Source organism: Pseudomonas sp. YQ_5, assembly GCF_043103305.1.
GTDB lineage: Bacteria > Pseudomonadota > Gammaproteobacteria > Pseudomonadales > Pseudomonadaceae > Aquipseudomonas > Aquipseudomonas putida_Y.
The window spans coordinates 1-51,921 of sequence record NZ_JBICJS010000084.1; the positions used below are offsets into that span (position 1 = coordinate 1).

General features: G+C 62.1%; 46 protein-coding genes, 7 tRNA genes and 2 pseudogenes. 45 read left to right on the forward strand and 10 right to left on the reverse strand.

The genetic code is table 11. From position 1 onward, the window contains the following. Window positions 1-531 precede the first annotated feature (531 nt). Genes ACF8EA_RS19460 through murB form a run of 7 tightly spaced genes read left to right on the forward strand, consistent with a single transcriptional unit; the run spans window position 532 to window position 5,070 of the window. The gene (locus ACF8EA_RS19460) at window positions 532-1,167 is read left to right on the forward strand and encodes a MotA/TolQ/ExbB proton channel family protein (protein WP_031322710.1); all 636 of its coding nucleotides are present in this window, start codon (window positions 532-534) and stop codon (window positions 1,165-1,167) included. Continuing rightward, entirely contained in the window at window positions 1,164-1,598 is a 435-nt protein-coding gene (locus tag ACF8EA_RS19465) for a biopolymer transporter ExbD (RefSeq protein WP_252458751.1), read from the forward strand. Before ACF8EA_RS19460 ends, ACF8EA_RS19465 begins: the two co-directional genes overlap by 4 nt. Then, window positions 1,598-2,599 (forward strand): tetraacyldisaccharide 4'-kinase, encoded by a 1,002-nt coding sequence (gene lpxK / locus ACF8EA_RS19470; RefSeq protein WP_392523006.1) that lies wholly within the window; start codon window positions 1,598-1,600, stop codon window positions 2,597-2,599. Before ACF8EA_RS19465 ends, lpxK begins: the two co-directional genes overlap by 1 nt. Window positions 2,600-2,643: 44 nt before the next feature. Then, window positions 2,644-2,829 carry a Trm112 family protein gene (locus ACF8EA_RS19475; RefSeq protein WP_003247142.1) on the forward strand — a complete coding sequence of 62 codons (186 nt, stop codon included), beginning with the start codon at window positions 2,644-2,646 and terminating at the stop codon, window positions 2,827-2,829. Then, complete coding sequence (gene kdsB, locus ACF8EA_RS19480; RefSeq protein ID WP_103462832.1) at window positions 2,826-3,590, forward strand: 3-deoxy-manno-octulosonate cytidylyltransferase; 765 nt, start codon at window positions 2,826-2,828, stop codon at window positions 3,588-3,590. The genes ACF8EA_RS19475 and kdsB overlap by 4 nt, the downstream gene beginning before the upstream one ends. Then, complete coding sequence (locus ACF8EA_RS19485; RefSeq protein WP_019752229.1) at window positions 3,590-4,054, forward strand: low molecular weight protein-tyrosine-phosphatase; 465 nt, start codon at window positions 3,590-3,592, stop codon at window positions 4,052-4,054. The genes kdsB and ACF8EA_RS19485 overlap by 1 nt, the downstream gene beginning before the upstream one ends. Beyond that, window positions 4,051-5,070, forward strand: a complete 1,020-nt coding sequence (murB, locus tag ACF8EA_RS19490) for a UDP-N-acetylmuramate dehydrogenase (RefSeq protein WP_084851475.1) — start codon at window positions 4,051-4,053, stop codon at window positions 5,068-5,070. Before ACF8EA_RS19485 ends, murB begins: the two co-directional genes overlap by 4 nt. 117 nt (window positions 5,071-5,187) lie before the next feature. On the opposite strand, the gene rne is transcribed toward murB, so the two are convergent. Then, window positions 5,188-8,496, reverse strand: a complete 3,309-nt coding sequence (gene rne, locus ACF8EA_RS19495) for a ribonuclease E (RefSeq protein WP_392523008.1) — start codon at window positions 8,494-8,496, stop codon at window positions 5,188-5,190. Between the two features lie 797 nt (window positions 8,497-9,293). Here rne and rluC point away from each other — a divergent pair. Genes rluC through ACF8EA_RS19510 form a run of 3 tightly spaced genes read left to right on the forward strand, consistent with a single transcriptional unit; the run spans window position 9,294 to window position 11,924 of the window. Further along, complete coding sequence (rluC, locus tag ACF8EA_RS19500) at window positions 9,294-10,250, forward strand: 23S rRNA pseudouridine(955/2504/2580) synthase RluC (RefSeq protein WP_103462829.1); 957 nt, start codon at window positions 9,294-9,296, stop codon at window positions 10,248-10,250. A gap of 3 nt (window positions 10,251-10,253) precedes the next feature. Then, window positions 10,254-10,928: an HAD family hydrolase gene (locus tag ACF8EA_RS19505; RefSeq protein WP_021784977.1), complete on the forward strand. Its 675-nt coding sequence runs from the start codon at window positions 10,254-10,256 to the stop codon at window positions 10,926-10,928. Window positions 10,929-10,934: 6 nt separating this feature from the next. Further along, complete coding sequence (locus ACF8EA_RS19510; protein WP_021784978.1) at window positions 10,935-11,924, forward strand: S49 family peptidase; 990 nt, start codon at window positions 10,935-10,937, stop codon at window positions 11,922-11,924. Window positions 11,925-12,220: 296 nt separating this feature from the next. On the opposite strand, the gene ACF8EA_RS19515 is transcribed toward ACF8EA_RS19510, so the two are convergent. Then, window positions 12,221-12,799 (reverse strand): nucleoside triphosphate pyrophosphatase, encoded by a 579-nt coding sequence (locus ACF8EA_RS19515; RefSeq protein ID WP_021784979.1) that lies wholly within the window; start codon window positions 12,797-12,799, stop codon window positions 12,221-12,223. A 96-nt stretch (window positions 12,800-12,895) separates the two neighbouring features. On the opposite strand from ACF8EA_RS19515, the gene ACF8EA_RS19520 reads away from it, so the two are divergent. From ACF8EA_RS19520 to ACF8EA_RS19595, 16 genes are all read left to right on the forward strand, one after another. After that, window positions 12,896-13,423, forward strand: a complete 528-nt coding sequence (locus ACF8EA_RS19520) for a YceD family protein (RefSeq protein ID WP_010952934.1) — start codon at window positions 12,896-12,898, stop codon at window positions 13,421-13,423. Between the two features lie 13 nt (window positions 13,424-13,436). Continuing rightward, window positions 13,437-13,619, forward strand: coding sequence for a 50S ribosomal protein L32 (gene rpmF, locus ACF8EA_RS19525; protein ID WP_003247154.1), 183 nt, complete (start codon window positions 13,437-13,439; stop codon window positions 13,617-13,619). A gap of 3 nt (window positions 13,620-13,622) precedes the next feature. Further along, a complete protein-coding gene (gene plsX, locus ACF8EA_RS19530; RefSeq protein WP_392523011.1) occupies window positions 13,623-14,633 on the forward strand; it encodes a phosphate acyltransferase PlsX in 1,011 nt (336 codons plus the stop codon). Between the two features lie 127 nt (window positions 14,634-14,760). Further along, a complete protein-coding gene (gene fabD / locus ACF8EA_RS19535; RefSeq protein ID WP_330508364.1) occupies window positions 14,761-15,699 on the forward strand; it encodes an ACP S-malonyltransferase in 939 nt (312 codons plus the stop codon). Window positions 15,700-15,714: 15 nt separating this feature from the next. Next, a complete protein-coding gene (gene fabG, locus ACF8EA_RS19540) occupies window positions 15,715-16,455 on the forward strand; it encodes a 3-oxoacyl-ACP reductase FabG (protein WP_003247160.1) in 741 nt (246 codons plus the stop codon). A 203-nt stretch (window positions 16,456-16,658) separates the two neighbouring features. Next, a complete protein-coding gene (gene acpP, locus ACF8EA_RS19545; protein ID WP_021784983.1) occupies window positions 16,659-16,895 on the forward strand; it encodes an acyl carrier protein in 237 nt (78 codons plus the stop codon). 186 nt (window positions 16,896-17,081) lie between these two features. Beyond that, entirely contained in the window at window positions 17,082-18,326 is a 1,245-nt protein-coding gene (gene fabF / locus ACF8EA_RS19550; RefSeq protein WP_392523013.1) for a beta-ketoacyl-ACP synthase II, read from the forward strand. Next, on the forward strand, window positions 18,326-19,141 hold the full coding sequence (gene pabC / locus ACF8EA_RS19555; protein WP_021784985.1) for an aminodeoxychorismate lyase: 816 nt from the start codon (window positions 18,326-18,328) through the stop codon (window positions 19,139-19,141). The genes fabF and pabC overlap by 1 nt, the downstream gene beginning before the upstream one ends. Before the next feature lie 4 nt (window positions 19,142-19,145). Next, the gene (gene mltG / locus ACF8EA_RS19560; RefSeq protein ID WP_392523014.1) at window positions 19,146-20,366 is read left to right on the forward strand and encodes an endolytic transglycosylase MltG; all 1,221 of its coding nucleotides are present in this window, start codon (window positions 19,146-19,148) and stop codon (window positions 20,364-20,366) included. Window positions 20,367-20,375: 9 nt separating this feature from the next. After that, entirely contained in the window at window positions 20,376-21,008 is a 633-nt protein-coding gene (gene tmk / locus ACF8EA_RS19565) for a dTMP kinase (protein WP_103443895.1), read from the forward strand. Then, window positions 21,001-21,987 (forward strand): DNA polymerase III subunit delta', encoded by a 987-nt coding sequence (locus ACF8EA_RS19570; protein WP_135192516.1) that lies wholly within the window; start codon window positions 21,001-21,003, stop codon window positions 21,985-21,987. The genes tmk and ACF8EA_RS19570 overlap by 8 nt, the downstream gene beginning before the upstream one ends. A 30-nt stretch (window positions 21,988-22,017) precedes the next feature. Then, window positions 22,018-22,800, forward strand: a complete 783-nt coding sequence (locus ACF8EA_RS19575) for a TatD family hydrolase (RefSeq protein WP_392487628.1) — start codon at window positions 22,018-22,020, stop codon at window positions 22,798-22,800. A gap of 482 nt (window positions 22,801-23,282) precedes the next feature. Further along, entirely contained in the window at window positions 23,283-23,918 is a 636-nt protein-coding gene (locus ACF8EA_RS19580; protein WP_021784990.1) for a TetR/AcrR family transcriptional regulator, read from the forward strand. A gap of 258 nt (window positions 23,919-24,176) precedes the next feature. Beyond that, window positions 24,177-25,145 carry a GTP 3',8-cyclase MoaA gene (locus ACF8EA_RS19585; RefSeq protein ID WP_021784991.1) on the forward strand — a complete coding sequence of 323 codons (969 nt, stop codon included), beginning with the start codon at window positions 24,177-24,179 and terminating at the stop codon, window positions 25,143-25,145. A gap of 66 nt (window positions 25,146-25,211) precedes the next feature. Next, window positions 25,212-25,817, forward strand: coding sequence for a DUF4823 domain-containing protein (locus tag ACF8EA_RS19590; RefSeq protein ID WP_021784992.1), 606 nt, complete (start codon window positions 25,212-25,214; stop codon window positions 25,815-25,817). A gap of 10 nt (window positions 25,818-25,827) precedes the next feature. Then, window positions 25,828-26,388: a DUF1285 domain-containing protein gene (locus tag ACF8EA_RS19595; RefSeq protein ID WP_103443900.1), complete on the forward strand. Its 561-nt coding sequence runs from the start codon at window positions 25,828-25,830 to the stop codon at window positions 26,386-26,388. Between the two features lie 350 nt (window positions 26,389-26,738). On the opposite strand, the gene ACF8EA_RS19600 is transcribed toward ACF8EA_RS19595, so the two are convergent. Together ACF8EA_RS19600 and ACF8EA_RS19605 are read right to left on the reverse strand one after the other, a co-directional pair. Next, window positions 26,739-26,814, reverse strand: a tRNA-Asn gene (locus ACF8EA_RS19600). A gap of 62 nt (window positions 26,815-26,876) precedes the next feature. Next, window positions 26,877-28,073 carry an amino acid aminotransferase gene (locus ACF8EA_RS19605; protein WP_021784994.1) on the reverse strand — a complete coding sequence of 399 codons (1,197 nt, stop codon included), beginning with the start codon at window positions 28,071-28,073 and terminating at the stop codon, window positions 26,877-26,879. 284 nt (window positions 28,074-28,357) lie between these two features. Between ACF8EA_RS19605 and uvrB the strand changes: the two genes are divergently transcribed. Next, a complete protein-coding gene (uvrB, locus tag ACF8EA_RS19610; RefSeq protein WP_103462824.1) occupies window positions 28,358-30,373 on the forward strand; it encodes an excinuclease ABC subunit UvrB in 2,016 nt (671 codons plus the stop codon). A 128-nt stretch (window positions 30,374-30,501) separates the two neighbouring features. Here uvrB and ACF8EA_RS19615 read toward each other — a convergent pair whose 3' ends face one another. Further along, on the reverse strand, window positions 30,502-31,992 hold the full coding sequence (locus tag ACF8EA_RS19615; RefSeq protein ID WP_172402858.1) for an MDR family MFS transporter: 1,491 nt from the start codon (window positions 31,990-31,992) through the stop codon (window positions 30,502-30,504). 49 nt (window positions 31,993-32,041) lie between these two features. Next, window positions 32,042-33,097, reverse strand: coding sequence for an HlyD family secretion protein (locus ACF8EA_RS19620; RefSeq protein ID WP_135192515.1), 1,056 nt, complete (start codon window positions 33,095-33,097; stop codon window positions 32,042-32,044). Window positions 33,098-33,240: 143 nt separating this feature from the next. Between ACF8EA_RS19620 and gltX the strand changes: the two genes are divergently transcribed. From gltX to ACF8EA_RS19660, 8 genes and pseudogenes are all read left to right on the forward strand, one after another. Beyond that, complete coding sequence (gene gltX / locus ACF8EA_RS19625; protein WP_010952995.1) at window positions 33,241-34,722, forward strand: glutamate--tRNA ligase; 1,482 nt, start codon at window positions 33,241-33,243, stop codon at window positions 34,720-34,722. A gap of 280 nt (window positions 34,723-35,002) precedes the next feature. Next, window positions 35,003-35,078: transfer RNA gene (locus tag ACF8EA_RS19630), tRNA-Ala, on the forward strand. 72 nt (window positions 35,079-35,150) lie between these two features. After that, window positions 35,151-35,226 (forward strand) — tRNA-Glu (locus ACF8EA_RS19635). A 51-nt stretch (window positions 35,227-35,277) separates the two neighbouring features. Then, window positions 35,278-35,353: transfer RNA gene (locus ACF8EA_RS19640), tRNA-Ala, on the forward strand. Window positions 35,354-35,395: 42 nt separating this feature from the next. Next, window positions 35,396-35,471 (forward strand) — tRNA-Glu (locus tag ACF8EA_RS19645). Between the two features lie 61 nt (window positions 35,472-35,532). Continuing rightward, window positions 35,533-35,608 (forward strand) — tRNA-Ala (locus tag ACF8EA_RS19650). A 42-nt stretch (window positions 35,609-35,650) separates the two neighbouring features. Continuing rightward, window positions 35,651-35,726, forward strand: a tRNA-Glu gene (locus ACF8EA_RS19655). Between the two features lie 92 nt (window positions 35,727-35,818). Next, window positions 35,819-36,031 (forward strand): annotated as a pseudogene (locus ACF8EA_RS19660) (transposase domain-containing protein); the annotation flags it as partial. Between the two features lie 23 nt (window positions 36,032-36,054). Here ACF8EA_RS19660 and ACF8EA_RS19665 read toward each other — a convergent pair. Together ACF8EA_RS19665 and ACF8EA_RS19670 are read right to left on the reverse strand one after the other, a co-directional pair. Then, on the reverse strand, window positions 36,055-36,663 hold the full coding sequence (locus ACF8EA_RS19665) for a GAD-like domain-containing protein (RefSeq protein ID WP_021784999.1): 609 nt from the start codon (window positions 36,661-36,663) through the stop codon (window positions 36,055-36,057). Between the two features lie 11 nt (window positions 36,664-36,674). Then, window positions 36,675-37,980: pseudogene (locus ACF8EA_RS19670) on the reverse strand (DUF6861 domain-containing protein). 288 nt (window positions 37,981-38,268) lie between these two features. Between ACF8EA_RS19670 and ACF8EA_RS19675 the strand changes: the two are divergent. The 5 genes from ACF8EA_RS19675 to ACF8EA_RS19695 all read left to right on the forward strand — a co-directional run bounded on the left by ACF8EA_RS19675 (window position 38,269) and on the right by ACF8EA_RS19695 (window position 41,895). Further along, on the forward strand, window positions 38,269-38,808 hold the full coding sequence (locus tag ACF8EA_RS19675) for a TetR/AcrR family transcriptional regulator (RefSeq protein WP_021784933.1): 540 nt from the start codon (window positions 38,269-38,271) through the stop codon (window positions 38,806-38,808). A 15-nt stretch (window positions 38,809-38,823) separates the two neighbouring features. Next, entirely contained in the window at window positions 38,824-39,702 is an 879-nt protein-coding gene (locus tag ACF8EA_RS19680) for an alpha/beta fold hydrolase (protein WP_323600556.1), read from the forward strand. 102 nt (window positions 39,703-39,804) lie between these two features. Further along, window positions 39,805-40,239: a thioesterase family protein gene (locus tag ACF8EA_RS19685; RefSeq protein WP_003247186.1), complete on the forward strand. Its 435-nt coding sequence runs from the start codon at window positions 39,805-39,807 to the stop codon at window positions 40,237-40,239. Window positions 40,240-40,290: 51 nt separating this feature from the next. Next, window positions 40,291-41,262, forward strand: a complete 972-nt coding sequence (locus ACF8EA_RS19690; protein WP_101195969.1) for a tRNA-dihydrouridine synthase — start codon at window positions 40,291-40,293, stop codon at window positions 41,260-41,262. Between the two features lie 189 nt (window positions 41,263-41,451). Further along, complete coding sequence (locus tag ACF8EA_RS19695; protein WP_019437397.1) at window positions 41,452-41,895, forward strand: Hsp20 family protein; 444 nt, start codon at window positions 41,452-41,454, stop codon at window positions 41,893-41,895. 88 nt (window positions 41,896-41,983) lie between these two features. Here the strand turns inward: ACF8EA_RS19695 and ACF8EA_RS19700 are convergent, their stop codons facing one another. Next, on the reverse strand, window positions 41,984-45,280 hold the full coding sequence (locus ACF8EA_RS19700) for a PAS domain S-box protein (RefSeq protein WP_392523018.1): 3,297 nt from the start codon (window positions 45,278-45,280) through the stop codon (window positions 41,984-41,986). A gap of 61 nt (window positions 45,281-45,341) precedes the next feature. Next, on the reverse strand, window positions 45,342-46,220 hold the full coding sequence (locus ACF8EA_RS19705) for a LysR family transcriptional regulator (RefSeq protein ID WP_323600557.1): 879 nt from the start codon (window positions 46,218-46,220) through the stop codon (window positions 45,342-45,344). 131 nt (window positions 46,221-46,351) lie between these two features. On the opposite strand from ACF8EA_RS19705, the gene leuC reads away from it, so the two are divergent. The 5 genes from leuC (at window position 46,352) to asd (ending at window position 51,651) form a co-directional block, all read left to right on the forward strand. Then, entirely contained in the window at window positions 46,352-47,785 is a 1,434-nt protein-coding gene (leuC, locus tag ACF8EA_RS19710; protein WP_392523020.1) for a 3-isopropylmalate dehydratase large subunit, read from the forward strand. Then, window positions 47,782-48,426, forward strand: coding sequence for a 3-isopropylmalate dehydratase small subunit (gene leuD, locus ACF8EA_RS19715; protein ID WP_003247192.1), 645 nt, complete (start codon window positions 47,782-47,784; stop codon window positions 48,424-48,426). The genes leuC and leuD overlap by 4 nt, the downstream gene beginning before the upstream one ends. A gap of 147 nt (window positions 48,427-48,573) precedes the next feature. Next, on the forward strand, window positions 48,574-49,338 hold the full coding sequence (locus tag ACF8EA_RS19720; protein WP_021784928.1) for a class I SAM-dependent methyltransferase: 765 nt from the start codon (window positions 48,574-48,576) through the stop codon (window positions 49,336-49,338). A gap of 54 nt (window positions 49,339-49,392) precedes the next feature. Continuing rightward, entirely contained in the window at window positions 49,393-50,475 is a 1,083-nt protein-coding gene (leuB, locus tag ACF8EA_RS19725) for a 3-isopropylmalate dehydrogenase (RefSeq protein ID WP_392523021.1), read from the forward strand. 63 nt (window positions 50,476-50,538) lie between these two features. Next, window positions 50,539-51,651 carry an aspartate-semialdehyde dehydrogenase gene (asd, locus tag ACF8EA_RS19730; RefSeq protein WP_021784927.1) on the forward strand — a complete coding sequence of 371 codons (1,113 nt, stop codon included), beginning with the start codon at window positions 50,539-50,541 and terminating at the stop codon, window positions 51,649-51,651. The last annotated feature ends 270 nt before the right edge of the window (window positions 51,652-51,921 follow it).

Here is a 51,921-nt window from a genome sequence, read left to right on the forward strand (position 1 = left end):
GGGGGGGCAGAAATCGAGCGCCGCCCGCGCGGCGCATCGCGAGCTACGCTCGCTCCTACGTTTGTTTCGGGCCAGTAACGCCTGCGGCAGACGCGCGCGACCGTTTCGGGCCAGTAACGCCTGTGGCAGACGCGCGCGACCGTTTTGTTTGTACGACGCAATATCGCGCCAAGCGCCAAGGCGTTCGCGCGCAAATCCCCCAGGAATAACTGGCCCGAAACAAACGTAGGAGCGAGCGCAGCTCGCGATGCGCCGCGCGGGCGGCGCTCGATCTCCCAAGCGACGCACCTCTACCGCCATACAGGCGGCGCTCGATCTCCCAAGCGACGCACCTCTACCGCCATACAGGCGGCGCTCGATCTCCCAGGCGACGCACCTCTACCGCCATACAGGCGGCGCTCGATCTCACGGCCGCTGAACCTGTAACGGCAAGCACCCGTCAGCCCCACCCCCAATTCCCTGACCTCCGGCAGATGAGCCCCCGGCGCGCCTATGGTAGAGTGGCGGCCTTTTTCCGAAGGGGCGTTTATTGTGTGGGAATTGGTCAAGTCCGGTGGTTGGATGATGCTGCCGATCATTCTAAGCTCCATCGCTGCCATGGCTATCGTCGTCGAACGGCTGTGGACCTTGCGCGCCAGTCGCGTCACCCCGCCGCACCTGCTGGGCCAGGTGTGGATTTGGATCAAGGACAAGCAACTGACCAGTGACAAGCTCAAGGCCCTGCGTGCCGATTCGCCACTGGGGGAAATCCTCGCGGCGGGCCTGGCCAATTCGCGTCACGGTCGGGAAATCATGAAAGAGTGCATCGAGGAGGCCGCCTCGCGCGTCATCCACGAACTGGAACGCTACATCAGTACCCTCGGCACCATCGCCGCCATGGCGCCTCTGCTGGGCCTGCTGGGCACCGTGCTGGGTATGATCGACATTTTCAGCGCCTTCATGGGCTCGCAGATGACTGCCAACGCCGCCGTACTGGCCAGTGGTATCTCCAAGGCCCTGGTCACCACTGCGGCTGGCCTGATGGTCGGTATCCCGGCGGTGTTCTTCCACCGCTTCCTGCTGCGTCGTATCGATGAACTGGTGATCGGCATGGAGCAGGAGGCGATCAAGCTGGTGGAAGTGATCCAGGGCGACCGTGAAGTGGAAGTGGCCGGAGGCAAGGGGTGAAGTTCCGGCGCAATCGCCAGCGGGAGAACGTCGACATCAACCTGGCGTCGCTGATCGACGTGGTGTTCGTCCTGCTGCTGTTCTTCGTGGTCACCACCACTTTCACGCGCGAGACCCAACTGCGCGTCGAGCTGCCCGAGGCCACCAGCGCCGAGCGGGCGCCGGCTGACCAGGGCAAGCTGGTGGAAATCACCATCAGCGCCGAAGGCGTGTACTCGGTGAACAACCACCTGCTACCCAAAAGCGACCTGGCCACCCTGAGCGAGGCCATAGAGCGCGAGTCGGGCGGCGACAACAAGCTGCCGCTGGCCATCAGCGCCGACGGCAAGACCCCGCACCAGGCTGTGGTCACCGCAATGGATGCTGCCGGCAAGCTCGGTTTCAGCCAGTTGCGCATGACCACCGTCGAGGCGGCCCAGGGCACGCCTTGATGGCTTTCACCGACCGCTTGCTCGCCGCCTGGTACGCCGGGCATCCGGCGCTGGCGCTGCTGCGACCGCTGGAGGCCTTGTATCGCCGCGTGGTCACGCGCAAGCGCGCGCGTTTTCTAAGGGGTGACAGTGCCAGCTACCGGGCACCGGTACCGGTCATTGTGGTGGGCAATATCACCGTCGGTGGCACCGGCAAGACGCCAATGATCCTCTGGCTGATCGAGCACTGTCGCCAGCAAGGGCTGAAGGTGGGCGTGGTCAGCCGTGGCTATGGTGCCAAGCCTCCACGGCTGCCGTGGCGGGTGCAGGCCGATCAGCCGGCCGATCAGGCGGGCGACGAGCCGCTGCTGATCGTGCAACGCACCGGCGTGCCGCTGATGATCGACCCCGATCGCGCCCGGGCCGTGCAGGCATTGCTGGCCAGCGAACCCCTCGACCTGATCCTGTGCGACGATGGTATGCAGCATTACCGCCTGGCCCGTGACCTGGAACTGGTGCTGATCGACGCTGCCCGCGGCCTGGGCAATGGCCGCTGCCTGCCGGCGGGGCCGTTGCGTGAGCCGGCCGACCGCTTGCGTGAGGCTGACGCGGTGCTGCTCAACGGCGCCAGCGAAGACCGCACCGATGGTTTCGGTTTCCGCCTGCAGCCGTCCGCCCTGGTCAACCTGCGCAGTGGCGAGCGCCGTCCGCTCGACCATTTCCCCGCCGGCCAGCGCTTGCATGCGGTAGCCGGTATCGGCAACCCGCAACGTTTCTTCAACACCCTGCTGGAGCTAAACTGGCAGCCGGTGCCGCATCCCTTTGCCGACCATGCGCAGTTCAGTGCCCGGAGCCTGGCTTTCAGCCCGCCACTGCCGCTGGTCATGACCGAGAAGGATGCGGTGAAATGCCGGGCCTTTGCCGCGGACGACTGGTGGTACCTGGCCGTTGAAGCGCAGCCTACGCCGGCTTTCAGCGCCTGGTTCGACAACCAGCTGCAACGCTTGTTGCGCAAACCCTGAGCCCGTTTTCAATTTCCGGCCACCTGGCCTAAAGGAAGCCTCCAATGGACACCAAACTGCTCGATATCCTGGCCTGCCCGATCACCAAGGGCCCGCTCAAGCTGAGCGCCGACAAGACCGAGCTGATCAGCAAAGGCGCTGGCCTGGCCTATCCGATTCGCGACGGTATCCCGGTCATGCTGGAAAGCGAGGCGCGCACCCTGACCGACGACGAGCGCCTTGACAAATGAGCCTGGATTTTACGGTAGTGATTCCCGCCCGGCTGCGCTCCACGCGCCTGCCAGGCAAACCGCTGCTGCTGATTGCTGGCAAGCCGATGGTGCAGCATGTGTGGGAGCAAGCCCGCAAGAGCGGTGCCAGCCGTGTGGTCATCGCCACCGACGACACCAGCATCCTCGAAGCCTGCCAGGCCTTCGGCGCCGAAGTGCTGATGACCCGTGCCGATCATGAGTCCGGCACCGACCGGCTGGCCGAAGTGGCTGCCCACCTTGGCTTGCCGGCTGATGCCATCGTGGTCAACGTGCAGGGTGATGAGCCGCTGATTCCGCCGGTGATCATCGACCAGGTGGCGGCCAACCTGGCTGCACATCCGGAAGCCGGCGTCGCCACCCTGGCCGAGCCTATCCATGAGCCGGAAACCGTGTTCAACCCTAACGCGGTCAAGGTGGTGAGTGACAAGAACGGCCTGGCTCTGACGTTCAGCCGGGCGCCGCTGCCCTGGGCCCGCGATACCTTTGCCGAGGGCCGCGACGTGCTGCCGCATGGTGTGCCATATCGCCGCCATATTGGCATGTATGCCTACCGTGTCGGCTTCCTGCAGCACTTCGTCAGCTGGGGCCCATGCTGGCTTGAGCAGGCCGAAGCGCTGGAGCAGCTGCGTGCCTTGTGGCACGGCGTGCGCATTCACATCGAGGACGCCATCGAGGCGCCTGCCGTGGGTGTAGATACCCCTGAGGATCTGGAGCGCGTACGGCGCTTGCTGGAGGCCTGATGCGCGTCCTGTTTGTTTGCCTGGGCAACATCTGCCGCTCGCCCACTGCCGAAGGCGTGCTTCGCCATCAGTTGCACGCCGCCGGGCTCGCCGACAAGGTGCAGGTAGCTTCTGCCGGCACCGGTGACTGGCATGTCGGCAAAGCGCCAGACAGCCGCACCTGCAAGGCGGCGCTGGCACGCGGTTACGATTTGTCGCAGCAACGCGCCCAGCAGGTCAAAGCATCGCACTTCGCCGAGTACGACCTGGTGTTGGCCATGGATGAGCACAACCTGCGCGATCTGCGCGCCCTGCGTCCGTCCACGGCGGTGGGCGAACTCGACCTGTTCTTGCGCCGTTACGGAGCAGCACTGGATGAGGTGCCAGACCCGTACTACGGTGGCGCCGACGGCTTCGAGCAGGTGCTGGATCTGGTGGAAGCGGCTTGCCAGTCGCTGGTGCTGGAAATCAAGGGGCGTCTATGACAGTGCAGTGGCAGGAGCAGGTATCGCTCAAGCCTTACAATACCTTCGGCATTGACGTGAAGGCGCGCTATTTCAGCCAGGTGCAGGACGACCAGCAGGTGCGTCAGGCACTGAGCCAGGCACACCAGAAGGGCCTGCCGGTATTGGTGATCGGTGGTGGCAGCAACCTGCTGCTGACCCGCGATATCGATGCCCTGGTGCTGCACATGGCCAGCCGCGGTCGGCGTGTGCTCAGTGACGATGGCGAGCGTATCGTGGTCGAGGCCGAGGCCGGTGAGCCATGGCACGCGTTTGTGCAGTGGACGCTGGCGCAGGGCTATTGCGGGCTGGAGAACCTCAGCCTGATCCCTGGCACCGTGGGTGCCGCGCCGATGCAGAACGTGGGCGCTTACGGGGTGGAAATCAAGGACGTATTCACCGGGCTGACAGCCCTGGATCGTGAGACTGGCGAGCTGCATGACTTCAGTTTGGCGGAATGTGCTTTCGGCTATCGCGACAGCCTTTTCAAGCGCAACCCCGGCCGCTGGTTGATCTTGCGTGTGCGCTTTGCCTTGACCCGCACCCTGCACGCTCAACTGGACTACGGTCCGGTGCGCCAACGCCTGTCTGAGCAGGGTGAGAGCGAGCTGACCGCGCAAGCGATCAGTGATGCAATCTGCAGCATTCGCCGCGAGAAGCTGCCAGACCCGGCAGAGCTTGGCAATGCCGGGAGCTTCTTCAAGAACCCGGTGGTGACGGCTGATCTGGTCGAGCGTATTCGTGCGCAGTATCCGGGGGTTGTGGCATATCCCCAGGCTGATGGTCAGGTGAAGCTGGCGGCGGGCTGGTTGATCGAGCAGGCGGGCTGGAAGGGCCATCGTGAGGGTGATGCTGGCGTGCATCGCTTGCAGTCGCTGGTGCTGGTCAACTATGGGCAGGCGAGCGGGGCGCAGATGCATGCGCTGGCGCGGCAGATCCAGGCGGATATCCTCGAGCGGTTTGGGGTTGAGCTGGAGATGGAGCCTAATCTTTACTGATTGGCTGCCTGTGAACCTCCCGTAGGAGCGGGGTTACCCGCGAAGAGGCCGGGACAGCAAGCCAAAAAAAGCCCCGCCAGTGCGAACTGGCGGGGCTTTTTCATTCAGCTTTGGCTATCAGCCGTGATGAGGTTTGTGCTCATCGGCGGATTCCAAGGCTGGTTCCTGGGAGGCTGCAGCAGCTTCCTGTGCGGCTTTGGCAGCAGCCTCGGCCTCACGCTTGCGGCGACGCACTTCACGTGGGTCGTTCGGTGCGCGGCCGTTGGCCAGCATGACAGTGGCAGGTTCGACCACTGCAGGTGCAGGTTCGGCCGCCACTTCTGGCTGGGCTTCGACAACCGGGGCAGGCTGCACGGCAACCGGAGTGACTTCGACCACGGCCGGGGCCTGTTCGCTCTCACCGCCTTCCACCGCTGGGGCTTCTACTGGGGTTTCAGTGGCCGCGGGTTCTGCAACCACGGCCGGCTCAACAGCAGGAGTATTTTCAGCAACAGGCTGCGGGGCAGTTTCGACCACAGGCTCGGCAGTTGCCTCGGCTACGGTCACTGGCTCGGTGACCGGCTGCTCTACCGCTGGGGCCACGGCTGCTTCTTCAGCTTTGGCGACTGCTTCGACGGGCTCAGCCGGCTGGGCGGCTTCGCTGCTGTCGGTTTCTGCAACAGCAGCGACTTCGGCGGTGGCACGTTCGGCCTGCTGGTTGGCCTGGGCTTCTGCGTCGGAGCTGATGTTGCTGCTGGCGACAGCGGCAGTCACGGCAAGGCCGGCGGCCAGTTCGGCACTCAGCTCGGTGGCCTGGTGCTGTTGTGGCTGCTCTTCGCTGCCTTCTTCTTCACTGCCGTCGATCAGCTCGCCATTGGCGTTGCGCTGACGCTCACGACGGTTGCTGCGACGACGCTGGCCACGGGAGCGGCGGCGCGGGCGCTCGCCATCGGTGCCTTCCTGCTCGTCTTGCAGCAGCTCTTCGCTTGGCAGTTGCTCTTCGGCCAGTTCGGCAGCCTGTTCGGTTGCTTCTTCGGCAGCGCGTGGTTGGCGCTCTTCGCGTGGTGGGCGCGGGGCGCGTTCTTCGCGAGGGGCGCGCTCTTCACGTGGAGCACGTTCTTCACGAGGGGCGCGCTCTTCACGTGGAGCACGTTCTTCACGAGGGGCACGCTCTTCGCGTGGTGCACGTTCTTCACGAGGCGCGCGCTCTTCGCGTGGAGCACGTTCTTCACGAGGTGCGCGCTCTTCGCGTGGAGCACGTTCTTCACGAGGTGCGCGCTCTTCGCGTGGAGCACGTTCTTCACGAGGTGCGCGCTCTTCGCGAGGGGCACGTTCTTCGCGTGGAGCACGCTCTTCACGCGGCTGGCGCTCTTCACGTTCGGCTGGCGGGGTAGCGTCCAGCGGCTCGCGCAGTTCGCGAACGCGCTCTTCGCCGCGGTTGCTACGGCGGTCTTCGCGTGGCTGGCGTGGAGCACGTTCTTCACGCGGTGCACGTTCTTCGCGTGGGGCGCGCTCCTCACGCGGTGCACGCTCTTCACGTGGGGCGCGTTCCTCGCGCGGTGCACGCTCGGCACGCTCTTCACGCGGCTTGCGTTCTTCGTCGCGGCGGCCGTTGCGGTTGCGGCTCTGCTGGCGGCCGTTGCGGCGCTCTTCGTTGCGCGGGCTGCGTTCGGCTGCCGGTTTTTCGGCGGCGGGAACCACTGGCGCGGCGGCAGGCTCGTCCTTGCCGGCGAACAGGCTGACCAGCGACTTCACCAGGCCTTTGAACAGGCTTGGCTCCGGAGCGCTCGGGGCAGGGGAGACCGGGGCGGCAGGCTGGGACTCTTCAGCGGCGGCCGGTACCGGTGCGTTGGCACGGGCCGGGGCCGTCTTCACTGCGGCTTCCTGGCGTACCAGGGTGCGAGTGGCGGTCGGCTGCGGCGCTTCTTCGGCTTCGGCTGCGGCGATTTCGTAGCTGGACTGGTTGTTCAGCACTTCAGGGTTGTCGTCGCGTAGGCGCTGGACTTCGAAGTGCGGGGTCTCCAGGTGGTCGTTCGGCAGGATGATGATGCGCGCACGGGTGCGCAGCTCGATCTTGGTGATCGAATTGCGCTTTTCGTTCAGCAGGAAAGCGGCCACCGGGATCGGCACTTGGGCACGTACTTCGGCGGTGCGGTCCTTCAGGGCTTCTTCTTCGATCAGGCGCAGGATGGCCAGCGACAGCGACTCGACATCACGGATGATGCCGGTGCCGGAGCAGCGTGGGCAGACGATGCCGCTGCTTTCGCCCAGCGATGGGCGCAGACGCTGGCGGGACATTTCCAGCAGGCCGAAGCGTGAGATGCGGCCTACCTGCACGCGGGCGCGGTCGGCTTCCAGGCATTCGCGAACGCGCTCTTCAACGGCGCGCTGGTTCTTCGCCGGGGTCATGTCGATGAAGTCGATGACGATCAGGCCGCCGATGTCACGCAGGCGCAGCTGGCGGGCGATTTCCTCGGCCGCTTCCAGGTTGGTCTGCAGGGCAGTTTCCTCGATGTCGCTGCCTTTGGTGGCGCGCGCCGAGTTGATGTCGATGGACACCAGGGCTTCGGTCGGGTCGATCACGATCGAGCCACCGGACGGCAGGTCAACCACGCGCTGGAAGGCCGTCTCGATCTGGCTTTCGATCTGGAAGCGGTTGAACAGCGGCACGCTGTCTTCGTACAGCTTGACCTTGCTGGCGTACTGCGGCATCACCTGGCGGATGAAGGTCAGTGCTTCTTCCTGGGCTTCGATGCTGTCGATCAGCACTTCGCCGATGTCCTGGCGCAGGTAGTCGCGAATGGCGCGGATGATGACGTTGCTTTCCTGGTAGATCAGGAATGGCGCGGCGCGGTCCAGGGACGCTTCCTTGATGGCGGTCCACAGCTGCAGCAGGTAGTCCAGGTCCCACTGCATTTCTTCGCTGCTGCGGCCAAGGCCGGCAGTGCGCACGATCAGGCCCATGTCGCCCGGCACGGTCAGGCCGTTCAGCGCTTCGCGCAGTTCGTTGCGCTCTTCGCCTTCGATGCGGCGGGAGATGCCACCGGCACGTGGGTTGTTGGGCATCAGCACCAGGTAGCGGCCGGCCAGGCTGATGAAGGTAGTGAGGGCGGCGCCTTTGTTGCCGCGCTCTTCCTTCTCGACCTGGACAATGACTTCCTGGCCTTCGCTGAGCACTTCCTTGATGTTGACCCGGCCTTCTGGGGCCTTCTTGAAGTACTCGCGGGAGATTTCTTTCAGCGGCAGGAAGCCGTGACGTTCGGAACCGAAGTCGACGAAGGCGGCTTCGAGGCTGGGTTCGATGCGGGTGATCTTGCCTTTGTAGATGTTGGCCTTTTTCTGCTCGCGCGCGCCGGACTCGATGTCCAGATCGTAGAGACGTTGGCCGTCCACCAGGGCTACACGCAACTCTTCGGGTTGAGTCGCGTTAATCAGCATTCTTTTCATGTTGTACCGTCGGTTTCCGGGCTGCCGGAAACGGCGTTCGGCACACACGACGTCTCATGGTCGGTGCCAAGGTGCGCAAAGGGTGGCCGGGCCACCCCCGTGTCGAGCGACGTTCGGCACCAGCCGGTTGCCCAGCCTGCCGTTGTCGCGACGACGCGTCCTGTTTGCTGCGGTGCCAACAAGGCCCCGGTGGCTTCGAATAGGTATCCGAATCAACCAAGCGGGCCTTGTGCACTCAGTCAGGAGGAGGAATCAACCGTCAGCCGTGGACGCCCGGTGGGCATCTGTTCAGGACCTTATCCGCTCACAAGCCGTCAGTGGGCTGGTGGCCGGACGCGGTGCTACACGGTCCGAGGGCTGTGCATCTCCACCCTGCACGTATCCCTGATAATTCGGGTGCTGCCGCGCGCTGAATCCGCAACGGGTTGCATTTTTCGCCAGCGCTGGTTCTGCGCTGGCGCCATTCATGTCCAAGGCAGGTATTTCCGAAGCATTCGCCGGGCGTTGCGTGGAAGCGACTCGCGGGCAGAGGTGCAGCGAAAAGAATCGGGTAAGCAGGTGAAACACCGCACTTGTCGTTTTTTTTCGGTCTTCTCTACACGGCGCTGGTGGCGATTCCAGGCATTTCGGTAAACTGGCGAAAACCCCGTAGGACGGCCTCGCGTCCTGGAGAATTGCGAAGGTCAGGGACCGGCAAAGAGCCTGGTGCCGCTGGCCTGCCGCTTTTGGCGGCGTTCGCGACTATAGCAGCAATGATTAAGTGCTTCAATTCCATAAAAAATTGTTATGATCCCGCAATGACGACCAATACCCCTCCGACTTCCGGCGTTCAGCTGATCGAAGTCGCGCCGGAGCTTGCCGGCCAACGCATCGATAATTTCCTCATCACGGCCCTCAAGGGCGTGCCCAAGACACTGGTCTACCGCATCCTGCGCAAGGGTGAGGTGAGGGTCAACAAGGGCCGCGTCAAGCCGGAGTACAAAATCCAGGCCGGCGACATCGTACGGGTGCCACCCGTTCGCCTGCCGGAGCGAGACGAGCCGGCACCGGTGGCCCAAGGCCTGCTGCAGCGCCTGGAAGCCGCCATTGTCTACGAAGACAAGGCGCTTATCGTGATGAACAAGCCGGCCGGCATCGCCGTGCACGGCGGCAGTGGCCTGAGCTTTGGGGTGATCGAGGCGCTGCGCCAGTTGCGCCCGGACGCCAAGGAGCTGGAACTGGTGCACCGCCTGGATCGCGACACGTCTGGCCTGTTGATGATTGCCAAGAAGCGCAGCATGCTGCGCCACCTGCATGCAGCCCTGCGCGGCGATGGTGTCGACAAGCGCTACATGGCGCTGGTGCGCGGCCACTGGCCAACCTCGAAAAAGCAGGTCAACGCGCCGTTGCTCAAGAGCAACCTGCGTTCTGGCGAGCGCATGGTCGAAGTGAACGAGGAAGGCAAGGAGGCGCTCACCCTGTTTCGCGTGCTGCGCCGCTTTGGCGACTTTGCCACCATTGTCGAGGCGCGCCCGATCACCGGTCGTACCCATCAGATCCGCGTGCATACCCTGCATGCCGGGCACATGATCGCTGGCGACAGCAAATACGGCGACGAAGATTTCAGTCGCGAAATTCGTGAGCTGGGTGGCAAGCGCCTGTTCCTGCATGCCTATGCGTTGACCGTGCCGCTACCAGACGGTGGCGAGTTGAAGCTCGAGGCGCCTGTGGATGAGGTTTGGGTGAAAACCATTGAACGGCTGAGTGCGTCCTGATCCATGAAAAAGGGCTATGAGCTACTGATCTTCGACTGGGATGGCACTCTGGCCGATTCCATTGGGCGTATCGTCCAGGCCATGAATGTTGCCGCCGAGCGTGCCGGCGAGGCGCAGAGCAGCGACGCTGCGGTCAAGGGTATCATCGGTCTGGCCTTGGACGAGGCGATCCATACCTTGTACCCGCACCTGTCGCCTGCAGGGGTTGCCAGCTTCCGCCAGCACTATGCCGATGTCTACGTTGCGCTGGATCAGCAGCCTTCGCCGCTGTTCGATGGCGTGGTCGAGTCGCTGGATGCCTTTCGTGCCGAGGGTTACCGCCTGGCGGTGGCCACCGGCAAGGCCCGTCGCGGGCTGGATCGGGTGCTCAAGGCCAATGGTTGGGAGCAGTTCTTCGATATCACCCGCGCCGCTGACGAGACCCGGGGCAAGCCGCACCCGCTGATGCTTGAGGAAATCCTCGGTCATTGTGGTGTCGAACCGGCGCGTGCGCTGATGGTCGGAGATTCGGCATTCGACCTGCAAATGGCCAGCAATGCCGGCATGCATTCGGTGGCGGTTGGCTATGGTGCCATGTCGCTGCAGGCGCTGGCCGAGTTTGGTCCGCAGGTATGCATCGATCACTTTTCCCAGTTGCGCGAGTGGCTGGGTGGTTCCGCAATTCCACTTCCAAGGTAGGTAAGCATGGCAGACGAATGGAAAGCCCCCGAGGCCGAGCGCGAGGAGCGCGAAGAGCGCAACAGCTGGAAGCTGCTGGAAAAGACCTTGCTGGCCAGCGTGCAGGAGCAGCGACGGTCACGGCGCTGGGGGATCTTCTTCAAGCTGCTGACCTTCGTCTACTTGTTCGGCATTCTGGCGTTGTTCTCGCCGCTGATGGACATGGACAAGGCTGCTTCGCGCAGTGCCAGCCATACCGCGCTGGTCGAGGTGCGCGGGGTGATTGCCGATCAGGAGGCTGCCAGCGCCGACAACATCGTCAAGAGCTTGCGAGAGGCGTTCAGGGACGACAAGACCAAGGCTGTGGTGATGCGCATCAACAGCCCGGGTGGTAGCCCGGTGCAAGCGGGTTACGTGTATGACGAAATCCGTCGCCTGCGTGCTGAGTATCCCGCCATCAAGCTGTATGCGGTCATCACTGATCTTGGTGCTTCCGGTGCCTATTACATCGCCAGTGCGGCGGACGAGATCTATGCCGACAAGGCCAGCCTGGTGGGTTCCATTGGCGTGACGGCGGCCGGTTATGGCTTTGTCGGCACCATGGAGAAGCTGGGGGTCGAGCGGCGTGCCTACACCTCGGGTGAGCACAAGGCGTTCCTTGATCCTTTTTCGCCGGAAAAACCAGAAGAGACCCGGTTCTGGCAGGGTGTGCTGGATACCACGCACCAGCAGTTCATCGCCATGGTCAAGCAGGGGCGGGGTGAGCGCCTGAAGGATAAGGAGCACCCGGAGTTGTTCAGTGGCCTGATCTGGTCGGGTGAGCAGGCCAAGGCGTTGGGGCTTGTGGATGGCCTGGGCAGTGCCAGCTATGTGGCGCGTGAGATCGTGGGTGAGAAAGAGTTGGTGGACTTCACCGTTCAGGAGTCGCCGTTCGATCGCTTCTCCAAGCGCGTGGGGGCCAGCGTGGCTGAGCACCTGGCGATGTGGATGGGGTTCCAGGGGCCGCAGTTGCGCTGAGGGCTCGTCGCGCGGTGTTTGTCGCGCGATTCGTGGGGTTTGTGAGGTTGAGCGCCGCCCGCGCGGCGCATCGCGAGCTGCGCTCGCTCCTACGTTTGTTTCAGGCCAATCATTCCTGTGCCATTTGCACGCGAACGCCTTCGCGCATGACGTAATATCACGTCGCACAAACAAGGCGGTCGCGCGCGCCTGTAACAGGCGTTACTGGCCCGAAACAAACGTAGGAGCGAGCGTAGCTCGCGATGCGCCGCGCGGGCGGCGCTCGATCTCGCTGACAACAAAAAACTCAAGCCAGGCTAAGGTATCTCCACCCCTTCCTTCATCAGCATATCCACCAGCCGAATCAACGGCAGCCCGATCAGGCTGGTCGCATCGCACCCATGCGTGCCCTGGAACAAGCTAACCCCCAGCCCCTCCGCCTTGAAGCTGCCAGCGCAATCCAGCGGTTGTTCCGCTGCCACATAACGCTCGACCCGCTCCCTGCTCAACTCGCGCAGCGTCACCGTAAACGGCACGCAATCCACCTGGCAGTGCCCGGTTGAGCTGTTGAGCAGCGCCAGCCCGGTCAGAAAGCTCACCTGTTGCCCGCTGCACTCCAGCAGTTGCTCGCAGGCGCGCTCGAACGTGTGCGGCTTGCCCAGCACCTGCTCACCCAGTACTGCAACCTGGTCCGAGCCGATAATCAGGTGCCCAGGGTAGCTGCCTGCCAGTGCCTCGGCCTTTTGCCTGGCCAGTCGGCGTACCAGCTCCACGGGCGGCTCGCCATCCAGGCGTTGCTCGTCTATATCGGGGCTTGCCCAGGTGAAGGGCAGGTGCAGGCGTGCGAGCAGTTCGCGGCGATAGGCAGAGCTGGAAGCCAGTAACAAAGGAAGCATGGTAGACTCCGGGTTCGGTTGAACCAATTCTATCACGCACGATGCCGCCTAATTTCCTTTGACAGGGGCGGGGGGCATCCCTAGAATGCTGCGCCTATGTTGAATGACCCGATTCCACCTCACGTTGACCCGCGCAAATTAGCCGATCGTGGCGTAACCCTTAACGGTTCGCTGCAACTCGCTGATTTGGAAAGACTCTGCGACCCGCTTTCCGACAATGTCGGTACGGTGCAGGCGAAGTTCGATTTTGAACGAGATGAGCAGCACGTGGTGGTTATCCACAGCGAGCTGGACGTCGAAGTCAAGATGGTTTGCCAGCGTTGTCTTGAGCTGGTCACCCTGCCGATCCACAGCGAATGTACTTACGCAGTGGTGAAGGAGGGTGCGAATACCCAGTCGTTGCCGAAAGGCTATGACGTGCTGGAACTGGGCGAAGATCCTTTGGATCTGCAGGCATTGGTCGAGGAGGAGCTTTTGCTCGCCTTGCCAATCGTGCCTGCTCATCATCCGGAAGAATGCCAGCAGCCGGCGGGCGCAGACGAGCCCGAATCGAGCAAGGACGAGGTATCGCGGTCCAACCCGTTCAGTGTTTTGGCGCAGTTAAAGCGTGACCCAAACGTTTAGGAGTTAATCAATTATGGCTGTTCAGCAGAACAAAAAATCCCGCTCTGCCCGTGACATGCGCCGTTCGCACGACGCCCTGTCGGAAAACGCGCTGTCGGTAGAGAAAACCACCGGTGAAGTTCACCTGCGTCACCACGTTTCGCCAGAAGGCGTATACCGTGGTCGCAAAGTGGTCGACAAGGGCGCTGACGAGTAATCCTTGTCCGCTCAGGTCATCGCGATCGACGCAATGGGCGGGGACTTCGGTCCCCGCAGCATTGTCCAGGCTAGCATTGCCTGCCTTTCGGCTACCCCCTCGCTTCACCTGACCCTCGTCGGTCAACCCTCCCTCCTTGAAGATCTCGTCAGTGGCCTGCCAGCTGCGGATCGCGCGCGCCTGCAGATTGTCGCCGCCAATGAGGTGGTCGGCATGGACGAGCGGCCATCCCAGGCGTTGCGCGGCAAGCCGGATTCGTCGATGCGCATCGCCCTCGAACTGGTACGCGACGGAAAAGCCCAGGCCTGCGTCAGTGCCGGCAATACCGGGGCGCTGATGGCGTTGTCGCGCTTTGTGCTCAAGACTCTGCCGGGTATCGACCGGCCGGCCATGGTGGCGGCGATCCCGACCCAGACGGGTTACTGCCAGCTGCTCGATCTGGGCGCCAATGTCGACTGCAGTGCCGAAAACCTCTACCAGTTCGCTGTAATGGGCTCTGTGGCTGCCCAGGCTCTGGGTGTGCACCGGCCAAGGGTCGCGCTGTTGAATATCGGTACCGAGGAGATCAAGGGTAACCAGCAGGTCAAGCTGGCTGCCACGCTGTTGCAGAATGCCCGCGGCCTCAACTATGTCGGTTTCGTCGAAGGGGACGGCCTGTACCGGGGTGAGGCAGACGTGGTGGTGTGCGACGGTTTTGTCGGCAACATACTGCTCAAGTCCAGCGAAGGCCTGGCGACGATGATCGGTGCGCGCATCGAAAAACTGTTCAAGGGCGGTGCTTTTGCCCGCATTGCCGGGGCTGTTGCCATGCCGCTGCTCAAGCGTCTGCAGGCCGACCTGGCGCCGGCGCGGCATAATGGGGCGAGCTTCCTGGGGCTGCAAGGTATCGTTATCAAGAGCCATGGTTCGGCGGGCGTGCAGGGGTTTCAGAGTGCCATCCAGCGGGCGCTGATCGAAATTCAGGAAAACCTGCCGCAGCGGCTGCATGGCCGCCTTGAAGACCTGTTGCCTTAGGCATTTCGCCGATGAAGTGCTTAAATGTGACCGCTTGGTCTGTGTTTCCATCCAAGTTTTCAGATTCCGCGCCTGGCCTTGGGCCTGGCGCACACTATCCGACGACAAGATCATAAGGGCTTGTTCAATGTCTGCATCCCTCGCATTCGTCTTTCCCGGTCAAGGTTCCCAATCGCTGGGCATGCTCGCCGAGCTCGGCGCCGAGAAGCCAGTGATCATCGAAACCTTCAAGGAAGCGTCCGAAGCGCTCGGCTACGACCTGTGGAAGCTGGTCCAGGACGGCCCGGAAGAGCAACTTAACCAGACCGACAAGACCCAGCCGGCGATCCTCACCGCGTCCATCGCGTTGTGGCGCCTGTGGCTGGAAGAGGGCGGTGCCAAGCCTGCCTTCGTTTCCGGTCACAGCCTGGGCGAATACAGCGCTCTGGTCGCCGCCGGCAGCATCAGCCTGAAAGACGCCGTTCGCCTGGTCGAGCGCCGCGGTCAGCTGATGCAGGAAGCCGTACCGGCCGGTCACGGCGCCATGGCTGCCATTCTCGGCCTGGACGATGCTGTGGTCGTGGAAATCTGCGCCGAAGCCGCTGAGGATGAAGTGGTCAGTGCCGTGAACTTCAACTCGCCTGGTCAGGTGGTCATCGCCGGTAACAAGGCGGCGGTAGACCGCGCCATGGAGCTGTGCAAGGCCAAAGGTGCCAAGCGCGCCCTGCCGCTGGCGGTCAGCGTCCCGTCGCACTGTGCCCTGATGAAGCCGGCCGCCGAGCGCTTTGCCGATTCGGTCAATGCCATTGACTGGAAGGCCCCGCAGATTCCGGTGGTGCAGAACGTCACTGCCGCCGTCGCCGCCGACCTCAATGCCCTCAAGCACGACCTGCTGGCACAGCTGTACCAGCCGGTACGCTGGGTCGAGTGCGTGCAGACCCTGGCCGCCAACGGTGCGGTCAACCTGGTCGAGTGTGGCCCGGGCAAGGTACTGGCTGGCCTTAACAAGCGTTGCGCCGACGGCGTGACCACCTACAACCTCAACACCCCTGACGCCGTTGCTGCCACCCGTGCGGCACTGGCCTGATTTGGAGAAGCTTGCATGAGCCTGCAAGGTAAAGTTGCACTGGTTACCGGCGCCAGCCGTGGCATTGGCCAGGCCATCGCCCTCGAGCTGGGCCGCCAGGGCGCGACCGTGATCGGTACCGCCACTTCGGCGTCCGGCGCCGAGCGTATCGCTGCCACCCTGAAAGAACACGGCATCACCGGCACCGGCATGGAGCTGAACGTGACCAGCGCCGAATCGGTTGAAGCCGTACTGGCCGCCATTGGCGAGCAGTTCGGCGCGCCGGCCATCCTGGTCAACAACGCCGGTATCACCCGCGACAACCTCATGCTGCGCATGAAAGACGACGAGTGGTTCGATGTCATCGACACCAACCTGAACAGCCTCTACCGTCTGTCCAAGGGCGTGCTGCGTGGCATGACCAAGGCACGTTGGGGTCGTATCATCAGCATCGGCTCGGTCGTCGGTGCGATGGGTAACGCTGGGCAGGCCAACTACGCGGCTGCCAAGGCCGGCCTGGAAGGATTCAGTCGCGCCTTGGCGCGTGAAGTGGGTTCGCGTGGCATCACCGTCAACTCGGTGACCCCGGGCTTCATCGATACCGACATGACCCGCGAGCTGCCGGAAGCTCAGCGCGAAGCCCTGCAGACCCAGATTCCGCTGGGCCGCTTGGGCCAGGCTGACGAAATTGCCAAGGTGGTTTCGTTCCTGGCGTCCGACGGCGCAGCCTACGTGACTGGCGCTACCGTGCCGGTCAACGGCGGGATGTACATGTAATACTGCAACTCAATGTGACGGGTTTCGTAAAAAAAGAGTCATACTGCGAGCCTAAAATCCGTTATAAAGCTGCAACCAGATTCCAGGCAGCGGGTGGGGTGACTAGCCTGAAGGTGCGTTTCGCTTGAAAAGCGAACGTCTTTCTATAAAATTAGCCACCGGCCAGCTGCCTGACATATATCCATTAGGAGTGAAAACTAGGTATGAGCACCATCGAAGAACGCGTCAAGAAAATCGTCGCCGAGCAACTGGGCGTCAAGGAAGAAGAAGTGACTAACTCCAAGTCCTTCGTCGATGACCTGGGTGCCGATTCGCTTGACACCGTTGAACTGGTGATGGCTCTGGAAGAGGAATTCGAGACCGAAATCCCTGACGAAGAAGCCGAGAAGATCACTACCGTTCAAGCTGCTATCGACTACGTCCTGGCCCACCAGGCCTAAGACGCTACAGTCGACGCTACTTGTCGGGGAAAACCGCACTGCCTTCGCCGGCGTGCGGTTTTTTCTTTGCGAGCGCCTCGCGTTTTCAGGCTGCTTCGTTTACCGCGCACCAAGAGTCTGTTGCCATTGCATTCCAGTGCTTGAATGCAATGGCAAGAGACTCTGTTATTAGAAAAGGAGAGTACTGTGTCGCGTAGACGCGTCGTGGTCACCGGTATGGGTATGCTGTCGCCACTGGGTACCGATGTACCGAGCACCTGGCAGGGCATTCTGGCTGGCCGCAGTGGCATCGGTCCGATCGAACACACGGACCTGTCTGCCTACTCCACCCGTTTTGGCGGCTCGGTGAAAGGCTTCGAGGTTGAGCAGTACCTGTCGGCCAAAGAGGCCCGCAAGCTCGACCTGTTCATCCAGTACGGCCTGGCGGCTGGTTTCCAGGCCGTGCGTAATGCCGGCCTGGAGGTCACCGATGCCAACCGCGAGCGTATTGGCGTGGCCATGGGCTCGGGTATCGGTGGTCTGACCAACATCGAAGAAACCAGCCGCACCCTGCACGATTCAGGGCCGCGCCGCATTTCGCCGTTCTTCGTGCCGGGTTCGATCATCAACATGATCTCCGGCTTCCTGTCGATCCACCTGGGCCTGCAGGGGCCGAACTACGCCATCGCCACCGCTTGCACTACCGGCACCCATTGCATTGGCATGGCCGCACGCAATATCGCCTACGGTGAAGCTGACGTGATGATCGCCGGTGGCGCCGAGATGGCCGCTTGTGGTCTGGGCATGGGTGGTTTTGGTGCTTCGCGCGCGCTGTCTACTCGCAATGACGAGCCAAGCCGGGCCAGCCGCCCGTGGGACAAGGGCCGTGACGGCTTTGTGTTGTCCGACGGTGCTGGTGCTCTGGTGCTCGAGGAGCTGGAGCACGCCCAGGCCCGCGGTGCGACTATCTATGCCGAGCTCGTTGGCTTTGGCATGAGCGGTGACGCCTACCACATGACGTCGCCGCCCGACTCTGGCGAAGGCGCTGCCCGCTGCATGACCAACGCTTTGCGCGATGCCGGTATCCAGCCGGAAGAAGTCAGCTACATCAACGCCCACGGCACTTCTACCCCGGCGGGCGATGTGGCGGAAGTGGCGGCGATCAAGCGCGTGTTCGGCGAGCATGCCTACAAGCTGGCGGTCAGCTCGACCAAGTCGATGACGGGTCACTTGCTGGGCGCCGCGGGCGCGGTGGAGGCGATCTTCAGCGTGCTGGCAATCAATAGCCAGATGGCCCCGCCGACCATCAACCTGGACGAGCCGGACGAGGGTTGTGACCTGGACTTCGTTCCCCATCAGGCGCGCAGCATGCCGATCGACGTGGTGCTGTCCAACTCGTTCGGCTTTGGCGGCACCAACGGCTCGCTGGTATTCCGCCGGTTTGCCGGCTGATGCACAGCTGGATCGACGGCCAGCCTGCGACTGCACTCAACCTGCAGAACCGCGGCCTGGCCTACGGCGATGGCCTGTTCGAAACCATCGCTGTGCGAGGCGCCCGGCCCAGCTTGCTGGACGGCCACCTCGCACGCCTGGCGCTGGGCTGCCAGCGCCTGGCAATCAACGCCGACCTGGCGCTGGTGCGCGACGAGTTGCTGCGCTACGCCAGCCAGTTGGGCGAGGGTGTCGCCAAACTCATCCTTACTCGTGGCGACAGTCAGCGAGGCTATGCACCGGCGGTCGATGCTGCGCCGCGGCGTATCCTGCAAGGCAGCCCATTACCCCGCTATCCTGCCGAGCATGCCGAGCATGGCGTGCGGTTGTTCCCTTGCCAGACCCGGCTTGGGGAACAACCACTGCTGGCCGGCCTCAAACACCTCAACCGCCTGGAGCAGGTGCTGGCCCGTGCCGAATGGCAGGACAACGACCATGCCGAAGGCCTGATGCGTGACGCGCAGGGCAGGGTGATCGAAGGGGTATACAGCAATCTGTTTCTGGTGCGTGATGGTGTGCTGCTTACCGCCGACCTTAGCCGTTGTGGGGTGGCGGGCGTGATGCGTGCCGCACTGCTGGAACAGGCCCCACTGCTGGGTATTGCGGTACAAGTCTGCGACCTGTCGTTCGACGCGATGGAGCAAGCAGATGAAGTATTTGTTTGCAATAGCGTTTACGGCATTTGGCCTGTGCGTGGCGTAGCCGCGCTAAACTGGTCGCCGGGCCCGCTCACTCGTAAACTGCAGGCCGTTGCCCGTACGTTACTGGAAACCTGAATTCGTGAGACGTAAATTCCTGCTGTTGCTGGAAATGGGCTTGATCCTTGCCGGTCTGGCGTTTGGCTGGTCGGCCTGGAAGGTCAACTCGGTCCTGGAGCAGCCCTTGCACGTCACGCAGGAACGCCTGCTGGATGTGCCCAATGGCACTAACCCAAACCGCATGTTCTACAGCATGCAACGAGAAGGGTTGCTCGACGACGCCGTCTGGTTGCGTTTGTACTGGCGCTTCAACATGGCCGGCACCCCCCTGCACACCGGCGAGTATCGTCTTACCCCGGGCATGACCGTCGAGCAGTTGTTCGACGCCTGGCGCCGTGCCGACGTGGTGCAGTACAACCTCACCCTGGTCGAAGGCTGGACCTTCCGCCAGGTGCGCGCGGCCGTGGCCAAGCATGAAAAGATCAAGCATACACTCGATGGCTTGTCGGATGCCGAGGTCATGGACAAGCTCGGCCATACCGGCGTATTCCCCGAAGGCCGCTTCTTCCCCGACACCTACCGCTTCGTGCGGGGTATGAGCGATGTCGAGTTGCTGCAGCAGGCCTACATGCGCCTGGACGAAGTGCTGGCCAAGGAGTGGGCCGAGCGTTCCACCGACCTGCCGTATCGTGACCCCTACCAGGCGCTGATCATGGCCTCCCTGGTCGAAAAGGAAACCGGCATTCCGCAGGAGCGCGGGCAGATCGCCGGTGTGTTCGTGCGGCGCATGCGCCTGGGTATGATGCTGCAGACCGACCCGACGGTTATCTATGGCATGGGTGAACGCTACAACGGCAAGATCACCCGCGCTGACCTGCGCGAGCCTACGCCCTACAACACCTACACCATGACCGGCCTGCCGCCGACCCCGATCGCCATGGTCGGCCGCGAAGCGATTCATGCGGCGCTCAACCCGTCCAATGGCACCAGCCTTTACTTCGTCGCCCGTGGCGATGGCAGCCATGTGTTTTCCGACGACCTCGACGGCCACAACTCGGCGGTGCGCGAGTTCCAGCTCAAGCGCCGGTCGGACTACCGCTCCAGCCCCGCGCCGCAGCGAGAGGCAAAGCCAGCTGCCGATGATGCTGAACAGGCCTCGGGCGCCGATGACGCGCAGCGCCCTGAGCCCCCGGCAGCGGACGAGCCTGCTGCGCAGCCAGCCCCCGATGAAGCGCCCGCGCAGGATGCCCCTGCCGGCGGTGCGCAAGCGGCCGAGCGGCCGACGCCTGACGAACAACATTAAGGACTGCCTGTGAGCGGCTTGTTTATTACTTTGGAAGGCCCCGAAGGTGCGGGCAAGAGCACCAACCGCGACTACCTGGCCGCGCGCCTGCGCGAGCACGGCCTGGACGTGGTGCTGACCCGTGAGCCAGGCGGCACGCCGCTGGCGGAAAAGGTGCGTGAACTGTTACTGGCCCCGAGCGACGAAGCCATGGCGGCCGACACCGAGCTGCTGCTGGTGTTCGCCGCTCGCGCCCAGCACCTGGCGCAGGTGATCCGCCCGGCGCTGGCCCGTGGGGCTGTGGTGCTGTGTGACCGTTTCACGGACGCTACCTATGCCTATCAGGGCGGCGGTCGTGGGTTGTCGGTCGAGCGTATCGCTACCCTGGAGCAGTTCGTCCAGGGCGACCTGCGCCCGGACCTGACCCTGGTCTTCGACCTGCCGGTAGAAGTGGGCCTTGCCCGAGCCGCTGCCCGTGGCCGCCTGGACCGATTCGAGCAGGAAGGGCAGGCCTTCTTCGAAGCGGTGCGCCAGGCGTACCTGCAGCGCGCCCAGGGCGCGCCACAGCGCTACAGCTTGCTTGATGCGGCACAATCCCTGGAGGCTGTGCAGCGTGACATCGACGCACTGCTGCCAGGCATTTTGGGGCGTTGCCGTGGCTGAGGCCTACCCCTGGCAGCAGGCGCTGTGGCAGCAACTGGCCGGGCGTAGCCGGCACGCCCACGCCTATCTGCTGCATGGGCCGCAGGGTATTGGCAAGCGGGCCCTGGCCGAGCGCCTGATGGCGCGCCTGTTGTGCCAGCAACCGCAGGGGCTGGACGCTTGTGGGGCGTGTAAGTCGTGCCTGTTGCTCAAGGCCGGCAGCCACCCGGACAACTTCGTCCTCGAACCGGAAGAGGCTGACAAGCCGATCAAGGTCGACCAGGTGCGTGACCTGGTGGCTTTTGTGGTGCAGACCGCGCAGCTGGGCGGGCGCAAGGTGGTGTTGATCGAGCCGGTGGAGGCGATGAATGTCAATGCCTCCAACGCCCTGCTTAAAAGCCTTGAAGAACCTTCCGGTGATACCGTGTTGTTGCTGGTTACGCACCAGCCCAGCCGTCTGTTGCCGACGATCAAGAGCCGCTGCCAGCAGGTCGTCTGTCCGCAGCCCAGCCTGGCCCAGAGCCAGGCATGGCTGGCCGGCGCGTTACCCGACTGCGACGAGGTCGAGCGCGATGAGCTGCTGACGCTGGCCGCGGGTTCGCCATTGATGGCGGTCAGCTTGCAGGCGCAGGGTGTGCGCGAGCAACGTGCGCTGGTTACCGACGGGGTGAAGAAGTTGCTCAAGCAGCAGCAATCGCCCAGTCAGCTGGCCGATGCCTGGAGCAGTGTGCCGTTGTTACTGCTGTTCGACTGGTTTTGCGATTGGTCGCACCTGATCCTGCGCTACCAGTTGACCCAGGACGAGGAAGGGTTAGGCTTGGCCGATATGCGCAAGGTCGTGCAGTACCTGGCCCAGAAGAGCCGACAGGCCAAGGTGCTGGAGGTGCAGGCATGGATCCTCGAGCAGCGCCAGAAGGTGCTGGGCAAGGCCAACCTCAACCGTGCCTTGTTGCTTGAATCGCTGCTGGCTCACTGGCTGCAACTGCCGGGTGCCCGCTGATCTCCCATTTTTCATGTGTGCCGTTATCCCATGCTCGTAGATTCCCATTGCCACCTCGACCGTCTTGACCTCAGTGCCCACCAGGGCTCCCTGGATGCTGCCCTGCAGGCGGCGCGTGAGCGTGGGGTCGGGCATTTCCTGTGCATTGGCGTCAGTGCCGAGAATGCGGGGGCAGTGAAGGCGCTGAGCGAGCAGTACGCTGACGTCGACTGCTCGGTAGGCGTGCACCCGCTGGACCTGGCCCCTGGTGAAACCCCGGCGTTGGAATGGTTATTGCGCGAATTGGCCCACCCGCATGTGGTGGCGATTGGTGAAACCGGGCTGGATTACCACTACGAGCCGGAGGCTGCCGAGTTGCAGCAGGCTTCGTTCCGCCTGCACCTGGAGGCCTCGAGGCAGACCGGCAAGCCGGTGATCGTGCATACCCGGGCGGCGCGTGCCGATACCCTGGCGCTGCTGCGTGAGGCCAACCTGCCGCAGGCTGGTGTGCTGCACTGCTTTACCGAGGACTGGGACATGGCCAAGGCGGCGCTGGACCTGGGTTATTATATTTCGCTGTCGGGCATCGTTACCTTCCGCAATGCCGATGCCTTGCGGGAAGTGGCGCGGCAGGTGCCGGTCGATCGCTTGTTGGTGGAGACCGATTCACCCTATCTGGCGCCGATTCCGCACCGGGGCAAGCCGAACTTGCCGCAGTATGTGCGGGAGGTGGCGGAGTATGTGGCTTCCCTGCGTGGGGCCAGTTATGAGCAGTTGGCCGAGCAGACTACCGCCAACTTCAAGCGTCTGTTCCCGTTGGCGCGTGTGGATTGATTCACCGGGGTTAGAGATTGCGTGAGGGTTACAAGGTGCCTGCCACAGCCCTTGCAGCGCCTATGAGATCGAGCGCCGCCCGCGCGGCGCTCGATCTCACGGGCGCTGAAACTCTTGCGGCACACACCTGACAGCCGTCACACCATCCTCCCCACAAAAACACAAAAAAAACCCGGGTTCTGGGGGAGGAATCCGGGTTAAGACCATTAGGAGTAAAACAAAGGTACGCGGTCCCTGAGCACCTTTATCGGCGCGCCACTGGGGGGGATGCGCCGCGCCAACACTTCAAGTATTGGTCAGGTTTGGCGCAGTGCCAGTGCATATTGGATGTTTTTTAAACAGATTTGGAATACGCCCGCGTTTCATTCCTCCCGCAGCGCATGGCTGTATGTATCGTGAAACACAGACATGTGTGGATGATCCGTGCAATTTCCCGCAAGTTAGGCATAATAAACCGCTTCGATTGTCATCCAGTCCTTCCCATGCAGAAAGAACCTCGTAAGGTCCGTGAGTTTCGCCGTCGCGAACAGGAAATCCTCGATACCGCGCTCAAGCTGTTTCTCGAGCAAGGTGAAGACAGCGTCACTGTCGAGATGATCGCCGACGCCGTGGGCATCGGCAAAGGCACGATCTACAAGCACTTCAAGTCCAAGGCGGAGATCTACCTTCGCCTGATGCTCGACTACGAGCGGGACCTGAACGAGCTGTTGCACTCGGCCGACGTCGACCGTGACAAGGAAGCGCTGTCGCGCGCCTACTTCGAGTTCCGCATGCGCGACCCGCAACGCTACCGGCTGTTCGACCGCCTTGAGGAAAAGGTGGTCAAGGGCAATCAGGTGCCGGAAATGGTCGAGCAGTTGCACAGCATCCGTGCCTCCAACTTCGACCGCCTGACCCTGCTGATCAAGGGCCGAATCAGCGAAGGCAAGCTCGAAGACGTACCGCCGTATTTCCACTACTGCGCTGCCTGGGCGCTGGTGCATGGCGCTGTGGCGCTGTACCACTCGCCGTTCTGGAGCAATGTGCTGGAGGACCAGGAAGGTTTCTTCCAGTTCCTGATGGATATTGGTGTGCGGATGGGCAACAAGCGCAAGCGCGACCCGGAACCCTCGAACTGAGCATTGCACAAAACTGCGTGGGCCCTGTGGCAGCGGGCACGCCCGCGAACACCCGCGCAGCCGGTGCCAGCCACCGCGTTTGATTCTTCGCGGGTACGCCCGCAGCCACAAGTACTGCATCGTGGGTTCTCTGCGCGCCAGCGCAGCCTGCAGCGTTCGGCTATCGCTTGAACATTCGGCATTGTTCATTGGGGGCTTGCAAAAACCTGATTTATGAGTCAGGTTTTGCCAGCCCCTTCATCCATGCCGGAGTCACTCATGATCGTCGATCGTCAAGGCAGGCGCTTTCGCAACCTGCGCGTCAGCCTGACGGCTGCCTGCAACTACGCCTGTACCTACTGCGTACCTGACGGCAAGCGGCTGGTGGCGGCGCAGGACGAGCTGTCGGCGGATGCCCTGGCCCGTGGCGTGGCCTATCTGATCGAAGCTGCCGGCATCGAGCGCCTGCGCATAACTGGCGGTGAGCCATTGGTTAGCCCGCGTCTGGATGCCTTTCTGGCTACCGTGGCCAAACTAGACCTTGACGACATCTCGCTGACCACCAATGGCCAGTTGCTGGCGCGCAAGTTGCCGCAACTGCAGGCGGCCGGGATTCGTCGGCTGAACGTTTCCCTCGATACCCTCGACCCGCTGGCGTTCCGCCAGATTGCTCGTGGCGGCGACCTGGGCGCTGTGCTGGACGGAATGGAGCGGGCGAGCGCCCTGGGCATGCGAATCAAGGTCAACATGGTGCCGATGCGAGGGAAAAACCTCGATCAGGTACTGCCGCTGCTGGATTACTGCCTCGCGCGCGGCTTCGAGCTGCGCTTCATCGAACTGATGCGCATGGGCCATCTTGCCCATGATCGCAACGCCTTCCTCCAACAGTTTGTCGGCCTCGACCAACTGCTTGCGCTGATCGGCGGCCAACATACCTACGCCCAGGTGGATGCGCCGCTGGACGCCACTGCCATGCGTTACCACATCCCTGGCAGGGGCCACTTCGGCGTCATAGCCAACGAAAGCGTGCCGTTTTGCCGTACTTGCTCGCGGCTGCGCCTGTCTTCAACGGGCTGGCTGCATGGCTGCCTGTCGTCTGGTAACCGGCACTTCGTCGGCGACCTGCTGGAAAAGCCGCGTCATCAGGCGTTGCCGGCCTTGCAGCGGTTGTTGGTCAAGGCATTGGCAGACAAACAGGACCTGGCCTTTTCCGGCGGCGTGACGGTCATGAAAGTGATCGGTGGTTGAAGCTGGCGCAAAAGCTGCATCCGCCGGCTATTCGCCGGTTTTTCGTCGCCGGCCACTGGAGGAAAGATGCGTAGCCTGGTCTTGCTGCTGGCGCTGATGGCGCTGGGCGGCTGCATGAATGTCAGTGATATGGGCGAGGGCGTCCGCTATCACATGAGCGATGCCGGTTTGCTGGACCACAGCGAAACCCGTCGCACCTTGTCGATCCGCCTGCAGCCTGATTCATTCATCTTCATCGGCCAAGGTGCGTTCGTGCCCCCGGGCAAGGGGCCGGCGCCTCGGCAGAATGCAGTGGCTCAGCAGGCGTTCAAGAGTTTCGTTGAATACTTCCCGATGGTGCGTCGCGCCCAGGGGCCGCTGGGCCTGGAAGAGGCCATTGCCCAGGCGCGCTCGGTAGGCGCCGACTACCTGCTGTACACCCGCTTCGCTCGTACCGACGATCGCATCGGCAATGGTGACGAGTGGTATGACGAGCAGGCCGTCGACCGTCTGGGCTGGGACACTGGCGTGGTGCAGATGATGCTGATCGAAACCAATACCCGCTACCTGATCGACACCGCACGCATCAAGAGCCGTGGCGGTTTGTTGACGTTCCACGACAACACCCCGGAGGATTTGCTTGGCGCGCCGATGCGCGAGTACGCTCGTAGCCTCTTGGGCATGAGTGAATGAGGCAAGCGTGATGAGTGACTCCGGCAAGGCCAATGACCTTCTGGCGCAGATCCCCAAGGCCAAGGGGCTGCCGCCGGTGCACCTGTGGAACCCGGATTTCTGTGGTGACATCGACATGCGCATCGCCCGCGACGGCACCTGGTATTACCTGGGCACGCCGATCGGGCGAAAGCCGATGGTGCGGCTGTTCTCGACCATCATTCGCCGCGATGGCGATGACTATTTCCTGATCACCCCGGTAGAGAAGGTCGGCATTCGTGTCGACGATGCGCCGTTCGTGGCCGTGCTGCTGGAAGTGCAGGGGGAAGGCGAACAACAGGTGCTGCGCTTTACCAGCAATGTCGAGGACCAGGTCGAGGCCGGTCCGGATAACCCTCTGCGGGTGGTGATCGACCCGGTGACGCAGGAGCCATCACCGTATGTGCTGATGCGCAGCAACCTGGAGGCGCTGATACATCGCAATGTGTTTTACCAACTGGTGGAGCTGGCGGTGCCGCGTGTGATTGAGGGGGAGGAATGGTTGGGCGTCTGGAGCCAGGGTCAGTTTTACCCGATTGGGCGTAGTGGTTGAGGGCTCTGGGGCTGGATGGTGCATGTCTTGGGTTTTGTGCTGCCCGGCAGATCGAGCGCCGCCCGCGCGGCGCATCGCGAGCTGTGCTCGCTCCTACGTTTGTTTCTGGCCAATCATTCCTGTGCCATTTGCGCGCGGACGCCTTGGCGCATGGCGCAATATCACGTCGTACAAACAAGGCGGTCGCGCGCGCCTGTAACAGGCGTGACTGGCCCGAAACAAACGTAGGAGCGAGCACAGCTCGCGATGCGCCGCGCGGGCGGCGCTCGATCTACCAGGCGCCGACATACTTCCGGTGAACAACGAAAAAGCCCCCGCTTGCTTACGCAACACGGGGGCTTTTCAATGTTTGGCTCCGCGACCTGGACTCGAACCAGGGACCCAATGATTAACAGTCATTTGCTCTACCGACTGAGCTATCGCGGAATCTGCGCGTATCTTACTGATTGCCCGGGAGAAGTCAACCCACCCCCAGGCAAAACAATGAGTTACAGCACTTCCACGATAGCTTTGGTCACCACGTGGATGTTGCTCTGGTTCAGCGCGGCCACCGCGATACGGCCGGTGTCCAGGGCATAGATGCCGAAGTCGTTCTTCAGGCGGGCAACCTGTTCAACGGTCAGGCCCGAGTAGGAGAACATGCCGACCTGGCGGCCAACGAAGCTGAAGTCGCGGTTGGCACCGTATTCGGCCAGCAGCGATACCATCTGCTTGCGCATGCCGTGGATACGCTCGCGCATTTCGGCCAGTTCGGTTTCCCACATCTGGCGCAGTTCTGCGCTGTTCAGCACGGTGGCAACAATGGTTGCGCCGTGGGTTGGCGGGTTGGAGTAGGTGGTGCGGATCACGCGCTTGACCTGCGACAGCACGCGGGTGCTCTCGTCCTTGGAGGCGGTCACGATCGACAGTGCGCCGACGCGCTCGCCGTACAGCGAGAACGATTTGGAGAACGAGCTGGAAACAAAGAACTCCAGGCCCGACTCGGCGAACAGGCGCACGGCGAAGGCGTCTTCGGCGATACCGTCACCAAAGCCCTGGTAGGCCATGTCGAGGAACGGCACGTGGCCCTTGGCCTTGACCACTTCCAGAACGTTCTTCCAGTCGTCCAGGTTCAGGTCGACGCCCGTCGGGTTGTGGCAGCAGGCGTGCAGCACCACGATCGAGCCGGACGGCAGGGCGTTGAGGTCTTCGAGCATGCCAGCGCGGTTGACGTCGTTGGTCGGCGCATCGTAGTAGCGGTAGTTCTGCACCGGGAAGCCGGCCGATTCGAACAGCGCGCGGTGGTTTTCCCAGCTCGGGTCGCTGATGGCAACCACGGCGTCTGGCGAGATGCGCTTGAGGAAGTCGGCGCCGATCTTCAGCGCGCCGGTACCACCGACGGCCTGCACGGTGACCACGCGGCCAGCGGCCAGCAGTGGCGACTCGGCGCCGAACAGCAGCTTCTGCACAGCCTGGTCGTAGGTGGCGATGCCGTCGATCGGCAGGTAGCCGCGCGAAGCGTGCTGGGCGGCACGCTGGGTTTCGGCTTCGATCACGGCGCGCAGCAGCGGAATGCGGCCTTCCTCATTGCAATACACACCTACGCCCAGGTTGACCTTGTCGGTACGTGGGTCGGCGTTGAATGCTTCGTTGAGGCCCAGAATAGGGTCGCGGGGTGCCAGCTCGACAGCGGAAAACAGGCTCATTGTTACCTTGGCTCTGATTGGAGTGTGATAGGGCGTACACGCTCCAGCCGAATGCACTGAAGCGGTGCACAAACGGGGAGTCAGTATAGTGATACCGACCGGTCACCGCGACACTCTGGCACAGCTTTTAGGGCTATTTGCGCAAATATTTTTCGACCATTGGTCCAATTGCCGTGTCCACCGTTGCACGCGCCCACACCTGTGCCTTGAAAGCGCCCCCGAACGGGCGCATTTGGGTATAGACTACTGGCTAAATTTACAGCTGCTGCACCGTGAGGTCCTTCATGTCCGAGTTCCAGCTCGTCACACGTTTCCAGCCGGCCGGCGACCAGCCCGAGGCTATCCGCCAGTTGGTCGAAGGCATCGAGGCGGGGCTGTCGCACCAGACGCTGCTCGGGGTGACTGGCTCGGGCAAGACCTTCAGCATTGCCAACGTCATCCAGCAGGTGCAGCGCCCGACGCTGGTGCTGGCGCCCAACAAGACGCTGGCCGCCCAGTTGTACGGGGAGTTCAAGGCATTCTTCCCCAACAATGCGGTGGAGTACTTCGTTTCCTATTACGACTACTACCAGCCGGAAGCCTATGTGCCGTCGTCAGACACCTTCATCGAGAAGGACGCCTCGATCAACGACCACATCGAGCAGATGCGCCTGTCGGCGACCAAGGCGCTGCTGGAACGGCGTGACGCGATCATCGTGACCACTGTGTCGTGCATCTACGGCCTGGGCAGCCCCGAAACCTACCTGAAAATGGTCCTGCACGTGGACCGTGGCGACAAGCTCGACCAGCGCGCGCTGCTGCGCCGCCTGGCCGACCTGCAGTACACCCGCAACGAAATGGACTTTGCCCGCGCCACCTTCCGGGTACGCGGCGACGTAATCGACATCTTCCCGGCCGAATCGGATCTGGAAGCCATCCGCATCGAGCTGTTCGACGATGAAGTGGAGAACATCGCCGCTTTCGATCCGTTGACCGGTGAGGTTTTCCGCAAGCTGCCACGTTTCACCTTCTACCCCAAGAGCCACTACGTCACCCCGCGGGAAACCCTGCTGGAAGCAGTGGAGGGCATCAAGGAAGAGCTGAAAGATCGCCTGGAATACCTGCACAAGGCCAACAAGCTGGTCGAAGCGCAGCGTTTGGAGCAACGCACCCGCTTCGATCTGGAGATGATCCTCGAGCTGGGCTATTGCAACGGCATCGAAAACTACTCGCGTTACCTGTCCGGGCGCCCGGCCGGGGCGCCGCCGCCCACCCTGTACGATTACCTGCCGCCCGATGCGCTGCTGGTGATCGACGAATCCCACGTCAGCGTCCCGCAGGTCGGCGCCATGTACAAGGGCGACCGTTCACGCAAGGAAACCCTGGTCGAGTACGGCTTCCGCATGCCCTCGGCGCTGGACAATCGGCCGATGCGTTTCGACGAATGGGAGGATGTCAGCCCGCAGACCATTTTTGTTTCGGCCACACCAGGCCCCTACGAGGCCGAGCATGCCGGGCGCGTGGTGGAGCAGGTGGTGCGCCCGACCGGGCTGGTCGACCCGCAGGTAGAGGTACGCCCTGCGCTGACCCAGGTCGACGACCTGCTGTCCGAAATCCGCAAGCGTGTCGCGGCAGGCGAGCGTGTGCTGGCGACAACGCTGACCAAGCGCATGGCCGAGGACCTCAGCGATTACCTGGCCGACCACGACGTACGGGTACGCTACCTGCACTCGGACATTGATACGGTGGAGCGGGTAGAGATTATCCGCGACCTGCGCCTGGGCACCTTCGACGTACTGGTGGGCATCAACCTGCTGCGCGAGGGCCTGGACATGCCCGAGGTGTCGCTGGTGGCCATCCTCGATGCAGACAAGGAAGGTTTTCTGCGTTCCGAGCGTTCCCTGATCCAGACCATTGGCCGCGCGGCACGTAACCTCAATGGCCGAGCCATTCTGTATGCCGATAACGTCACCGGCTCCATGCAGCGGGCCATCGATGAAACCGAGCGCCGCCGCGAGAAGCAGATCGCCTTCAACGAAGCCAACGGCATCGTGCCCAAGGGCGTGGTCAAGGACATCGCCGACATCATGGAAGGCGCCACCGTGCCCGGTGCGCGCAGCAAGAAGCGCAAGGGCATGGCCAAGGCGGCAGAGGAGAGCGCCCGTTACGAGGCCGAATTACGTACGCCGGGCGAGATCACCAAGCGCATCAAGCAGCTGGAAGAGAAAATGATGCAGTTCGCCCGCGACCTGGAGTTCGAGGCGGCGGCGCAGTTGCGTGACGAGATTACCCAGTTGCGTGAGCGGTTGATCAGCAGCTGAAGCCGGGCGCGGGCCCTGTGGGAGCGGGCGTGCCCGCGAAGAATTCAATGCGGTGGCTGGCACCGGCTGCGCCGGTGTTCGCGGGCTCGCCCGCTCCCACAGGCACCGCGCATCATCTGAAATTGTGCTCAGTGGGCCTCCCCAGCCTTCAGCCCCTCCGGCAACTTGCGGGTCAGCAACACCGCCACCATGCTCACCGCCAACCCGATCCCGACAAAGTGGAAGGCATCGTTGTAAGCCATGATCAGCGCCTGCTGGTGGGTAATCTCGCTAAGTTTGCCCAGCGCCGCATTGTCATTGCCCAAGCGCTCCGCCAGTTGCGCCAGCCGCTCAGCCACCTGTGGGTTGCTCGGCACCACCGATTCGCGCAGGTAGTCGAAGTACACCTTGGTGCGCGCATCCAGCAGGGTGGCCAGCAAGGCAATACCAATCGCGCCACCGAGGTTACGCAGAATATTGAACAGGCTCGACGCGGACCCTGCATCCTGTTGTTGGATATACGCGGTGGCAATCAGCGAGATGGTCACCATGATCATCGGTTGGCCCAGGGCGCGGATGATCTGGATATGGTTGAACTGCGGCCCGGCAAAGTCCGGGTTGAGCACCCCCGAACCGAAACTGGCAGCGCCGAACAGGCAAAACCCCAGCGCGCATAGTACCTTGGGCGATATCACCTTCATCAGTTGCGGCACCAGCGGGATCAGGAACAGCTGCGGAATACCCATCCACATGATCACCTCGCCAATCTGCAACGCGTTGTAACCCTGTACCTGCGCCAGGTACAGCGGTAGCAGATAGATCGACCCGTACAGGCCCACGCCCATGCCCAGGCTAGCGATGCTCGACAGGCCAAAGTTGCGGTTGCCAAGAATGCGCAGGTTGATCAGTGGATGTGGCTTGGAAAACTGCAAGATGACGAAGGTGATCAGGCTGACCAGGGCAACGCTGCCCAGGCCGACGATCAGGTGCGACTCCAGCCAGTCCTTGCGGTGCCCTTCTTCAAGAAACACCTGTAGGCAGCCCAACCCAAGTCCGAGCGTGACGATCCCGGCGTAATCGGTACTCTTCAGCAGCTCCCAGTGCGCCTCCTTCTTCTCAAGCCCGTATAACAAGCCGGCGATCATTAGCAGGCCCGGCGGGATATTGATGTAGAAGATGTACTCCCAGCCCCAGTTCTCGGTCAGCCAGCCGCCCAGGGTGGGGCCGATGGAGGGGGCGAAAGTGGCGGTCATGGCGAACATCGCCATGCCTTTGGCGCGGTGGTGCTCGGGCAGCTTGATCAGGGTCAGGGTAAAGGCCAGCGGTATCAGCGCGCCGCCGGTGAAGCCCTGCAAGGCACGGAACAGGATCATGCTCTCCAGGTTCCAGGCCATCGAGCATAGCAGCGACGACAGCAGGAAACCGCCGGATACCCACACTGCCAGGCGCCGCGCCGACAGCAGCTGCACCAGCCAGGCTGTTAGCGGGATCATGATGATTTCCGCTACCAGGTACGAGGTGGAAATCCATGAGCCTTCTTCCAGCGTCGCCGACAGTGCGCCCTGGATGTCCTTCAACGAGGAGTTGGTGATCTGGATGTCCAGCACTGCCATGAAGGCACCGAGCATCACGCTCATCACCGCGATCCAGTCGCGCCGGGTTGGCTCCGCCGTGGGGCGCAGCAGTTGGTCACCGGCCATTGTGGTCTTGGTCTTCACTGCGCAGGTCGACAGTGGCGGTCACCGACATGCCAGGGCGAATACGCCCATGCAACGGGTTGTCGGCGCGGAACGTGAGTTTTACCGGGATGCGCTGCACAACTTTGGTGAAGTTGCCGGTGGCGTTGTCCGGTGGCAGCAGGCTGAACTGCGCACCGGACGCGGCGAACAGGCTGTCCACCCGGCCTTCGATCGGTGTGTCGGGGTAACTGTCGAACACCAGCTCCGCGCGCTGGCCGGGGTGCATGCGGCCGATCTGGGTTTCCTTGAAGTTGGCCTGCACCCAGATGTCTTCATCCGGCACGATCGACAGCAGGTAGGCGCCAGCCTGCACCACCTGGCCATCGCGCGCACTGCGCTGGCCGATGGTGCCGCTGATCGGTGCATGGATTTCGCAGCGGGTCAGGTTCAGCTCGGCCTGGGCCAAGTCGGTGCGGGCATTGGCGATTTGCGCATCGAGGCGCTTGAGTTCGGCGTTCAGGGTCGTGACCTGCTGGCGCTGGCTTTGCAGGTCGGCGCGTGCCTTGTCGACCTGGGAACCGGCGACATGGCTGTCCGCCGACAGGGTAGTGACCCGCTCTTCAGAGACAAAACCCGGCTTGCGCAGTTTCTCGGCGCGGCTCAGGTCCAGCCGTGAACGGTCGAAAGTGGCCTGGGTAGCCGCCAGCTGGGCCTGGCCGGCGGCAATCAGGCTGCCTTGCTGGGTGAGGCGGCTTTGCGCTTGCGCGTACTCGGCTTCGCGGGTGGCCAGGGCGGCGCGGGCGCGTTCGACCGCCAGCTCGAAGTCGGCGGGCTCCAGGCGCACCAGCAGGTCGCCCTTGTTGACGTGCTGGTTGTCCGCGACCGGGACTGTTTCGATGCGTGCACCGAGCTGGCTGGAGATACGGGTGATCTCGCCCTGCACGTAAGCGTTGTCGGTGCTTTCGTAGAAGCGGCCCTTGAAGTACCAGTGGGCCAGGAAGGCAAGGGCAATGATGGCCACCAGGGTGAAGAAGATCGTCAGGCGGCGTTTGAGTTGGGCAGGCATGGGGACTATCGTTCCAGAAATGTAAACAAATTTAACAGCGGCACAGGGCCTGTCGACAAGTGACGTTCGCGCCATTGCTGGAGCCCGGTGCCCGCCTCCTGCTAACATCCCGCCTTTGTTTCATCTTTCGTTCGAGACTCTCAATGACCACCGTACGCACGCGTATCGCGCCATCGCCTACCGGCGACCCCCATGTCGGCACTGCCTACATCGCCCTGTTCAACTACTGCTTTGCCAAGCAGCACGGCGGTGAGTTCATCTTGCGCATTGAAGACACCGACCAGCTGCGCTCCACGCGTGAGTCGGAGCAACAGATCTTCGACGCCCTGCGCTGGCTTGGCATCGAATGGAACGAAGGCCCGGATGTCGGCGGCCCGCATGGCCCTTACCGGCAGAGCGAGCGTGGCGAAATCTACGCCAAGTACGCCAAGGAACTGGTAGACGCCGGCCACGCCTTCTACTGCTTCTGCACCGCCGAAGAGCTGGAGCAGATGCGTGCCGAGCAGCAGGCCCGCGGCGAAACCCCGCGTTACGATGGCCGTGCGTTGCTGATGAGCGCCGAAGAAGTACAGCGCCGCCTGGACGCTGGCGAGCCGCACGTGATCCGCATGAAGGTGCCGAGCGAAGGTATCTGCGTGGTGCCGGACATGCTGCGCGGCGATGTCGAGATCCCGTGGGACCGCATGGACATGCAGGTGCTGATGAAGAACGACGGCCTGCCGACGTACTTCCTGGCCAACGTGGTCGACGACCACCTGATGGGCATCACCCACGTGCTGCGTGGGGAAGAGTGGCTGCCATCGGCGCCCAAGCTGATCAAGCTGTACGAGTACTTCGGTTGGGAGCAGCCCAAGCTGTGCTACATGCCGCTGCTGCGCAACCCGGACAAATCCAAACTGTCCAAGCGCAAGAACCCGACCTCGGTCACCTTCTATGAGCGCATGGGCTTCATGCCTGAAGCGATGCTCAACTATCTTGGCCGCATGGGCTGGTCGATGCCTGACGAGCGCGAGAAGTTCTCGCTGGCCGAAATGGTCGAGCACTTCGACCTGTCGCGTATCTCGCTGGGCGGCCCGATCTTTGACATCGAGAAGCTGTCCTGGCTCAACGGCCAGTGGCTGCGCGAGCTGCCGGTAGAGGAATTCGCCGCACGCCTGCAGAAATGGGCGTTCAACAGCGACTACATGATGAAGATTGCCCCGCACGTGCAGGGCCGGGTAGAAACCTTCAGCCAGGTTGCCCCGTTGGGCGGGTTCTTCTTCGAAGGCGCGCTCAAGCTGGACGCCAAGCTGTTCGAAAGCAAGAAACTGTCGGCCGACCAGGTGCGCCAGGTGATCCAGCTGATCCTGTGGAAGCTTGAAAGCCTGCGCCAGTGGGAAAAAGAGCGCATCACCGGTTGCATCCAGGCCGTGGTCGAGGCGCTGGAGCTGAAGCTGCGTGACGCCATGCCGCTGATGTTCGCCGCCATCACCGGCCAGGCCAGCTCGGTTTCGGTGCTGGACGCCATGGAAATCCTCGGTCCCGACCTGACCCGCTACCGCCTGCGCCAGGCCCTGGACCTGCTGGGTGGGGTGTCGAAGAAAGAAAACAAAGAGTGGGAAAAGCTGTTGGCTTCCATTGCCTGATTCAGCTTTGCACCTAACCTGTGGGAGCGGGCGTGCCCGCGAATGCAATGGTAAATTCAATACCGCATTTGCGGGCACGCCCGCTCCCACAGGCCAACTAAGCCCCAAAAAACCGGGGCAGGGCGGTAAGTGATTGTTATCTGTGAAAAAATTTTTGAATATTTTTGAAAATTAGTTTGACAGCCCTGCAATCCGATCTTAATATGCGCCCCGTCCACAGCGATGAACGAAAACGAAACGCCAGGCACCCAGCCAGCGGTTCAGTTCAAAGCGACATTGTGGGGCTATAGCTCAGCTGGGAGAGCGCCTGCATGGCATGCAGGAGGTCAGCGGTTCGATCCCGCTTAGCTCCACCAAATTCCGCTTAGCAGCCAAGGCTGATAAGCAAGACCGGGTCCAGCAACCGGGTCTTGAAGGTAAGAAGGTTCGTCCCCTTCGTCTAGTGGCCTAGGACACCGCCCTTTCACGGCGGTAACAGGGGTTCGAGTCCCCTAGGGGACGCCAGTTTTACACAAGCGATGTTGGTATGTCGCTGGGCCGCGAGGCTAGAAATCCGGGGCTATAGCTCAGCTGGGAGAGCGCCTGCATGGCATGCAGGAGGTCAGCGGTTCGATCCCGCTTAGCTCCACCAATTTTGCCGCGGTTCGCGTTAGCGGATCGGCACGAAGGTTACGTCCCCTTCGTCTAGTGGCCTAGGACACCGCCCTTTCACGGCGGTAACAGGGGTTCGAGTCCCCTAGGGGACGCCACTTTTCCTGCGTTTTGCAGGGCTTTAAAAGGCTCGTCGATTATTGATGAGCCTTTTGTTTCGGGGCTATAGCTCAGCTGGGAGAGCGCCTGCATGGCATGCAGGAGGTCAGCGGTTCGATCCCGCTTAGCTCCACCATTTCTGCCAGGGTTCACGCAAGTGGATCTTCGCGAAGGTTACGTCCCCTTCGTCTAGTGGCCTAGGACACCGCCCTTTCACGGCGGTAACAGGGGTTCGAGTCCCCTAGGGGACGCCACGTTTACCCGCGTTTTGCGGGACTTTAAAGGCTCATTCGCTTATTGAATGGGCCTTTTGTTTTTTCCTTCCAGTAATTTTTCCCCGACAAGCGTACGGCCGTGGGCACTCGGACGCTCGAACTGGCTGTTTGCCGGGTCGCTGCGCAGCGGCAAGCGGGCGGCTGCAATCATGAGCCTGATCCAGTCAGCGCGCATGAATGGGCACGATCCGTACGCCTATCTCAAAGACGTTCTGATGCGGCTGCCGACGCAGCGGGCCAGTGAAATCGATCAATTGCTGCCGCATAAGCGGCAACTAGCTTAGATACTTCAGGCGGCAAGCATGCCTTAAAAACTATATGGCTCAAGCTCTGCGAGCTGAGACAGCAGAATTAAATGCTCCACTGCTTTTAGTTTCTCAACATGATCAAGGGATGCCGACCCACCAAGCATTAACGCTGGAACAAAACCATACATCTCATCATGGCGAAGAGTGCCGAGCTTTTTTCTTGCCGCCTTGAACAAATCTTCCACATCGTTAGAGTCCACTTTTCTGGACACGATAAAGTCTTGAAGCTTACGATCCATTTGCTCGGGGGTGGGTTCAAAGTCATGAATTACGCATCGCGAAAAGACGCTGGTTATCTTCAGTGAAAATCCCGTTTTCTCGCCCCATAGATAGAGATCGCCGAACGCTCCACGGGCAATTAGGTGGTAAGTGTCGCGTTTTTCAAATTCTGTTCCCTCAAGCCACGAAGCCACCACTCCTTCGTATTCTTGCGGGTTCACTATCCAAAAAATTCCATCACCGTATCCGCACCAGCCGTGCTCAGCCCAATATTCCAGAAGCTGATTGGGTAGTTTACCCCTATAACGCTCGATACTCGAAGCTGGCACTTCCTGACGATCAACCGGGCTACCAAACTTTTCTAGGAATCTAGCAAATACCTTGTCCACGGATGCCTCCTTCAGCACTTGTGTAATTTCACGTTGAGGAAAGTTGAATCCCGCAAGGATTCAGGTACCTTCTCAGCAACTGCTTTAAGGTTTTGAATTTTTGGTCTCCACTGAGGCCCAATGCTGGAGTTAACCTGTCGGTCACCGAAGTCGCCAATGATATCCTTGCCACCAGCACTCAGATCGGGGTTGTGCAGCCCAGCAAGGTTTGCCATCGTTTCCTTGGCTTTTTTTATTGCAGCTTCCTCCGCTTCGAGTACATCCAAGTCTGGAAAATCATTCAGAAAACGCTCTTCCAATTGATCTTGTAGATCCTTGCGTGCCTTTTTGGCAGCCGCAGGGCTTCGTTTCACCGGATTAGCAATATTCTTCAAATACTCATCAACAGTAAGCCGATTCAACCCGTTCTCTTGCCCCTGCAACTGCCGCTCGAACTCGCCAATTTTGGAGGCAGGCATTTTATCTGCCTTGAAGCATTCAACCTCATGCAGCGGCATGGTGTTCGACTTACCCTTGGCGGGCTCTTTGTCTCTTCTCTCTGAGTGGTTTGGAGGTGACTTCTGGCTCGCCAGCGGCCCTCTGAGCGGCTCCGCCTTTTGCAGGTCAGGTCTGCGCTTCAACGCATCTTCATGCTCGACCATCCACTGGCCAATTCTTGCCCCTTTTGGACTGGCACGCATCTCTAATGCTAGCCTGCCAGCGTTACCTCGACCACGAGTCAAGTATTCGACAATGGCGCCCAGTAACAGAATGACGACTTCAACGTGGCCTAGCGCCATGTTATGGGCAGCGCTTCGAATTGCTAGGGGATCATCCTGGCTGAAGGGAGTTAAACCATCATCACCTCGTGTTCCTTCCCATGCAGTTTTAATTCCTGTCAGATAATAACTGCCAATGCGCGGCAAGCCTTCGACGAAAAATTCTGCAATAGACTGCAGGCCAAGTATCGCCAGTATCCAGCTGCTAGCCTGCAAACCCATTGCAGCCCCCGCAGCCCCCATCGGAACAGCGCCAGCACCTCCAAAGAATGCACCCACACCGGCGCCGATAGCACCTCCGGTCAAGGTGCTACCAGCGACGATCATTGCCATCTGCGTGACAACATCAATGAGGTCTTTGAGGATGCTGGAAATGTCGAGATCGGCGAAACGTTGGCGAAGTAGCTCACTCGCTTGCAACGCGGCGGATATTGAGGCTCAGGGAAGGGACAGGTTCACCCCAGTGGTTTCGATATCGGGCACCATTTTGATAGCCCATTTCCCGCCTTATCCGATCTTCAATCTGCTGCCACGACGGCACAATATGCGATAAAAACACCCGATGTCTCCCTGACAATTTGAGTGCTTGAGGGGGCAACAGCCCGCTTTTTGGTCTGGATAGGATACTGGCAAACGGTATAGCGACATCGCCTAGAAGAGTGCCTTAAGGATGTGCTGACGCAAAAGGCCGATGAGATCGTAAACTTTTCCGCATCGGGAGGTGGATGGCAAATCTACGCAAGATGTGTTCTACGTACGGTTACCGACAAGCGTCGCAGATTCTGCTTGCAAAAAAATATGATGATGATAATATTTCGATCATCATATTTTGTTTGGTGCGTGCCAGATGAGCGACAAGAAGAGCAGAACCCGCGAACGCATTCTGGAAGCTGCGCGCAGTGCGCTGATCCAGCACGGCCCGGCCGAGCCCAGCGTCAGCCAGGTAATGGGTGCGGCAGGCCTGACTGTCGGTGGCTTCTATGCGCACTTCGACAGCAAGGACGAGCTGATGCTCGAAGCGTTCCGCCAGTTGTTGGGTGAGCGCCGAGCCTTGCTCGCCCAGATCGACCCCAATCTCGATGGCGCCGGTCGGCGAGCGCTGGCTGGCGCCTTCTACCTCTCGCGCAAGCACCGGGACTGCGAAGTGCATGCTTGCCCGCTGCCTAATGCGTTGGGCGAAATGCAGCGCCTGCCGGAGGTTTTCCGCGAGGTGCTGGCCGAGCACATCGAGTTGATGACTGCAGCGATGGTCGACCGCCCTGAGGATGCCGACAAAGCGCTGGCCGACCTGGCCCTGATGGTGGGAGGGCTGGCGCTGGCCCGGGCCCTGGGGGCCAGTGATCTGTCTGACCGTATTTTACGCGCCGCCAAATCGGCGGTGCTTTAACACTGGAGCATGGCGATGACCACCCTGAGCTGGATTCGCGGTGTCAATAGCACCCTGGGCCGCCTGGCCCCCGAGCATGTCGCGGGCAAGATGCGCCGAGCCTTCATGACCCCGCGCAACCTGCCGCCGCGGGATTGGGAGCTGCCTGTGCTGGCCAGCGCCGAGCGCATTACACTGCGCTTCGGCCTGTCTGCCTTGCGCTGGGGTCAAGGGCCGACCGTGCTGCTGATGCACGGTTGGGAAGGGCGCCCGACGCAGTTTGCCGCCTTGATCGAGACCTTGGTTCAGGCGGGGCATACGGTGGTGTCGCTGGAAGGGCCTGGGCATGGCCGTTCGCCAGGCGAGCAAGCGAACGTGGTGCTGTTTGCCCGGGCGTTGCTGGAAGCCGCTGCTGAGTTGCCGCCGTTGCGTGCAGTCATTGGCCATTCCATGGGTGGGGCGAGCGTGCTGCTGGCTTTGCAGATGGGGCTGCGCGCAGAGGCGGCTGTCAGCATTGCGGCCCCGGCGCAGTTGTTGGGTGTATTACGTGGTTTCGCCCATCGTCTGGGGCTGCCAGCACGGGCGCGGGCAGCGTTCATTCGCCAGGTTGAGCGCGATGTGGGCATGCAGATTGCGCGGTTGGATGTCGCTGGTTACCAGCTGGAGCTGCCGGGGCTCGTGGTGCATGCCACTGATGATGCTCTCGTGCCCCCAGATGAGGCACATGTCATCCACAAGGCCTGGTTCGACAGCCGTCTGATGCTGCTGGAAGAGGGGGGGCACCAGCGGGTGCTGGCCGATCCGCGGCTGAGTGAAGCCGTGCTCGAACTGCTGGCCCGGGTTGATGCGGTCAGTGCAGGAGCCGCTTCAGCCGTGAACACCGGCATCGCCGGTGCCATTCGCCGCGCTGTCTGATTCGCGGGCAAGCCCCTCTATAGCAGCCGCGTCAGGCTCACAGGGGCTGGACATTGTCCTGCAGATCGCTGCTAAATCGCCTTTTGCGCCAAGGAAGCGAAAATGAGCTGGGACCTGGCAACACCCTTCGTCATCGACCTGCGCGTGGGCAGCGAGGACATCGACGGCCTTGGCCACGCCAACAATGCGGTCTACGTTACCTGGCTTGAGCGTTGCGCCTGGCGCCATTCCCAGCGCCTGGGGCTGGACCTGGCCGAATACCGGCGCCTTGACCGGGCGATGGCCGTGGTGCGCCACGAAATCGACTACCTGGCCGCTGCCTATGAGGACGACGAGCTGCAACTGGCCACCTGGATCATTGACTGGGACCAGCGCCTGCGCATGACCCGGCGTTTTCAGCTCAAGCGCCCGCGCGATGGTGTGACACTGCTGCGCGCGCAAACCACATTTGCCTGCATCGAGCTGTCCAGCGGCAAGCCCAGGCGCATGCCGGCGGAATTCGTCGAGGGTTACGGCCCGGCGCTGATCGGTGCCTGAGCCGCCGGCAATTTTTGTTAAACTGCCGGCTTTTTCCGCTGAGACACCGACATGCAAATTGCCCTGGCCCCCATGGAGGGGCTGGTCGACAACATCCTGCGCGACGTATTGACCCGCGTGGGCGGTATCGACTGGTGCGTCACCGAGTTCATTCGCGTGTGCGACCGTCTGTTGCCGGCGTCCTCGTTCCACAAGTTGGCGCCTGAGTTGCGCCAAGGCGCGCGCACGGCTGCCGGTGTGCCCATGCGTGTGCAATTGCTGGGTTCGGACCCGGTATGCCTGGCGGAAAACGCCGCACTGGCTTGCGAGCTTGGGGCGCCGGTGATCGACCTGAACTTCGGTTGCCCGGCAAAGACGGTGAACAAGTCGCGCGGTGGTGCGGTACTGCTCAAAGAGCCGGAGTTGCTGCACGCCATTGTGCGTGAAGTGCGGCGTGCAGTACCGGCGAATATCCCGGTGACCTCGAAGATGCGCCTGGGCTTCGACAGCCCCGACGGTGCACTGGAGTGCGCCACGGCGTTGGCCGAAGGTGGTTCGGCACACCTGGTGGTGCACGCACGGACCAAGGTTGAGGGTTACAAGCCGCCAGCGCATTGGGAGTGGGTGGCGCGGGTACAGGATGTGGTCAAGGTGCCGGTGTTTGCCAATGGCGAAATCTGGACGGTCGACGACTGGCGGCGTTGCCGCGAGGTCAGTGGTGCCGAAGACATCATGCTCGGCCGCGGGCTGGTATCGCGCCCGGACCTGGGCCTGCAGATTGCAGCGGCGCGGGACGGGCGCGACTATCAGCCGATGAGCTGGGATGACTTGCTGCCACTGTTGCGTGAGTTCTGGCGCCAGGCCCAGGCTAAATTGTCGCCGCGTTATGCACCGGGGCGAATGAAACAGTGGCTGGCGATGCTGACTCGCAGTTACCCCGAAGCGGTGGTGTTGTTTGCCGAGTTGCGCCGGGAAGATGACTGCGCGCGGATCAGCCGGTTGCTGGGGGTTGAGACTCAAGCCCTGGAGGCTTGCGTCGCCTGAGCAGGCCTCTTCGCGGGTACTGCACCTGTACGATTCACCCGCGAAGGCGCCGTCAGGCCCCATGCAAAAAAATCAGATTTTTTCTGTTTGCCCCTTGAAAGCATTTCCCTCGGCCATATCTTTTGAGTACGCGATGCCGAAGCCGGGTCGCGTAATGACTTACTTGCTGAATCTCAGGAGTTTATGACCATGACTACTGCTTTCTCTCTTGCTCCACTGTTCCGTCATTCCGTTGGTTTCGACCGTTTCAACGACCTGTTCGAATCCGCGGCACGTAACGAGGCCGGTAGCAGCTACCCGCCCTATAACGTGGAAAAGCATGGCGATGACCACTACCGCATCGTGGTTGCTGCAGCCGGTTTCCAGGAAGAGGACCTCGACCTGCAGGTCGAAAAAGGTGTCCTGACCGTGACCGGTGGCAAGCGCGACAATAGCGCCGCTGAAGTGACCTACCTGCACCAGGGTATCGCACAACGCGCCTTCAAGCTGTCGTTCCGCCTGGCTGATCATATCGAAGTGAAGGCCGCCGGACTGGCCAATGGCCTGCTCAGCATCGACCTGCTGCGCATCGTGCCAGAAGAAGCCAAGGCCAAGCGCATCCCGATCAATGGCGAAAAACCAGCGCTGAACTGATCGCACTGCAATGAAAAAGGGCACCTCCATAGGTGCCCTTTTTCGTGCTTCTCACGCGGTCCCGTGTAGGTGCGCGACAGCCATGCCATCAGTAATCCGCCGGCGCCTCCAGCAACATCTGCCGAAACTCCGGCAACGGCAATGGCCGGCTGTGCAGATAGCCCTGGTACAGATGGCATCCCAGTCGCTCGAGAAACGCCAGCTGTTCGGTCAGCTCTACCCCTTCGGCAATCACCGCCAGGTCGAGACTGCGGGCCATGGCGACAATGGCGCGGACAATTTCTGCGTCGTTGGGGTCGTCCGGTGCATCGCGTACGAAGCTCTGGTCGATTTTCAGCGCATCCACTGGCAGGCGTTTCAGGTAAGTCAGCGAGGAGTAGCCGGTGCCGAAGTCATCCATGGCGAAACTCACCCCGTAGCCCTTCAGCTCGCGCATCTTGCTGATGGTGTCTTCCAGGTTCTGGATGACGATGCCTTCTGTGATTTCCAGCGTCAGCATCTGCCGCGGCAGGCGGTAATCGTCCAGGCTGCGCAGCACCCGCCCGACAAAGTCGTTCTGACGGAACTGTCGCGGGCTTATGTTCACGCACAGGCTGAAATCATCAGCGTCGATCAACCCGTCGGTGAGCATGCGGGCGCAGGCGTCGCAGGCTTCGTCGAGAATCCAGCTGCCAACTTCAAGGATCAAGCCGCTTTCTTCCAGTACCTGGATGAACTGCGAGGGCGGTTGCTGGCCCAGTTGCGGGTGGTGCCAGCGCAGCAGTACTTCGGCACCGACGATGCGGTTGTCGCGGGCATCCACCTGTGGCTGGAAGTGCAGCGCCAGTTCGCCACGGGCCAAGGCCAGGCGCAGGTCGTTTTCCATGCGCAGGCGCTCACTGGCGGCCTTCTGCATGGTGGTGTGGAACAGCTGGGTGGTGTTGCGACCGGAGTCCTTGGCCCGGTACAGGGCGATATCGGCACGCTTGAGCAGGTCGGCCGGTGTGGTGCCGTGGTCGGGGATCAGCGCCACGCCGATGCTGGGCGTTACCTGCAGGCGCTGGCCATCCAGTGACATTGGCTCGGCCAGCAGTTCGCGCAGGGTGTCGGCCAGCTCGCGCACTTTCTCTTCCACGTGTTCGCGGCTCCCTTCCAGGCCGCTGAGCAGCACGACGAATTCGTCGCCCCCCAGACGTGCCACGGTGTCCTCCAGGCGCACGCTGGCTTCCAGACGGGCAGTGATGATCTTCAGCACGGTGTCGCCCACTGGGTGGCCCAGCGAGTCGTTGATGTGCTTGAAGTGGTCAAGGTCGAGGAACAGCAGGGCGCCGCGCAGGTTATGGCGCTTGAGCAGGGCGATCTGCTGGCTCAGGCGGTCCATCAGCAAGGCGCGGTTGGGCAGGTTGGTCAGCGGGTCGTGATAGGCCAGGTGGCGTATCTGCGCCTGGGCGTTCTTCAACTGGCTCACGTCACGGGCGGTCAGCAGCAGGCAGTCCACTTCGTTGAGGGTGATCGGTTCCACCGAAACCTCGACCGTGAGGATATCGCCACGCTTGTTGCGCCCGAGCATCTCGCGGTGGTGTACCCGGCCGCGCTCGCGCAGTTCGGCAAGTAATGCACTACGTTGCTTGTCGTCGGCCCAGATGCCGATCTCGTACACCGTGTGGCCGACCACTTCGGCAGTGCTGTAGCCGGTCAGGCGGCAGAAGCCGTCGTTGACTTCCAGGTAGCGGCCGCTGTGGCGTTCGGTGATGGTGATGGCGTCGGGGCTGGAGTGAAAGGCCTTGGCGAACTTCTCCTCGCTGGACTTCAGCGCTGCTTCGGCGCGTTGTTGCTGGGTGATGTCGCGCAGGGTGGTAACGCTGCAGGGCTGGTCGTCGACGGTGATCAGGCGGCTGGAAATCACACAGGTCAGGGGCGCGCCATTGCGGTGGTTGAGTACCACGGCGACGTTGCTCAAGGCCTGTTCGCGGATCACCTGCTCAATGCGTCGTGCGCGCTCGATGGACTCGGCCCACAGGCCGATTTCCTCTGCGGTACGCCCAAGCACCTGCTCGCTGCTCCAGCCGAAGGTCTGGGTGAACGCCGGATTGATCTCGATGAACTGGCCGGTGTCCTGGCGGGTGACGCAGATCGGGTCGGGGCTGACCTGGAACAGGCTGGCAAACTTCTCTTCCGAGGCGCTCAGGCGCTGTTCACGTTCCACCTGGTCGGTGATGTCGAGCAAGGTTCCCGCCATGCGCAAGGGGATGCCTTGGTCGTCGCGGTACAGCCGCGCGCGGCTTTCTATGTAGCGTGAAGCGCCGTTTTCCAGCTGCACCCTGTAGGTGATCTGATAGTTGCCGGCAGGCCCTTCGCGCAGGCTACGGTAGGCCTGTCGCATCGAGTTGCGTTCTTGCTCCGGCACACCCTCGAAAAAAGCATCGAACGATTCATGAAAGGGGATGGGCGGCAAGCCATGCAGCTGCGCGGCGCGGGCCGAGCCGTAGAGCATGCCGCTTGGGATGTGCCAGTCCCAGGTGCCCAGTTGCGCTGAGTCCAGGGCCAGGTCCAGGCGCTCCTGGCTGTCCTTCAGGGCCTGCTCGGCGCGCTTGCGTTCGGTGGTGTCGACGAATGTACTGATCAGGAAGGTCACGCCTTCCAGTTCGATGCCCTGGGTGCACAGGATGCCGTCATGCACCTTGCCGCTGGATGCGCGGAATTGCACCTCCATGATCAGCGGGCCGCCGTTGGCGCGGGTCGAATCGATTATCTGGTGGCGCTGTTCGGGGTTGACCCACAGGCCCAGTTCCAGGCTGGTCTTGCCGATCACCTGGCTGCCGGGCCAGCCGAACATGTCTTCGAAGTGCTGGTTGACCTCGAAGATCATGCCATCGTGGCGGCGGGTCAGCAAAATGGCGTTGGGGCTCAGGTGGAACAGCGTGGCGAAGCGCTTTTCCGAATTGATCAGCGCCGTTTCCCGCTCGCGCTGGCGGGTTATCTCGCGGATCACACCGATCATCTGCGGCCGGCCGTGCAGGTCGTGGGTCAGGCTACCGTTGATCTCCAGCCAGTGCAGGCTGCCATCCGGCCAGCGGATACGGTGGCGCATGGCCTGCTCCACCGGCTCGCCGTTGACCACCGCCTGGAACACCTGGCGCGTACGGGCGCGGTCTTCCTCGGGCAGCAGGTCGAGGTAATCGATGTCGGCAGGCAGTGGCTGCTGTGGGTCGAAACCGAACAGGGCCTGGGTGCCCCGCGACCAACTGACCCTGCCGCTTTCGATATCCCATAGCCAGGCGCCCAGGCGCGCGCCGTTGAGCGCTGCCAGCAGTTGCGGGGCGTTCTGCCAGGCCTGCTCGGACTCTTGGGGATCAGCTGCAGGTATGCGCGGCAGGCGCAAAAAGCGGTTTGCTGATTTGGGCATCGGTACCAGACCTGTGGCGTATGACGTGTCCTTGGAATCGGAATAGCTGGCTGACAGCCGGTCAGGTGGGCCCTGAGTGGCTGTCGAGCAGGGCCATGAATGCCCTGGCCGCATTCGATAGCGTACGCTCCGTGTGCAGAATGTAGCCTAGCTGGCGCGAAAGCTGTATGCCGGGCAAAGCGATGGGTGCAACCTGTTCGTCGAGCATGGTACGTGGCAGCACGCTCCAGGCCAGGCCGATCGACACCATCATCTTGATGGTTTCCAGGTAGTTGGTGCTCATGGCGATGTTCGGCATCAGCCCCTGGCTTTCGAACAGGCGCTGGACAATATGGTGGGTAAAGGTATTGCCGCCGGGGAATACCGCCGGGTGGCGGGCGACGTCAGCCAGGCTGACCGCCTGGTTGCTGGCCAGCGGGTGCTCGGGGGCGGCGACGAAGTCCAGGGCGTCGTCCCACACTGGCATGGCCTTGATCAAGTGGTGTGGCTCGGGCGCCAGGGTGATCACGGCGATTTCGGCGCGGCCATGCAAAATCTCGTCGTAGGCCTGTTCCGAATCCATGAACTGAATATCCAGTGCCACTGCCGGGTACTGGCGGGTGAAAACCCGTAGTAGCGGGGGCAGGCGGTGCAGGCCGATGTGGTGGCTGGTGGCCAGGGTCAGACGACCGCTCACGGCCCCGGTCAGATTGGTCAGCGCCCGTCGGGTATCATCAAGGACGTTGAGGATCTGGTAGGCCCGCGGCAGCAGGGCGCGCCCGGCTTCAGTCAGGGTCACCTCGCGGCCCAGGCGGTCGAACAGGCGCACGTCCAGTTGCTGCTCCAGGCCGGCGATGCGTTTGCTGATGGCCGGCTGGGTCAGGAACAGGCGTTCGGCTGCGCCGGAAAAGCTGCCGGTTTCAGCAATGGCGATGAAGGCACTGAGGTTGGCCAGGTCCATGGTGGGGTATTCCTTTGGGTTATCCAAAGCATAAAAATTATGAATTTGAGTTATTCAATCTAACCCCATAGCATCGTCCGTACAAGCCAAGGGGTCTTTGGCATAGAAAGACGCTGATGAGGAACAGTCTGATGGCTGGCAAAACGCTCTACGACAAACTCTGGGAAGCCCATGAGGTCAAGCGCCGTGATGACGGCTCGTCCTTGATCTACATCGACCGCCACATCATCCACGAAGTGACGTCGCCCCAGGCCTTCGAAGGCCTGCGCCTGGCCAACCGCAAACCGTGGCGTATCGACGCCAACATCGCCACGCCGGACCACAACGTGCCTACCACACCAGAGCGCAAGGGTGGTATCGAGGCGATCGTCGACCAGGTGTCGCGCCTGCAAGTGCAAACCCTCGACGAGAACTGTGACGAATACGGCATCGTCGAATTCAAGATGAACGACGAGCGCCAGGGCATCGTCCACGTCATCAGCCCGGAGCAGGGCGCCACCTTGCCAGGCATGACCGTGGTCTGCGGTGACTCGCACACTTCCACCCACGGCGCCTTCGGTGCCCTGGCCCACGGCATCGGCACCTCTGAGGTCGAGCACGTGCTCGCCACCCAGTGCCTGGTCGCCAAGAAGATGAAAAACATGCTGGTGCGCGTGGAAGGCCAGTTGCCGGCCGGCGTTACCGCCAAGGATATCGTGCTGGCCGTGATCGGCAAGATCGGCACCGCCGGTGGCAACGGTCACGCCATGGAATTCGCCGGCAGTGCCATTCGCGAATTGTCGATGGAAGGCCGCATGACCATCTGCAACATGTCCATCGAAGCCGGTGCCCGCGTGGGCCTGGTGGCGACCGATGCCACCACCGTTGCCTACGTCGAAGGCCGCCCGTACGCGCCGAAGGGCGAGCAGTGGAAGCAAGCGGTCGAATCGTGGAAAGACCTGGTGTCGGAGGACGACGCCGTATTCGACACCGTGGTGGAACTGGATGCCAGCCAGATCAAGCCACAGGTCAGCTGGGGCACTTCGCCCGAAATGGTTCTGGCTGTCGACCAGCGTGTGCCAGACCCGGCAGCCGAAGCCGACCTGGTCAAGCGTGGTTCGATCGAGCGTGCCTTGAAGTACATGGGGCTGACCGCCAACCAGGCGATCACCGATATCAAGCTCGACCGTGTGTTTATCGGCTCGTGCACCAACTCGCGAATCGAGGACCTGCGCGCAGCGGCGGAAATCGCCAAGGGCCGCAAGGTGGCCGCAAGCGTCAAGCAAGCCATCGTGGTACCGGGCTCGGGGCTGGTCAAAGCCCAGGCCGAGCGTGAAGGCCTGGACAAGATCTTCCTCGAAGCCGGTTTTGAATGGCGTGAACCAGGCTGCTCGATGTGCCTGGCGATGAACCCGGATCGCCTGGAAAGCGGCGAGCACTGCGCGTCCACCTCTAACCGCAACTTCGAAGGCCGTCAGGGCGCCGGTGGCCGTACCCACCTGGTCAGTCCGGCCATGGCTGCCGCTGCTGCTGTAGCGGGCCACTTCATTGATGTCCGCGAGTTGATCCAAGGGAGCGCAGCATGAAAGCCTTTACCCAGCACACTGGCCTCGTCGCACCGTTGGACCGTGCCAACGTCGACACCGACCAGATCATCCCCAAACAGTTCTTGAAGTCGATCAAGCGCACCGGCTTTGGCCCGAACCTGTTCGACGAGTGGCGTTACCTGGACGTGGGTCAGCCCTACCAGGACAACAGCAAGCGCCCGGTCAACGAAGAGTTCGTGCTCAACCATGCGCGCTACCAGGGTGCCAGCGTGTTGCTGGCGCGGGAAAACTTTGGTTGTGGCTCCAGCCGTGAGCATGCCCCTTGGGCGCTGGACGAGTACGGCTTCCGCAGCATCATTGCGCCGAGCTTTGCCGACATTTTCTTCAACAACAGCTTCAAGAACGGCTTACTGCCGATCATTCTGAGCGATGAGGAAGTCGACGAGCTGTTCAAGCAGGTCGAAGCCAACCCGGGCTACCAGCTGACCATCGACCTGCAGGCGCAGGCGGTGACCCGCCCGGATGGCAAGGTGCTGCACTTCGAGATCGATGCGTTCCGCAAGCACTGCCTGCTCAACGGCCTGGACGATATCGGCCTGACCCTGCAGGACAGCGACGCGATCAAGGCCTTCGAAGCCAAGCACCGTGCCAGCCAGCCTTGGCTGTTCCGCGATGCCTGAAGTTCGTAGGTGAAAGTGCCGGCCTCTTCGCGGGTAAACCCGCTCCCACAGGGATATCACCAGCCCTGAGGGCCATGAAGGTCCTGTGGGAGCGGGCATGCCCGCGAAAGGGCCGGCACAGGCAACAAAAATCTATAGGAACGAGACATGACCAGCACCCAGCACATCGATGTGGTCCAACGCCAGTTCGGCGAACAGGCCAGCGCCTACCTCAGCAGCGCCGTGCACGCCCAAGGCAGTGAATTCGCCCTGCTGCAGGCTGAGCTGGCAGGGCAGGCCCATGCCCGCGTGCTGGACCTGGGCTGCGGTGCCGGTCATGTCAGCTTCCACGTCGCCCCGCTGGTTAACGAAGTGGTCGCCTACGACCTCTCTCAATCCATGCTCGACGTGGTCGCCAGCGCCGCCGCCGAACGCGGCCTGGGCAATATCATTACCGAACGCGGCGCTGCCGAACGCCTGCCGTTCGCCGATGCATCGTTCGACTTCGTCTTCAGCCGTTATTCGGCCCACCACTGGAGCGACCTGGGCCTGGCCCTGCGCGAAGTGCGCCGGGTTCTCAAGCCAGGGGGTGTGGCGGCGTTCATCGACGTGATGTCGCCGGGCAGCCCGCTGCTCGACACTTACCTGCAAACGGTCGAAGTGCTGCGCGACACCAGCCATGTGCGCGACTATTCCGCCGCCGAGTGGCAGCGGCAGGTCAGCGAGGCCGGCCTGCGCGTGCGCAGCCACACCCGCCAACCGCTGCGCCTGGAGTGGAGCACCTGGGTTGAGCGCATGCGCACCCCCGAGCCGATGCGCGCGGCCATCCGCCAGTTGCAGCAAGCCATGGGCGAAGAAGTACGGCAGTATTACCAGATCGAGGCCGACGGCTCATTCAGCACGGATGTGCTGGTGTTGTGGGCCGAGCGTTAAGCACTTTTCGGTGGGGCCCGCTTGGCCGCACCGCGTGAATGGATAGAGGAAAGCATGAGCAAGCAGATTCTGATTCTCCCAGGTGACGGTATCGGCCCGGAAATCATGGCCGAAGCGGTCAAGGTACTGGAGCTGGCCAACGACAAGTTCCAGCTCGGCTTCAGCCTGGCGCACGACGTGATTGGTGGCGCGGCCATCGACAAGCACGGTGTGCCGCTGGCCGACGAAACCCTGGAGCGTGCGCGCAAGGCCGATGCGGTGCTGCTGGGGGCTGTGGGCGGGCCGAAGTGGGACAAGATCGAGCGAGACATTCGCCCGGAGCGCGGCCTGCTGAAGATCCGCTCGCAACTGGGCCTGTTCGCCAACCTGCGCCCGGCCATCCTTTACCCGCAACTGGCCGATGCCTCGTCGCTGAAGCCGGAAATCGTGTCGGGTCTGGACATTCTCATCGTCCGTGAGCTGACCGGCGGCATCTACTTCGGTGCCCCGCGCGGCCAGCGCGAGCTGGAAGGCGGCGAACGCCAGGCCTACGACACCCTGCCGTACAGCGAAAGCGAAGTGCGCCGCATTGCCCGTGTCGGCTTCGACATGGCCCGCGTGCGCGGCAAGAAACTGTGCTCGGTGGACAAGGCCAACGTTCTGGCCTCCAGCCAGCTGTGGCGTGAAGTGGTCGAAGACGTGGCCAAGGACTACCCGGACGTAGAGCTGAGCCACATGTACGTCGACAACGCTGCCATGCAGCTGGTGCGTGCACCCAAGCAGTTCGACGTGATGGTGACCGACAACATGTTCGGTGACATTCTGTCGGATGAAGCTTCCATGTTGACCGGTTCCATCGGCATGCTGCCTTCGGCGTCTCTGGATGCCGACAACAAGGGCATGTACGAGCCGTGCCACGGCTCGGCACCGGACATCGCAGGCCTTGGCATCGCCAACCCATTGGCGACCATCCTGTCGGTGTCGATGATGTTGCGTTACAGCTTCAATCAGACGGCTGCCGCCGAGGCGATCGAGAAGGCCGTGAGCCTGGTTCTGGACCAGGGTCTGCGCACCGGCGACATCTTCTCGGAAGGCTGCCGCAAAGTTGGTACGCAGGAAATGGGCGACGCAGTAGTCGCAGCGCTGCGGAATCTGTAATCTCTCTGGCCCGCCCCCCAAAATTCCCGGTGGCGGCCCACTTTTAGCAAAGGTGTAGTTGCGATGAAACGTGTAGGTCTGATCGGTTGGCGCGGTATGGTCGGTTCCGTGCTCATGCAGCGGATGCTGGAGGAGCAGGATTTCGACCTTATCGAGCCGGTGTTCTTCACTACCTCCAATGTTGGTGGCCAGGGTCCGAACGTGGGCAAGGATACAGCGCCCCTCAAGGACGCTTATTCGATTGAAGAACTCAAGACCCTCGACGTAATCCTGACCTGCCAGGGCGGCGACTACACCAACGAGGTCTTCCCCAAGCTGCGTGAAGCTGGCTGGCAGGGTTACTGGATCGACGCTGCTTCGTCCCTGCGCATGCAGGATGACGCGGTGATCATCCTTGACCCGGTCAACCGCAAGGTCATCGACCAGCAACTGGACGCCGGCACCAAGAACTACATCGGTGGCAACTGCACCGTCAGCCTGATGCTGATGGGCCTGGGTGGTCTGTTCGAGGCCGGTCTGGTTGAGTGGATGAGCGCCATGACCTACCAGGCGGCTTCGGGTGCCGGTGCGCAGAACATGCGCGAGCTGATCAAGCAGATGGGCGCTACCCACGCGGCAGTGGCCGATGACCTGGCCAACCCGGCCAGCGCCATCCTCGATATCGACCGCAAGGTTGCCGAGACCATGCGCAGTGAAGCGTTCCCGACCGAGAACTTCGGCGTGCCGCTGGCGGGCAGCCTGATCCCGTGGATCGACAAGGAACTGCCGAACGGTCAGAGCCGCGAAGAGTGGAAGGCCCAGGCCGAAACCAACAAGATCCTCGGCCGCTTCAAGAGCCCGATCCCGGTCGACGGCATCTGCGTGCGCATCGGCGCCATGCGCTGCCACAGCCAGGCGCTGACCATCAAGCTGAACAAGGACGTGCCGATCGCCGACATCGAAGGCATGATCAGCCAGCACAACCCTTGGGTGAAGCTGGTGCCGAACCAGCGTGAAATCAGCATGCAGGAGCTGAGCCCGACCAAGGTCACCGGCACCCTGAACATCCCGGTTGGCCGCCTGCGCAAGCTGAACATGGGGTCGCAGTACCTGGGCGCGTTCACCGTGGGTGACCAGCTGCTGTGGGGCGCCGCCGAACCGCTGCGCCGCATGTTGCGGATTCTGCTGGAGCGTTGATCGTTCTGTTTTGACCAAAAACCCGCGCTGGCAACGGCGCGGGTTTTTTGTATCCGGGGGTAAGGTTTGCAGCGGGTGCGAAACCGAGCGCCGCCCGCGCGGCGCATCGCGAGCTGCGCTCGCTCCTACGTTTGTTTCTGGCCAATCATTCCTGTGCCATTTGCGCGCGAACGCCTTGGCGCATGGCGCATTATCACGTCGTACAAACAAGGCGGTCGCGCGCGCCTGTAACAGGCGTGACTGGCCCGAAACAAACGTAGGAGCGAGCGC

Coding starts and splice junctions, on each gene's coding strand:
- lpxK (WP_392523006.1), top strand. CDS start 1,598: ATGGCTTTCACCGACCGCTTGCTCGCCGCCTGGTACGCCGGGCATCCG.
- ACF8EA_RS19475 (WP_003247142.1), top strand. CDS start 2,644: ATGGACACCAAACTGCTCGATATCCTGGCCTGCCCGATCACCAAGGGC.
- kdsB (WP_103462832.1), top strand. CDS start 2,826: ATGAGCCTGGATTTTACGGTAGTGATTCCCGCCCGGCTGCGCTCCACG.
- ACF8EA_RS19485 (WP_019752229.1), top strand. CDS start 3,590: ATGCGCGTCCTGTTTGTTTGCCTGGGCAACATCTGCCGCTCGCCCACT.
- murB (WP_084851475.1), top strand. CDS start 4,051: ATGACAGTGCAGTGGCAGGAGCAGGTATCGCTCAAGCCTTACAATACC.
- rne (WP_392523008.1), bottom strand. CDS start 8,496: ATGAAAAGAATGCTGATTAACGCGACTCAACCCGAAGAGTTGCGTGTA.
- rluC (WP_103462829.1), top strand. CDS start 9,294: ATGACGACCAATACCCCTCCGACTTCCGGCGTTCAGCTGATCGAAGTC.
- ACF8EA_RS19505 (WP_021784977.1), top strand. CDS start 10,254: ATGAAAAAGGGCTATGAGCTACTGATCTTCGACTGGGATGGCACTCTG.
- ACF8EA_RS19510 (WP_021784978.1), top strand. CDS start 10,935: ATGGCAGACGAATGGAAAGCCCCCGAGGCCGAGCGCGAGGAGCGCGAA.
- ACF8EA_RS19515 (WP_021784979.1), bottom strand. CDS start 12,799: ATGCTTCCTTTGTTACTGGCTTCCAGCTCTGCCTATCGCCGCGAACTG.
- ACF8EA_RS19520 (WP_010952934.1), top strand. CDS start 12,896: ATGTTGAATGACCCGATTCCACCTCACGTTGACCCGCGCAAATTAGCC.
- rpmF (WP_003247154.1), top strand. CDS start 13,437: ATGGCTGTTCAGCAGAACAAAAAATCCCGCTCTGCCCGTGACATGCGC.
- fabD (WP_330508364.1), top strand. CDS start 14,761: ATGTCTGCATCCCTCGCATTCGTCTTTCCCGGTCAAGGTTCCCAATCG.
- fabG (WP_003247160.1), top strand. CDS start 15,715: ATGAGCCTGCAAGGTAAAGTTGCACTGGTTACCGGCGCCAGCCGTGGC.
- acpP (WP_021784983.1), top strand. CDS start 16,659: ATGAGCACCATCGAAGAACGCGTCAAGAAAATCGTCGCCGAGCAACTG.
- pabC (WP_021784985.1), top strand. CDS start 18,326: ATGCACAGCTGGATCGACGGCCAGCCTGCGACTGCACTCAACCTGCAG.
- ACF8EA_RS19575 (WP_392487628.1), top strand. CDS start 22,018: ATGCTCGTAGATTCCCATTGCCACCTCGACCGTCTTGACCTCAGTGCC.
- ACF8EA_RS19580 (WP_021784990.1), top strand. CDS start 23,283: ATGCAGAAAGAACCTCGTAAGGTCCGTGAGTTTCGCCGTCGCGAACAG.
- ACF8EA_RS19585 (WP_021784991.1), top strand. CDS start 24,177: ATGATCGTCGATCGTCAAGGCAGGCGCTTTCGCAACCTGCGCGTCAGC.
- ACF8EA_RS19590 (WP_021784992.1), top strand. CDS start 25,212: ATGCGTAGCCTGGTCTTGCTGCTGGCGCTGATGGCGCTGGGCGGCTGC.
- ACF8EA_RS19595 (WP_103443900.1), top strand. CDS start 25,828: ATGAGTGACTCCGGCAAGGCCAATGACCTTCTGGCGCAGATCCCCAAG.
- ACF8EA_RS19605 (WP_021784994.1), bottom strand. CDS start 28,073: ATGAGCCTGTTTTCCGCTGTCGAGCTGGCACCCCGCGACCCTATTCTG.
- uvrB (WP_103462824.1), top strand. CDS start 28,358: ATGTCCGAGTTCCAGCTCGTCACACGTTTCCAGCCGGCCGGCGACCAG.
- ACF8EA_RS19620 (WP_135192515.1), bottom strand. CDS start 33,097: ATGCCTGCCCAACTCAAACGCCGCCTGACGATCTTCTTCACCCTGGTG.
- gltX (WP_010952995.1), top strand. CDS start 33,241: ATGACCACCGTACGCACGCGTATCGCGCCATCGCCTACCGGCGACCCC.
- ACF8EA_RS19675 (WP_021784933.1), top strand. CDS start 38,269: ATGAGCGACAAGAAGAGCAGAACCCGCGAACGCATTCTGGAAGCTGCG.
- ACF8EA_RS19680 (WP_323600556.1), top strand. CDS start 38,824: ATGACCACCCTGAGCTGGATTCGCGGTGTCAATAGCACCCTGGGCCGC.
- ACF8EA_RS19685 (WP_003247186.1), top strand. CDS start 39,805: ATGAGCTGGGACCTGGCAACACCCTTCGTCATCGACCTGCGCGTGGGC.
- ACF8EA_RS19690 (WP_101195969.1), top strand. CDS start 40,291: ATGCAAATTGCCCTGGCCCCCATGGAGGGGCTGGTCGACAACATCCTG.
- ACF8EA_RS19695 (WP_019437397.1), top strand. CDS start 41,452: ATGACTACTGCTTTCTCTCTTGCTCCACTGTTCCGTCATTCCGTTGGT.
- ACF8EA_RS19700 (WP_392523018.1), bottom strand. CDS start 45,280: ATGCCCAAATCAGCAAACCGCTTTTTGCGCCTGCCGCGCATACCTGCA.
- ACF8EA_RS19705 (WP_323600557.1), bottom strand. CDS start 46,220: ATGGACCTGGCCAACCTCAGTGCCTTCATCGCCATTGCTGAAACCGGC.
- leuC (WP_392523020.1), top strand. CDS start 46,352: ATGGCTGGCAAAACGCTCTACGACAAACTCTGGGAAGCCCATGAGGTC.
- leuD (WP_003247192.1), top strand. CDS start 47,782: ATGAAAGCCTTTACCCAGCACACTGGCCTCGTCGCACCGTTGGACCGT.
- ACF8EA_RS19720 (WP_021784928.1), top strand. CDS start 48,574: ATGACCAGCACCCAGCACATCGATGTGGTCCAACGCCAGTTCGGCGAA.
- leuB (WP_392523021.1), top strand. CDS start 49,393: ATGAGCAAGCAGATTCTGATTCTCCCAGGTGACGGTATCGGCCCGGAA.
- asd (WP_021784927.1), top strand. CDS start 50,539: ATGAAACGTGTAGGTCTGATCGGTTGGCGCGGTATGGTCGGTTCCGTG.